Genomic DNA, 55,307 nt, shown 5'->3' with positions numbered 1-55,307 from the left:
CCGCATCGGCTGAAGGCGCTGCTGCCTGCGGGGACGGTGATCGCGCACAAGACCGGCACCTCGGGCGTCGACGGGGGCCTTGCGCACGCGACCAACGATGTGGGACTGATCACCATGAAGGACGGACGCAAGCTTGCGGTGGCTGTCCTTGTGTCTGACTCGCGCGCTCCCGAGGCGGTGCGCGAAGGTGTGATTGCGCAGATCGGCAAGGTCGTCTGGAGCGCCGCGGAGGGGGCGACGAGCCCGCGGCCGCTCCAGCGGTAACGTGACATTGCTGGCTGTGAACCGTGGAGTCAACGCTGGTTTGCTCTAATGGAGCTGGAAGACCCTATGAGCGAAACAGCACAGAACACGACCGGACGCTATCTCTGCATCCACGGACACTTTTACCAGCCACCGCGTGAAAACCCGTGGCTTGAAGTCGTCGAGACCCAGGACTCGGCGGCGCCTTACCACGACTGGAACGAGCGCATCACCGCCGAATGCTACGGCACCAACGGCGCCTCGCGCATTTTGAACGGCGCCAACGAGATCGTGCGCATCGTCAACAACTATGCGCAGATCAGCTTCAACTTCGGCCCGACGCTGCTCTCGTGGATGGAGAAGCGTGCGCCGGGCGCGTACCGCGCGATTCTCGAGGCGGACAAGGAGAGCTGCACGCGCTTCAACGGTCACGGCTCGGCGCTGGCACAGGTCTACAACCACATCATCATGCCGCTGGCGAGCGAGCGCGATGCGCGCACGCAGATCCGCTGGGGCATCGCCGACTTCGAGCATCGCTTCGGCCGCAAGCCGGAAGGCATGTGGCTGGCGGAGACGGCCGTCTCACGCAGCGTGCTGGACCTGATGGCGCAGGAAGGCATCAAGTTCACGATCCTCGCGCCGCACCAGTGTGCGCGGGTACGTCCTCTATCAGAGGATGACGCCACTCGGCTGCAGCCCATCTACGCGCAACCCGTCGATCCAGCGCCAAAGCTTCTGCGTCGCGCCACGGATTTCGTTGACGGGAGTTATGAAGAGGACGCTGTGAGCGAGGAGGCTACAGTGGCAGGCGCAGAGGCCGCCGAACCAGTCGCGCATCCCTGGCTGGAGACGCCCAACGCGATCGTCGACACCACGCGATCGTATGTTGTGCAGCTCGACGAAGGCCGTTCGATCGCCGTCTTCTTCTACGACGGCCCCACCTCGCGCGCGATCGCGTTTGAGGGCCTGCTGAACTCCGGTGAAGTGTTCGCACGACGGCTGCTGAGAGGCCTGCGCGATGACAAGGGAGCCAACGAGCCGCAGATGGTGCACGTCGCGACCGATGGCGAGAGCTATGGCCACCATCATCGTCATGGCGAGATGGCGCTGAGCTTCGCGCTGCACACCATCGAAGAACAACAGCTGGCGCGGCTGACGAACTACGGCGAGTTTCTTGCGCTGCATCCGCCGCAATTTGAGGCCGAGGTTGTCGACGACTCTTCCTGGTCATGCTCGCATGGCGTGGAGCGCTGGCGCTCCGACTGCGGATGCAACGGCGGCAAGCCGGGATGGAATCAAAAGTGGCGCGGCCCGCTGCGCCATGCGCTCGACCTGCTGCGCGACCGCACCGCGCCAATGGCCGAGGAGCTTGCCGCGCCGCTGTTGAACGACCTCTGGGCGGCGCGCGATGCGTACATCGAAGTGGTGCTTGATCGTTCGCCCGACAGCATCGGGCTCTTCTTTGACGAGCACGCCACGCATGAGCTCAGCGAAGCGGAACGCGTCACCGTGCTGGAACTGCTGGAGCTCCAACGCCACACGCAGCTGATGTACACCAGCTGTGGCTGGTTCTTCGACGAGATCTCCGGCATTGAGACGGTGCAGGTGATCGCGTATGCGGGCCGCGTCATTCAACTGGCGCAGAAGCTCTTTGGCGATGCTCCGCTGTTTGGCGATTCCGCCGCGGCGCTGGAGCACGACTTCCTCGAGGTGTTGGCGCTGGCCGAAAGCAATGTGCCCGAGCTTCGCAACGGTGCGGAGATCTATCGCAAGCTCGTGTTGCCCAAACGCGTGGATCTCGACAGCGTGGGAGCGCACTATGCCATCAGCAGCATGTTCCGCGCGTATCCCGATGCGGGCCAGATCTTCTGCTTCGATGTGCAGCGCTGCAGCTCGGACATGCTGACCTCCGGCCGTGGCCGCGTGGCGCTGGGTCAAGCGTCACTGCGCTCGCGCATCACCGAGGAGACGGAAGCGATCTGCTTCGCCGTGCTGCATCTCGGCGACCAGAACCTCTCGGCCGCGGTGAAGCGAGCCGATTCGACGGATGACGCTGCATGGCTGGAGTTCACCGAGAAGGCCCGTGGCAGCCTGCGCCGCGCGAACCTGCCCGAACTCATCCGGCTCATCGACGAGTTCTTCGGTGGCACGCTATACTCGCTCACGTCGCTCTTCGCCGATGAACAGCACCGCATCCTGCAGTCGATCCTGAACCAGACACTGTCGGAGGTCGAGGGGTCGCTGATGCGCATCTACGAAGAGCATGCGACGCTGCTGGACTTCCTTGGCGAGGCCAACATCACCGCGCCACCCGCGCTCGCGCTCACCGCGGGCTTTGCGATCAATGCGAGCCTGCGCCACGCGCTGGAGGCTGATACCTACGACTCCGCCGAGGTGAGCCGGCTGCTGCGCCGCGCCACCATCGACCACGTACAGCTGGACCGCGCGCTGTTGAGCTTCACCGCCGACAAGCGCATGAAGCGGGCGATGGTCCGCCTTGAGACCGCGGTGGATGAACAAAACGCCGCTGTGCTGCATGAGACGCTGGCTGTCGCGGAGAGCCTGCGCACGCTGCCGATGGACGTCAACCTGTGGCAGGCGCAAAACATCTGGAACGACATGCTGCATCGCGCCGACGCCGCCAACTGGACACGCGAGTGGCGCGATGGCTTCCGCAAGCTGGGCACCGCCCTGAACATCAGCGTGGATGACCTGGTAGTGGAGAATGGGGTGCCGATCTTTTGAGAGGCGAGTGAATAGTGAATAGTGAGGAAAAGCAAAGGCGCTCGTACCGACGCGCCTTACTTCACTATTCACTTTTCCCTACTCACCGGCACTTAGTGTCTCCACGGCCGATCCTTCTTCGGATACCGATCGACGCCGTTGATGCGATACGTGAGGCCTACGCTGACGCCGTAAGGATGCAGCGGGCCGTGGCTGCCGAAGTCCTGCCAGATCTGGTACTCGAAGTCCGGAGCGCGTACCGTCCAGCGATCGCCGAGACGGAAGTCGATGCCGCCGCCAGGAGCCATGGTGAAGAACGTGCCGTAGCCATCATTGAACGGGAAGACCATGCGGCTTCCGCCAACGAGGAACTTGCCGTACACGACTGCGGGGCCGAACTCCTTGATGTTCACGTGCGGTCCGATGAGGTAGTTGGACTGCGTGACGCCTTCATCGGTGTGGTAGCGCAGCCAGCGGCCTTCGGCCTCGATGCCATACCGCCAGTGCGGGTGCATGTCTACGTTGACGTAACCGCCGCCGATGTAGTTCTTGCCATAGTCGGTCTGGAAGGCCGACACGCCGCCGCCGGCATTGAGATAGCTTCCGGGTCCGCCCGCCGTGGGGCCGGCCTGCGCCCTTGCTGCCAGAGGCAGCACGAGGGCGGCAAGCGCAAGCGCAGTGGCGGCGAGGGATGGGATTCGCTGTATCATTCGCCGCTCCTTAGTTGGTGACCGTGAGAGTAACTGTCTGTGACTGGGTCACGCCTGTTCCTTTGCCTGCAGCCGTCACCTTGAAGGTGTACGTCCCCGCGGGCGTTGTGTTCTCGTGGAGGCCTGAGCAGCCCGTCGCGCCGAAGCTGACCGCAACCGCGAGCAGCACCACCAGCAGCGCGCCGAGGCGACGCCGCTTGTAGAGCCCGAAGCCCAGCAGCAGGCCGGCAGGCAGCATCGCGAACGCGATCGTGCCGTTGCCGCCAGAGACCGGCTTCTTCAGCGACGCTGAGGTTACGGTTGCGCCCGAGCCCAGCGGGTCGCCGGTGTCGACCGTTAGCTGCACCGTCACGGTGCCATTGGCTGCAAGCTGCACGGCATCGCTCGAGAAGGTGCAGGTGGCGTAGACCGGCAAGCCAAGGCAGCCCATCTGCAGCGTGTCGTTGAAGCCCTTGATCGAGCTCATGGTCACGTTGACGACGCTGTGCTGCCCCGTCGGAACGGACACCTGCGCAGGCGCTACGCCGATAGTGAACTGCGTCGCCGGGCCACTCACCACGGAAGTGGCGATGGAGTTCGAGGCCGCATAGTTTGTGTCACCCGCGTAGTTCGCCACGATGGTCTCACTGGCGGACTGCAGCTCGACATCGAGCGTCGCCACACCGGTGCTGTCCACCTGCGCTGTGCCCACGGTCTGGCCGTTGCTGGTGAAGGTCACTGTTCCCGTGGGGATCGTCGTGCCCGTGCCCGTCCAACGGATGACCGAGATCAGCGTCACCGCCTGCAGATCGGCCGGGTTGGCGTTGGTCGCAGTCAGTGTGGTGGTGGTGGGCCGCAGCGTTACGCCTTCGACGAGTGGCGTCGACACCGAGGGTAGGTCCGTGGCATCGCCAGAGTAGCTGGCGAGGATGGAGTGGTTGCCTGCAGTGAAGGTGATGCCGCTGAGCACAGCAGCGCCATTGGCGCCGACAGCAACCGTGCCCAGCTTGGTCGTGCCATCGGTGAAGGTGACGGTACCGCTGGGGATCCCGATCTGTGAGTTGGTCACCAGCGCGGTGAACGTCACGGTATCGAGCGTGTATGCGGGGTTCTCGCCGGAGATGAGCGCAACCTGCGTCATCTCTTCCACCTGGAGCACGAGAGCGGTGGAGACCGAAGCGCTGGTGCTGCCGCTGCCTCCGTAGTTCGCCACGATGGAGTGCGTTCCGGGCGCCAGCGACGAGACGCTGGCAGTAGCCACACCACTCGCGTTGAGCGTTCCCGTGCCGATGGTCTTCGTGCCATCGGTGAAGGTCACTGTGCCGGCAGCGGGAGTGCCATTGCTGCTGACCGCCGCAGTGAACGTTACCGGGGTGCCGTAGATGACAGGGTTGGCGCTCGAGGTGAGCGTGACCTGCGTGGTCGCACTCTGGACCGTCTGGGTCAACGCAGCTTGCGCGGTTGAGTAATTGCTATCGCCCGGATAGGTGACCGCGATGGGGTGCGTGCCCACCGCGAGCGAGGATGTCGCGAAGGAAGCCGAGCCGGTCGCGTCCAGCGCTATCGTGCCCAGGCTCACTGCGCCGTCGGTGAACGTGACGTTGCCAGTCGGGACCGTGGAGGCCGCGCCTGTGATCTTCACCGTGAGGATCACATTCTGGCCGGAGACTGCCGGGTTCGTGCTCGAGCCGAGCACCGCGCTTGCCGGCTGTACGATGTGCTCCGTGACCGCGGTTGAGGTCGAGGTAGCATGGTTGGTGTCGCCGCCATAGACCGCGGTGATGGTGTGCGGACCGAAGGTCAGCGCGCTCGTCGTGAAGATCGCCGAGCCGCCTGCATTCACTGTCGCTGTGCCTAGTGAGGTCGAGCCATCCAGAAAGTTCACGCTGCCCGTGATGCCCGTATCCGCACTGGCGACCGTGGCCGTGAAGGTGACAGGCTGGCCGAGCGTCTGCGGATTCGCGCTAGAGGCCAGGGCCGTCTGCGATGTAGCCTGGCTCACCACCACGGAGACCGTCGTGGAGCTGGCCGCGTAGTTGGCATTGCCTGCGTAGGTCACGGTGAGGACATCCGTGCCGACGGGAAGTGTAGTCAACGCAACCGTGGTGACGCCGCCCGCGTTGAGTGTGCCCGTACCGACGACCGAACCGCCGAAGCTGACAGTGACCGTGCCGTACGGTGGAATCGTCGCACTGCTCACCGCCGCCGAGACCGTCACGGTCTGGCCGGCCTGCGGAGCCGCCGGAGTGGCGTGCGCTGCCGTCGTACTGGCGGTCTGGTTGACCACCTCAAGCACCGCGGTCGAGGTGCTGGCCGCGTAGTTGGTGTTGCCGTTGTACGTGGCGACTACCGACTGCGAACCTTGGTTGAGCTGGTTGGTGGAGAGCGTCGCCGCTCCACTGCCATTCACGTTGACCGTTCCCAGCACCGTCGCGCCAGTGGTAAAGGTCACCGTTCCAGTGATGGCCCCGTCTGCAGTCGAACCGGAACCGACCGCAACCGTTGCCGTGAGCTGCACCGTCGCGCCCGCGTTCGTGGGATTCGCATTCGAGCTCAGAGCGGTCGTGGTGTTGAGCTGGTTCACCGTTTCGGCAAGGGTGGAGGAGACTGAGGTGGAGCTGTGCGCATCGCCACCGTAGGTCGCGGTGATGGCGTGCGTGCCGGGCGCCAGAGCCGAGGTAGTGAAGGTGGCGATGGAGCTCCCGTTGAGCGGGCCGGTGCCCAGCACCGTCGTTCCGTCCTTGAAGGTGACCGTGCCCGTTGTGGTGAAGCTGGAGCTGCCGGTCACAGTGGCCGTGAACGTAACGCTGGTACCGACCGGTACCACAGCCGCGCTGGTAGCGAGGGTTGTGGTGCTGGTGCCCGCATTCACGACCTCGTTCACGGTGTTCGAGGTTCCACTCGCGTTCGAGTTGTCGCCCGAGTACTGCACCGTGATGGAGTGCGTGCCCACCATGAGCGAGCCTGTGGTGAAGGAGGCTGCGCCGCCCGCGAGCGTCTGCGTGCCCAGCAGCGTGGTCCCATCGTAGAACTTGGCCGTGCCCGTCGCCGTACCCGAGGGAGGAGTCGCGGTGAAGGTGAAGGTGACGTTCTCGCCCACCGTGGCGGGGTTGGGCACGGCCCCGAGCATCAGCGCGTCCTGCTGCTGGATGAGCTGGGTCAGCGGAGACTGCGCCGACGCGTTCTGGCTGTCTCCGCTATAGACGGCGGTGATGTTGTGGGCGCCGAGGCTCAGCGTGCTCGTGCTGCAGAAGGCCTGCGTGGTAGCCAACGTGATTGAGCACAACTGGGTCGCACCGTCCGAGAAGATGACCGTCCCCGTGACGGCATCCGGCGCGGAGATCGTGGCGGTGAAGGTCACGGCAGACCCGACAGCGGCCGGGTTCGCGCTGGAGGCGAGAGACAGGGAAGTCGGATTGACCGAAAGCACGTTGCCGGTGAGCTTGATGGAGATAGGCGTATTGCCGGCGTCCGAAGGCTGCGTTAGCATCCCGTTATCGGGCGATGCCACAACGGTAGGCGCGAACTCCACGCCCAGGTTGCAGGTCGCGTCCGGCGAGAGCGCCACACCGATCGCGCAGGTCGTCGAAACGCCATCCAGCGCGGACTGATTGAAGATCGGCGCCTGCGGATGCAGGTCCGCATTTCCATCATTCGCCACCATGACGGAGATAGGCGCGGAGATTTTGCCTTCCTTCATGTCGGGATAGGTGAGCAGGGTCTTGGTCGCGTTGATCTCGCGCACGCGGTTGTGGAACATGTCCGCGATGAAGAGATCTCCGGTCTGGTCAAAGTAGAGAGCGTAGGGGCCGTAGAGTCCCACATTGTTGGCGGGCTGGCCTTCGTCGGAGGTGGAGTAGGCCTCGCTGCCGTTGCCGGCCAGCGTCCTGATGAGGCCGGTGCTGATCATGACCTCGCGGACGCGATTGTTGGCCGTATCGCCGATGTAGACGTTTCCTGCAGGGTCCTGCGCAAGCGCGGCCGGAGCATTCAGCTGGGCCTGAATTGCCTGGCCACCGTCGCCGGAAAAGCCAAGCGTACCGCTGCCGGCGAAGGTCGTAATGGTTCCGGCGATGACCTGGCGTACGCGGTTGTTGTTGAAGTCGGCGATGAGCAACGCGCCGGAGCTGGTGACAAGCGTGGACCATGGAGCGTTGAGCTTCGCTGCAGTTGCAGGACCGCCATCGCCGCCAAAGCCCTGTGCGCCGCTGCCCGCGATGGTTGTAATGATGCCCGCGGTGTTGACCTCGCGGACGACGTGGTTGCCGGTGTCGGCGATGTACATGTTGCCGGCAGAATCGAAGCTGACGCCCTGGGGCAGCGAGAGCTCGGCGGAGGTCGCCGCGCCTCCGTTGCCGGTGTAGCCCTGCGTTGCGTTACCGGCCACGGTGGAGATGAATCCAGTTACCGCGTCGATACGGCGAATGATGTTATTGGTCGTGTCGGCGAAATACAGATTCCCCGCGCCATCGATGGTGAGGCCGGAAGGCTGGTTGACCTCAGCTGCGGTCGCGGGGCCGCCATCGCCGGCGTATCCCGGAATTCCATCGCCTGCGACCGTGCTGATAATGCCCGAGGTCGCGTCCACGCGGCGGATGCGGTTGTTGGTCGAGTCCGAGAGGAAGAGGTTACCCGCAGCGTCGGTCACGACGCCCTGGGGCAGAAAGATGTTCGCCGCCGTAGCAAGCTGGCCGTCGCCGTTGTAGACCCAGGCTGCATCGCCGGCGACAGTGGTCAGGTTGCCGGGCGAAAGCACCGCGAGCGAGCCGGTCGCGTTGCCTGCAACCAGGGCCGTGCCCAGCAGGCCGCCGCCCGCGTTGGGTATCTCGACCGCACCGTTTCGCAGACCTGGATACCTGGGCGTGAAGACCACGCTGACGGTGCACTGCTGCCCCACGGTGTAGGAGGCGCCCGAGGCGCAGCTGCCACCCGTCACGGCGAAGTCCAGGCCGCCGATGCCCTGGGTCAGGGCCACGGGAGCCGCTGACGTGCCGGTGGCAGTCATCGTGACGGTAACCGTAACGGCCGCGGAGCTCTGGCCGACAATGGTACTTCCGGGTACTGATGTGACAGCCGATTGCGCCGAAGCGATGCCGGCGCCCAGGATTGCGAGGCAAGCGAGGGCGCGACCCATGCTCGCGCACGGAACCCTGGAAGCTACTCGCTTCGATCGGGGTTGGGGCATCGGGACGTACGCAGGGGCGATGCGGGAGGGCAGCTGGGAGCCGCTAGACAGGTGATTCGGGTACAACGGGGCCGGGGGGTTCATGAGGCAGTGTTCTCTGGAGAGACAGTAGGGGACATCGGCGCTGGGGAGCATGGCTCGTTCGCGGAGAGGGTAATAGCGCAAAGGTTGCAAATTGGCGATCTGTTTGCGCAAGACGAATTACCTCGTGGGTCGAGATACAAATTGGCCCCGGAGGCGCTGCGAGGAGGCCGACGTTGGGGATCTTCTCCCCACAGGTTCATCGGCAGATGGAGCGTTTTGCATCAGTGCGAAGCTTGGCCTTCGGAGTGCCCGAACAAAAATGGGACAGAGGTGTCGGCGCCGCGATTACCGGCACGCAACGATGCAGTTACAGGCACAAACGTTCGGCTTCTCTGCAGAGGGTTCGAAACCAGGTCGCCAACCGGATCAGGCCACAGCGTCATTGGCACTAAGGCCGCAGGCACGGGGCAGATCGAAAGCTTCGCTATTCGCTTTCTATAGGCAACTAGAAACTGCCACGGATGGGACGCGGCGCGGGGCTACGTTGTAAATGCCCGCATACATATTAATTACTGTCGTACGCAACCCTGCGCGGGCAGCCAGCGCTTTGCAGCGCCTGCGGCCCGCGCAGGGTTTAGAGCTTTGTGACGGAGTTAGTCTTCTTCGGGAGCCCAGCCGTGGCGAACATCCGCGCCGCGTACCCAGAAGATAACGTCCTCGGCGATGTTGGTCGCGTGGTCGCCCACGCGCTCGAGGTTGCGCGAGATGATCAGCGCATTGAGCGCCTGCGAGCTCATTTCGGGCTTGGTCTTGATCAGCTCGCCCAGCGAGCGGAAGGCCTCGCGATTCATCTCATCCACCTGGTCGTCGAGCGTAAGCACGCTCTGCGCGAGGTCCGCATCGCCTTCGATGAAGGCCTGCAGCGCCTTGCGCACCATCGCCTGCGAGAGCGAGGCGAGCTTGGGAATATCGACCGGGATGTCGAGGTTGGCGAACATGCCGAGATCCTTGACGCGGCCGGCGATGCCCACCGCCTGGTCGCCCACGCGCTCAAGGTCGGCATTGATGCGGATGACGGCGATGATGAAGCGCAGGTCCACCGCCATCGGCTGCTCCATGGCGAGCAGATCCAGAGCCGCCTGGTCAATCTCCCGCTCCATGCGGTTGATCGCAGGCTCGGAGAGCTTGACCAGCTCGCACAGCTCGGTGTCGCGGGTCGAGTAGGCCTCGGTGGCGCGCTGGATCGCCTGCTCCACCAAGCCCGCCATCACCAGCAGCCGCTCCTTCAGCTCGTCCAGCTTCTGCTGGAAGTTGATACGCATCATCCGAACCTCCCCGTGATGTAATCTTCCGTCCTCTTGTCCGAGGGATTGGTAAAGATCTTATGCGTTGGAGCGAACTCCACGAGCTTGCCCGTGAGGAAGAAGCCGGTATTTTCCGCCACGCGCGCGGCCTGCTGCATGTTGTGCGTCACGATGACGATTGTGTACTGGCTCTTGAGCTGGAAGATCAGGTCCTCGATCTTCGAGGTGGAGACGGGATCGAGCGCGGAGGCGGGCTCGTCCATCAACAGGACTTCAGGATCGACCGCCAGAGCGCGCGCAATGCATAGACGCTGCTGCTGACCGCCGGAAAGGCTGGCGCCGGACTTCTTCTTGAGATCGTCCTTGACCTCTTCCCACAGCGCGGCTTGCTTGAGCGAGCGCTCCACGATCTCATCGAGCACGCGGCGCTTGCTGAAGCCGTTGAGCTTGAGACCGCTCGCCACGTTGTCATAGATGGACATCGTAGGAAACGGGTTGGGCCGCTGGAACACCATGCCGATACGACGGCGGATTTCGACCGGCGCGGCATCCTTGTAGATGTCCAGATCGCCCATCATCACCGTGCCTTCAGCGCGCGCCGTCGGGTTGGTCTCATGCATGCGGTTCAGGCAGCGCACAAACGTGCTCTTGCCACAGCCCGAAGGCCCGATCAGCGCGGTGGCGCGATTCGCCGGGATGTGCAACGACACATCCTTCAGCGTATGCACAGGCCCGTACCACGCGTTCAGGTTTTCGACACGGATGCCGACTCCCACTTGAGCACTCCTCCTCTAACTGCAGGTGAAACCAAAGAATTCAACGCCGTTTTTTCTCAAGAAGAACGGCACTCTCATACAGTATCCAGCTCGCAATGCGAGGAGGAATGCTCTAGCTGCCTCCCTTGAGCATGCCGCGCCCGGCGAAGATTCGTACCAGCGTCACCGAGATCATGATGAGCAGAATGAGCACCAGAGATCCGGCCCAGGCCAGGCGGTGCCATTCGTCATACGGTGAAACCGCGTAAGTATAGATTTGCAGCGGCAGAGCTGCGATGGGCTGGCGAAGATCCCAGCTCCAGAATTGATTTCCGAAGGCCGTGAAGAGTAGCGGTGCGGTCTCGCCTGCGACGCGCGCAAAGGCCAGCATGCAGCCGGTGATGATGCCCGGTGACGCTGTTCGCAGACTCACGGAAATCACGGTCCGCCACTTCGGGATGCCGAGGCCATACGCAGCCTCACGCACCGCGAGCGGCACCGTGGCGAGCATCTCTTCGGTGGTGCGCGTGATCGTCGGCACCATCATGATGGAGAGAGCGATACCGCCGGCCAGCGCGGAGAAGTGTCCCTGCTTGACGACGACCAGAGCATAAGCCGCAATGCCCACCACGATCGACGGCACACCGTTGAGCACATCGGCCGTGAATCGGATCGCGTCCGCGAAGAGACTGCCCCGGCCATACTCGGACAGGTACACGCCCGCGCCGATCCCTACCGGCACGCCGACCAGGCTGGCCAGCGTCAGCACCAGCGCGGAGCCCGCGATGCTGTTGGCCATGCCTCCACCAGGCTCGCCGACCGGAGCCGGAATCTTGGTAAAGAAGTCCAGGTTCAGCGAGCTTGCGCCCTTGTATAGCAAGTAGCCGAGGATAAGGAGCAGCGGCACCATCACCAGAACGGTGCTCCCGATCGCGAGCGCCGTGACGAGGTAGTCGACGAACATGCGGCGCAGCTTCAGCGCCTGCTCCATGCGTGGAGTGCGTTGCGGAAGTGTAGCCATGTTATGCGTGCCTCTGCGATTGACCGCGCGTGACAGCCCAGACCAGCAGGCGCGCGATCGCGTTCACGACGATGGTGACCAGGAAGAGTGCAAGCCCGATCTCGATCAGCGAGCTCAGGTACAGATCCCCGGTCGCTTCGGTGAACTCGTTGGCGATGACGCTGGCCAGCGTATAGCCCGGAGCAAAGAGGTTCTTGGAGATGTCGGGGTGGTTGCCGATGAGCATGGTGACGGCCATCGTCTCGCCCAGCGCGCGGCCTAGGCCGAGAATCACAGCGCCCACGATGCCGATGCGCGCATTGCGCAGCACGCCCATGCGCAGCATCTCCCAGCGCGTGGCGCCCAGCGCTAACACAGCTTCCTTCTGGCTCACCGGCACGGCGCGCATCACGTCGCGGCTGATGGAGCTGATCACCGGGAAGATCATGATCGCGAGGATCACGCTGGCGGAGAAGACGCCCACACCGAAGTTCGGCTCCTCGAAGAGTCCTGTCCAGCCCAGCAGCTTCTCGAGGATCGGGCCGGCGGTATCGCGGAGAAACGGCACCAGCACGAAGATGCCCCAGAGGCCGTAGACGACGCTCGGGATCGCGGCCAGGAACTCAGTAAGGAAGCTGATCGGTGCGCGCAGCTTCGGCGGGCAGATCTCCAGCAGGAAGATCGCGGTGCACAGCGCCAGTGGCACGGCCATTACCAGCGCCACGAGGCTGGTGGTGACGGTGCCCCAGATAAAGGGCAGCGCCCCGAAGTTGCCGCCGACCGGATCCCATACGCTCTGCGTGAAGAACTTGAACCCGAAGGCGTGCAGCGACGGCCGGGAGTTCATCACCAGCACGTAAACAATGAGCCCGACGATGAAGAAGACGCTGAGCGCGCACACCAGCATGACCGCGCCGAACGTGCCGTCCGCCAGCTTGCCAGGGCTCTTCTCGTTAAGGAACTTGCGAACCACCGAAATCTCGGTGGGCTGTGTGGACTCGGGGGTATCGACCGTCGGAGCGGAGCCTTCACCCATCACCAGCTTGGGCATCAGCAGCGGCGCACTCTCGGCTATGGCCGGATCGACCAGCGGCTTTGTCTCTTGGGTGGGATTGTCCATGGGAGCGAATCAGAAGGGCCGGGAGACTCAGGCCAAGTTCAACTTTATTAAGAGAGTGTGAATAGAGCGTGAATCCGACCGCTTCAGCCCGCCTCAGGGCGGGAGCGGAAAGAAGGGGCCTTGCCGATCGCTCGCCAAGGCCCTTCGTTTTGAGCAGGTTGCGGGAGCGCGGTTTCTCGCTCCCGGTGTCGTAGCAACTACTTAATTCCGTTGACGGTCTGGCGAACCTTGTCCGCGACGTTCTTCGGAAGCGGAGCGTAGGTCATGCCCGCAGCCTCACTCTGGCCCTTGTCGAGCATCCACACCAGGAAGTCATGCAGCACCTTGCCCTTGGCCGCATCGGGCGAGGGGTTCGGGATCAGCAGCCAGGTGAAGGAAGAGATCGGGTAGGAGCCTGCGCCTGCCGCGTTGGTGATCGAGATGCGGTAGTCAGAAGGAATCGTCTTGGCGGAAGCCGCAGCGGCAGCCGAGACCGAATCCGTGGAGGCCTTGACATACTTGCCGGCAGCGTTCTTCACATCGCCGTAGGACATCTTGTTCTGCACGGCATAGAGCAGCTCAACGTAGCCGAACGAACCGGGAGTGTTGCGGACCATACCGGCAACGCCCTCGCTACCCTTCTGGCCGATGCCGAGGGGCCAGCGAACCGAAGCCGCAGCGCCCACGCGGTTCTTGAACTCCGGGTTCACCTTGGAGAGGAAGTCCGTGAAGATGAAATTGGTACCCGAACCCTCAGCGCGATAGACCGGGAGGATCTTCTTGTCGGGGAAGTTCACGCCGGGATTGTCCGCCTTGAGGCGGGCATCGTTCCAGTTGGTGATCTTGCCCAGGTAGATGTCGGCGATTACGTCGCCCGAGAACTTCAGGTCGCTGCCCACTCCCGGAACGTTGTACACCGGAACCACCGCGCCCAGCACGGTCGGGATGAGAGTGAGCTTGACCTGCGAATCATGCAGCTGCTGGTCGGTGAGGATGGCATCCGAGGCGCCGAAGTCAACGACCTTCTTGGAAACCTGCTGGATGCCCGCGCCCGAACCTACCGACTGGTAGTTGATGTGAACGCCCGGGTGCTCCTGCGCGTACTCGCTGAACCAGCGCGAGTAGATCGGGTTGGGGAAGGTGGCGCCGGCGCCGGTGAGATTCTGAGCGCTGACGGGGAGGGCAGCAAGGCTGCTCATCGCTACCGCTGCTGCAAACAAGATGGATTTCACGGATATTCTCCTGAGGGGGCTGATCCTAGGATGCGCCCGCGCGTGCGGAGCATAGCAGGTCGGCCGCTAAGATTCCTAAAAAAGTGATACTCGAAGCCTGTAAACACAATGTTATTTGAAGGTTGCGGGCCTGCAGTTATAGCAGACCGCAATCCTTCAGGAGCTGTCGCTCCAGAACTTACGGGGGCTCAACGCTCCGTCACGAATTCGTGATCAGGACGCCGAGCCCCCAAAGCCGATTACGGGATGTAGTAACGCATCTGGACGTGGACCATCGGCTCCGTAGCGCGGGGGCCCGACGGCGTCGTCGCCGAACCCACACCCGACCACAGGTTGCGCTGGATGTAGCTATAGGTCAGCGAGTACTGCAGGCGACCGTACTTCGGGCTGTTGATCGGCTTCCAGGTCAGGGCGCCCATCGCCTCCTGGATGTAGCGCGTTGGCGAAGCGCAGGGGCTGGCCGAGATCGAGCCGCCCGAGCCGCTGGTGTTGCCGCCAGTGGAACTGGGCTCGTTGTAGCAGCCCGCGTCGCTCAGCGTGTTGGGACCGTAGCCGATCAACGTGCCAGAGATGGGCAGGGTGTACACGGTACGCTGCGCATACTCGCCACCGTAGTAGAAGGAGAGATCAATCTTCGGCGAGAGGTGGTTTTCCCAGCTGAAGAGGCCGTGGTAGTTGCGAATTGGCTCCAACGTCTCATCCGGGCGCAGTGTAGCGTCCGCAAGCTGCGCGGAACCGTAACGTCCTACGCCCTGTCCGGCCATCGCCTGGACGGCGACTTCCGAGACCTTCCCAACGTACACGCGAGCGGCGCCGAAGACACCACCAGCGAGGGCTGTGTGGTTTTCCAGGGTCGTCGAGTAGGTGTAGACCGGCGTGGTCGGTGCAGCGACCGTGCTGCTGATGGTTACAGGGAAGTAGTTGTCGCGAAGGAAGCGTCCTATGCCGCCGACTTCGATGTGGAATTTCGGCTCGTCGAACGCGGCCTTGACGATGACGTCAGGAGCCACATTGTTCGCGTAGGTGGTAACCGCTCCCACGCTGGCTGCGACGTTGTTCGCCGGTGCAGAGGCCGCGGCGTTGTAGAGACCGCCGTTCTGACCGATGCCACCGAAGTAGAACAGGAAGGACGAGGGCAGGTTCGAGGCCGTGAAGTTCGTGATCTGGGCCTGCTCCGCCGCGACCGCCACGGTGAACATTCCCGAGTTCAGCGTGCCGAAGCGCTGCTGCACGCGGAAGCCGGGCTGACGCGTCCAGCTGTAGCCGACGAGGTACTGCGGATCGATCGTCTGCGGCTGAATCTCGGTGCGCGCATCGGTGCCGCGGCGATCTTCCGTAACCAGCGACCACATCTGGCCGCCCGTCATCGCGAAGCCGCCCTGGCTCTCCACCTTGCCCCAGATCTGGCGCTGACGAAGAACGTAGCTGTTCGACTGGTTGTTGTTGGAGCTGGTGCCCGTACCGAGCCAATCCATCTCGTAGTAGCCGCTCAGCTTGAACTTGCCTGTATCGCCGGCGACGAGCACCGAGAGGCGGCTCTGGCGGCCGGAGAAGTTCAGCTCGCTGGTGTGGCCTTCGTTCGCGCTGGGGAACGGGATGGAGTTCAGCGGGGTGTTGATGTCCGAGTTCACCGAGTGCTGGCGGTACACACCTTCAGCCGCCACGAAGCCACCAGGCGTAATCTCCACGCCCTTGTAGTGGATCGTGCCGGGCTCATGGATCTCCTGCTGGACCTGGGCCTGGTTGCCGATGACCTGCTCTTGCAGATCGGCAGTCTTGGCCGTCGCCGCGGTGGCGGCGGTGTTGGCAGCGTCGGCCTTGGCGGCGGCATCGGTCGCGGCCTGGCTGGCCTGCTGCGCGGCGGTGGCAGCCTGAGCGGCCTGCGCCTGGGCGTCAGCGGCAGCCTGCTGCGCGGACTGCGCCTGCTGCGACTTGCCGGAGAGCATGCCCTTCAGCTCTTCGATCTCGCTCTGCTGCTGCCTCATCTGCTCGCGAAGTTCGCGAAGCTCCTGCTGCTCGGCAGATTCCTTTTCCTTCTTCTTTGTCTGGTGGGTCTTTTTCTGCTGTGGGCCGGGCTCGGCCCCTTCGTCGCTGGCCTTCGCCTGCGCCGTAAACATTACCGCACTGGCCAGGACCGCGGTCATTACGCGTTTGGATTTCATGCTTCCCCTTTGTGTTGCATAAGCGCTGGAGTGTCACGCAGGTGTGCCCGCGCAGCCTACTCCGCGTGTCAGTTTGTATGTCTCTATGCTTGGGGGAAGGGATGAATGAACCGAGAAGGATATGTGACAGTGCGGAGAATTTGACCGGACCAATTTGGAATTCCCACAACTTATTCAGAGGACATTTGCGTTTTGTAGAACGAAGGTCACGTCGCGCTGTCGGGAGCCCTGAGGGCTGAATGCTAGGGCTCCAGCGGATCCCCGACGACCTCAGGAGCCTCGCTATCCTCCAGCTCCTCGCCAAAGCCCGTGGGCAGGCTTCCGCTGGCGACACCCACCATCACCTCCGGCAGTGTGAAACAGAAGCAGCTGCCGTGGCCAAGGTCGCTCTCCACCCAGATCGTTCCGCCCTGTTCCTCGACCAGGTGCCGCGCGATGGAGAGCCCCAGACCGGTGCCTCCGGTAGCGCGGGAACGGGCCTTGTCGGCGCGAAAGAAGCGCTCGAAGATGCGCTCGCGGTGCTCCATCGCGATGCCCGTGCCAAAGTCGCGCACGCTGAACTCGATGAAACCGGCCTGCCCAAGGTGCCTCTGCGCGGCCAGCGACACCCTGGGTTCCTCGCCGCGCCTTGTGCCGTAGTTGATGGCGTTCTCGATGAGGTTGCCGAGCACCTGCAGCACAGCATCCATGTCGGCCAGCACCTCGGCCTCCACCACCTCGCCGATTTCGAGCTCTCCGCGCTCCTTGAATAGCCCGGAGGTCGCCATCGCAGCCTCCTCCACGACCGTGCTGACCCAGGTGCGGGTGGGGCTCAGCTTCTGCTCGCCGGAATCGACCTTGGCCATGACCAGCAGGTCTTCCGTCAGACGCTCCATGCGGCGGGCGCTCTTCAGGATCGTGTCCAGGAACTCTATCCGTGTGTTGCTGGGCGGCGTCGCCGACTCCGACGGAATCTCGCCGTCCTCGCCCGAAGCCTCGTTCTCCCAGCGTTCCTCGTCGAGCAGCAGCTCCACGTAGCCCATGATCGAGGTGAGCGGCGTGCGCAGCTCGTGCGAGACATTCGCGACGAACTCCTTCTGCGTCCGTTCCATCTTCTCGATGCGGGTGACATCGCGCAGCACCAGTACCGCTCCGCGCTCGCCCATGGGTGCGGCGCTGACCGCAAAGAGGCGTCCGCCGACCAGGGGCACCGCCGGCCGCTCAGCGACCACGCGCTCCTCGAGCGCCAGCCGCGCGCACTCCAGCACCTCGGGCTCCCGAATGGTCTGCACCAGCGCATGGCCGCGGCGGACACTCGCCGAATCCGAGGCCATCAGGCGGCGCATGCCCTCGTTGGTCCAGGCGATACGCCCCGCGCCATCGACCGCGACGACGATATCCTGCATGGAATCAAGCACCAGTTCGAGCTTGCGGCGCTCTTCGGCCGTCTCGCCCAGCAGGCGCTCCTGGCCCGCACGCATGCCCTCGATGGCCATCACCAGCCACTCGAAGGACTCAAAGGGGGCAAGGCGCACCGCGATCTCGGCGCTGCTCATGGGCTCGGGGGTGGAGTCGCCGTAGCGGACGCGAGGGGCTCCGGGAGTGATCTCCCGCAGCGACCTCTCTACCAGCTGGCGGCAAAGGTAGGCGGAAACCACCATGGCACTGAGGGCAACCACGACGGTGAGCCACGGCAGGCCGGCGAGGGACACCAGAACCACCAGCAGCAAGCCGCCAGCGATCCTCAACATCAGCGCCGCAAGCAGGCTCCGCCTCATACCTCTAAGCTTCCCATAGTCCGGAGACGGACCGCTCTGTGTCTGCGAACGGGACGCTCGCCTCTTCCACGAGCGTCACGACGCTTGTGGAAGAGGCAGGCCCGTAAGGATGGGACGCCAACGCTAGCTGGCGACCGCCATGCTTTCGCGCACGCGGGGGATCTCAAAGCGATAGCCCGCGCCGCGCATGGTCTTCAGGTAGCGCGGCGTCTCGGCGTCGGCCTCGATCTTCTCGCGGATGCGGCGGACATACACGTCCACGCTGCGTGGCGTCACGAAGCGGGCATCACCCCACACCGCGTCCAGCAGCTGGTCGCGCGAGAAGACGCGGCCCGGGTGGCGGGCAAGATAGTCGAGCAGGCGGAACTCGGTGGCAGTGGTCGGGACCACCTCGCCGCGCACCCGCAGCTGCATCGCGCTGCCGTCGATCTCGATCTCTTCGATCGAGATAACCGGGAGCGGACCGGCATCCGGGCGCTCGAAGCGGCGCAGCACCGCACGCACGCGAGCTACCAGCTCACGGGTGCCGAAGGGCTTGGTGATGTAATCGTCCGCGCCCAGCTCGAGACCCTGCACTCGGTCATTTTCCGCGGCGCGGGCGGTGACGAAGATGATCGGCACGCCGCTCAGCGTCGGGTTCTGACGCAGACGCCGGCAAAGATCCATGCCATCGCCGCCTGGAACCATCACGTCCAGCAGGAACAGCGCCGGGCGCGCGCGCTCCGCGTCCTGCACGATGGAGCCAATGGCCCCGTACACACGAACCGCAAACCCTGCGCGCTCCAGCTGATACTGCACCAGCCGGCTGATGTCCGCATCGTCTTCCAGCACGAAGACTACCTGACTCACACGTGCTCCTAGGACTGCGGGAAAATACACCGCAGACGCATAAAGTGTAGGCCAAACTGAGGCCCGAAAATGCGAACGCCGGATGAATCTTCGGGAGTTCCGCCGACGTTACCGGTTCCCTTTCGGGTTCCCGGGTTAGCCGAGCAGATATTTCAGCAGCGCCATGCGGACGTAGAGCCCGTTCTTCGTCTGCCGGAAGTACGCCGCGCGGGAGTCGCGATCGACGTCCGGGGAGATCTCATTCACCCGCGGCAGGGCGTGCATGATGATCGCGTGCTCCTTCATCCGTGCAGCCGCGGCGGCGTCGATGCGGAAGGTGTCCTTGACCGCGTCGTAGGCCTCCTGTGTGGCGAAGCGCTCGCGCTGCACGCGGGTGACGTAGACCACGTCGGCGGTCTCGAGCACGCCGTCCAGCGAGTCGCGCTGCGTGAACTTGACACCGCGCAGCCGCATCTCCTCGGCGTAGATCTCCGGCAGCCGCAACGACTCCGGCGAGATCAGGTCCACCGTCACATCCGGCGAAAGCGTGAGCAGCGGCAGCAGCGAGTGAATCGTGCGGCCATACTTCAGGTCGCCAATGATGACCACGCGCAGGCGGTCCAGCCGGCCGGTCTCTCGGCGGATGGTGTAGAGGTCGAGCAACGCTTGCGTGGGATGCTGACCCGCGCCATCGCCCGCGTTGATGATGGGCACCTGCGAGATCGCCGCCGCTTCGCCCGCCGTGCCTTCCTGCGGATGGCGGATCACGATCGCGTCGGCGTAGTTGCCGACCACACGAATCGTGTCGGCTATGGTCTCGCCCTTGGCCGCGGAAGAGTTATCGCTGGCGTTCTCCTGCGTGAGCAGGCCGCCGCCCAGCTTCTGCATCGCAGCCTCGAAGCTGAAGCGCGTGCGCGTCGAAGGCTCATAGAAGATCGTCGCCAGGATGCGTCCGCGCAGCGGCGTATCCAGCATACGAGCGGCATCGTCGCGCTCCAGTTGCTCGGCGGAGACGAAGAGATACTCCAGCAGCTCGGGGTCTTCAAACTGCTTGTTGCTCAGGACGTGACGCAGCTTCTCCATCTTGCCTACTCTCCGCGCTTTTCTACCGGATGTACTGTGCCGCGGATCACCGTCGAACGCACGCGGCCTGGGAAGGTGAAGCCCTCAAACGGCGACCACGCGCACTTGGTCTTCATCTCCTCGCGGCGCACCGTCCACGGCGTTTCCATGTCGAGGATCGTTAGCGAGCCCACGTAGCCCGGTGCGATCAGGCCGAAGCCTTCGCCATAATCGCGCGGGAGAAACTCACGCACGAAGCGACCCGGGTTGTACGCGCAGACGCGCGCAATCTGCTCCGGGGTAAAGCCGTGCTCCTTCATCAGCCACGTGGCGAAGGCTCCATAGGTATCGAGGTGCGGCACGCCACTGATGCCCTTCGCGTTCTCCTCATGCGTATGCGGAGCGTGGTCCGTCGCGATGTAGTCAATAAGCCCGTTGCGCAGCGCTTCGATGAGAGCGGCGCGATCTTCCGGTGCGCGCAGCGGGGGATTCATCTGCAGCCACGGGCGGTTCGCATCGTTCAGCGCGGCGGTGTCGAAGAAGAGATGATGCGGCGTGACCTCGCAGGTGACCCGCACACCGCGCTCCTTCGCTGCGGCGATCTTCGGCAGCCCCTGGCCCACAGAGTAGTGGCACAACTTGCCCTGCAGCTCATACTTCTCGATCAGGTGCAGCGCGAAGTCAGTCGCCGTCAGCTCAGCGTTCGCTGGACGCCGCTCCTCATGCGTGGGAGCTCCCTTGCTCTCCTGCAGGATCACCGGATCCTCGCAGTGAAAGCTCACATTCTCGCCGCGATAGAAGCAGATGGCGCGCTCCAGCTCCTCCTGCGAGGAGAAGAAGAGGTCGCCAACCGATGGCCCCATGAAGGCCTTGTAGGGCACGTGGTGCATGAGCGGTCTTGTATGCGGTCCGATGCCGGCGTAGAGCGTCACATGCACCGCACACTTCGCGGCGAGGACTTCCTTCGCTTCGTAGCGCGCATCATCCACGGGAGCGATGCGGTTGTTGGGCATGTCTGCCACATGCGTGACACCACCCTGCAGCGCCGCTTCGCCTGCAGTCGTGAAGTCTTCCTTGTAGCGCTCGAGGCCGCTCGTATCCTCGCGCGCGTGGATGTGCACATCGCCGAAGCCCGGAAAGATGAGGCAGCCCTTTGTATCGAGGTCGCTATGCCCGGTCGCTTCGCCCACGCTGGTGATGAGGCCCGTCGTCTCATCGATCTCCACCGCGCCGTCGAAGACGCGGTCGTGATTCACGATCGTTCCTTCAACTCGCAGCATGCGGGGTCCCTTCAGCCAACTGACGTTTGGAGAGCGTTGCCTGAACGGCATCGTTGATCTCATGGCGCAGCGTCCGTATTGCCGCGCTGGGCTCTTCCGCAAAGAGGATGGAGCGCGAGGCGGAGATCATCAAGCCCGCGCCATTCGCATCGAGCCCTGCATCCACGACGGCCTTTACATCGCCGCCCTGCGCTCCGATGCCGGGCACCAGGAAGATCATCTCCGGCGCAATCGCGCGGATGCGCCGCATCTCTTCGGGGTACGTTGCGCCGACAACGAGCATGCAGTTGCCGCGGCTGTTCCACTCGCGGCTCACCTTGTCCGCCACGGTCTCCCACAGCGGCACCGACTTCTCGCTGTCCGTGACGATGAGATCCTGCAGATCGCCCGCGCCGGGATTCGAGGTGCGGCACAGGATGATCGAAGCCTTGTCCTCGCGCACGAGATAAGGCTCGAGCGCTTCACCGCCGAGGTACGGGTGCAGCGTGATCGCATCAAAGCCGATGCGGTCGAAGATGCCTTCGACGTAACCGCGATTGGTGTTGCCGATGTCCGCGCGCTTGGCGTCGCAGATGGTCACCGCATCCGGACACACGCGCTGGATGTATGCCACGGTGCGCTCCAGCTCGCGCCAACCTTCGCTTCCACGCGCCTCGTAGAACGCGGTGTTCGGCTTATAGGCCGCAGCAAACTCTTTGGTCTGATCAATGATCCATCGATTGAACGCGAACTGCGGCTCGGACTCCTTCTGGAAGCGCGCAGGCAGCCTGCTCTGCTCGCTGTCGAGACCGACACACACCATCGACTTGATGGCCGCAACGCGGCGCGCGTACTTCGCAGCGATGGCGCTCATACGGACGCTCCCGCAAAGCCGTGGCGCGCCGCCCAACCCTTCGCATCGCGCAGCCAGTCGCTCACAATCTCCGCATCGGCCTCAGTGAGACGGCCCGCTTCCATCGCCGCCGTCAACACCTCTTCGAACGTCGTCGTCGCATGCAGCGTGACGCCCGCAGCCGCGAAGTTCTCGCGCGCCTCTTCGAAGCCATACGAGATGATCGCGAGGCAGTCCGTCACGATCGCGCCTTCCGCACGCAGTGCCTCGACCGCGGAAAGGCTGCTGGACCCGGTAGTCACAAGATCCTCGACCAACACCACGCGCAGACCGGAGACATCGCCGCCTTCAACACGCTTCTTCGCGCCGTGGCCTTTGGCTTCCTTGCGGATGAAGATCGAAGGCACCTGCATCGCGAAGCCCAGCGCGGCCGAGTGCGGAATGCCCGCAGCCTCGATGCCGCCAACCACATCGAACTTCACGCCATCATTTGCGAGCACTTGCTCGAAGGCCTTGATCACCTTGGCCCATTCCGCCGGATGAAACGGAAAGCGCCGGTTGTCGCAGTACACCGGCGACACGATCCCCGACTTGAACGTAATCGGCGCCGCCGGGCTGAAGCCCACTCCGCCGATGGCAACCAATGCCTGCGCGACTTCAAAACTCATGCGCGTTCCTCTTGTTCCTTCTTGATCTCCAACGCAAGGTCAGGGTTCCACATCGCACCTGTCGCACTCATCACGGCGTCAGCGCCGGCTCGACGATAGGCTGCGAAGTCGGCAGCGTTCAACACGCCTCCCACGCCCACGATGGCAAAGTTCATGCTCATCTCTTCGCGCAGCGCCTTAAGCCGCGCGGTCATCTCCAGGCCCGCCCATTTGATCGACGCGCCGCACACGCCGCTCATCAGGCGGCCTTCGCCAGGCAGCGCCTGCTTGCCGTTCGCGTCAACGATCTCCGCCGACACCGTATTGATAGCCGCGACGCCGTCGACGATGGAGCCAACTTCGCGCACATACTGTGCGAGCTGCTCCTGATCCGCGAAGTACGCCATCTTCGTGACCAGCTTTACGTCGTCGCCGAAGACTTCCTGGATCGCCGCCGCGATCGTCGCCGCACGCGGGATATCGAAGCAGAGGAGGTTCGATGTGCCTTCATTCGGGCAGCTGAAGTTGACCTCACAGATCTTCACTCCGGTCTCCTTCACCAGGCGTGCGCCCACGCGATAGTCCTCGATGTAGGCCTCGACGCTGCCGTCTTCACTCTTCGTGCCCTGGAAGCTTGCGATGACAACCTGTCCCGGCTTCGCATGCGCGACGGCTGCGGCCATGTCCGGCTGCCAGAACTCTGGATCGAACGAAGGTACACCGAAGGAGTTGGTGATCGAGAGCGGATCGGTATAGTTCTCATCCCCGATGAGTTTCTCGCGCGTGGCGTGCAGGTCGCCGTGGGGATGCACGGCGAGAACATTGGGCCACGGGTGCGAAGCATAGCGGCGCGTGCGCACCGTCTTGTACACGGGAAGGTCGAATCCCTTGTCCAGCGCAGCCTTGACGAAGTTGCCGTTCAGCAGCGGGCCGGATGGAATTCCGAAGGGGAGATGGACTTTGTATCCGAGGAATGCGTACTCAGGCTCGCCCGCATCCACGTGGATTGCGCCATCGGCGAAGCCTCCAAAGGGGCCATGATCGAAGTTTTCGAGGTAGGACCTGGCCGGATCGTAGAAGGGCTCACACAGCATCTGCGCACATACGTCCTGTCTTCTTTTTTAGCACGTTGCGCTGTGTCTTCGCCTGTGCAGGGCGCGATCAGCGCACGGATGTTGGCCGTACACACGTCATGGTCGCGGTTCCTTCACGACTTCATCAATTCGCGCAGCGCAGCTTCAAGACGCGCCGTAATCTCCGCCGGGTCATCGTCTTCGCTGACGGGAATGGCATCTCCGACACGAATCTCCATCGCACCGGAGCGGAACCACCTTCGCTTACGCTGGCGCATTGCGCCAAGTCCCAGCAGCGCGATGGGTACGACGGACACGTTTGCCTCACGCGCCAACAGGCCAATGCCCTGCCGAAACGGCGCAAGCTCTCCCGTCGCGCTGCGCGTGCCTTCGGGGAAGATCAGTACGGAGTCTCCGTGATCCATCGCGGCGCCCGCGTGTTGAAAGCTGCGCCGGAAGCCGCGATGACGTGGCAGCGGAAACACATTGAACAGCGCGGTGATGAGCCAGTAGCCGATGGGCGCGAAAGGCTGCAGCAGTTTGATCGGCTGATTGCGCCCCTTGCGCAAGTCGACCAGCATCTCGCCCGACATCGCGCAGGCGACATGGTGGCGAATGCGCGCGGGCAAGGCATCCAGCACCAGCGCGCCGTCGTACGCAGAGACGTGATTCGCGATGAGCAGCAGCGGACCATGGGGAAGCTCGATCTTCGCAGCAACAACGCGTGGCGCAGCGAGAAGCCATACCAGCGGTCGCGTCACGCACTCGAGGAAGAGCATGCGCGCGACACGCACCGGCCACGTCCACGGCCAGCGCGGATAGACCATTGCGTCGCTACTCTTCTTCGCAAGCTTCGTCGCATGCGAGACCGTCAACGGAGATACACTCGCACCTTGTTGTTCCCTCCTACCTCGCACCCCTACAGCTTCAGCTTCTTTTTTTTCTGTAGAGGTGTGAGGTTTGAGGTCTTCAGGTCCGAGGAAGGCCGTGGATGCTGGGATGTTGGAGGCTTCAGAAGCCTCTGCGACGATCGCCCGCAGCTCGCCGAGCGTAGCGATGTTTGCGATCGCATCGTCGTCGAGCTCGACTCCAAGCCGCTGCTCCAGCGAGGACTGCAGCTGCACCCGGCCGAGGCTGTCGAGACGAAGATCCTCGCTGAGGCGCGCGGCATCGTCGACTCGCGAAGGCGTCTCACCGGTAATCTCCGCAATCATTGCGCCGAACTCGTCAACACTCGACACGCCGGCAACACGAGCACCGCGGATCTCCGCACAGACCCACGCTGCCACCTTGCGCCGCAGCAGCTTTCCCGTCGAGGTGTACGGGAAGGCGAGCTCCGGCCAGCGCAGCACGCGGCGCAGGCGTTGATACTTCGCAAGGCCAGCATTGGCGCGGGTGACAGCATCATTCAGCTCAGCATCGCTGCCATTGAAAAGCACCGCGGCTACCGGCTCTGCGCCGTTTGCTCCCTCGCACGCGACCACCACCGCCGCACGCACGCCGGGTTGCGCAGCAAGTACCGTCTCCAGGTCCGCGGGATGGATGTTCATCCCCGCGGCTGTCACGATCACATCACCCTTGCGGCCCAGGAACTGCAGCCCGCCTGCATCATTCTTCGCGGCGAGGTCGCCGGTCGCGAGCCACTCGCTCTCACGCTCGTGCATTGCGCCCTGCTGCCATGTCGCGCGGCTGATGACGTCGCCGCGCACCAGGATCTCGCCCTCCTCGGAGAGCTTGACCTCGCGGCCTGGTAGCGCCTTGCCGATGGTCCCGCGCCCCACGTGGAACGGGTGATTCAGCGTGACCAGCGCAGCGGTCTCGGTCATGCCATAGCCCTGCACTAGCGCGAGGCCGAGGTGGTTATAGAACTCCTCCAGCTCCCGCGGCAGCGTAGCGCCGCCGGAAATGACGGCCCAGAACTTGAAGCCCAGCGCATGATGCACGCGACGGAAGACCCACCAGCGCTTCCACGCGGGCAGCGCCTTCGCCACCGCTAGCTGCGCCGCCAAACCCTCGTAGCGGCCAAGTAGATACGCACGCAGAAGCTCCAGTACCCGCGGCACCGCGATCAGCACGGAGATGCGCTCGCGCTTGACCAGCTCCACCACGCGCGAGGCCTCCATCTGGTCGGAGAAGTGGATCTCCGCCGCCAGCACCGCTGGGATCCAGAGCCCCATGAACTGCCCGAAGACGTGGCTCAGCGGCACCGCGTGCAGGAAGCGCAGCGGGTGCACGTACCTCTCGTAGCGGCGATACTTCGCAATCTCGCGCTCGATGGGATCGAGGCTGGCGAGCACGTTGCGATGCGTGTGCACGATGCCACGCGGCTCGCTGGTGGTTCCCGACGTGAAGACGATCTGAAACGGCGCGTCCAGCGTAACCGCCTCGCTCACCGCAAAGTCCGGCGTCGCGGGAGCCCACGCACGGATATCGCGCAGGACGAGCTTCGGGACGTCCGTACGCAGGTGCTCAACTAAAGCCCGATCTCCGACGATCAGCTTCGGCGTCACATCCGCGACGACACGGGCGGCAAACTCCGGCGTGCCCACGGCATCCAACGGAACAATCAGCACGCCGCGCAGCAGGCAGCCGAAGAAGCAACCCACCCAGGCCGCGGGGTTCGCTCCCCACAGCACCACCCGCTCCCCGGCGACGATGCTCCGGCGATCCAGTTCCGCGGCAAACCGCCCGGCGATCTCCGCGATCTCGCCGTAGGTCGCTGCGTAGCGCCGGACGCCGCGATGCTCGACCACGGCGGCCTCGGCGGCGTGGCGGCGGAAGTCCTCGACGAGGCTGGCAAGATGCGGTCGCATAGGGTCTTGGGTCTTGGAGCCTCCCACTCAACTCCAGTATCGACGCCACGGTCGAAACCATCCAAGACCGTTGTGACACTTTGGGAGTTGAACATGCGGCGAATCCTCCTGGTCACGGTTCAACGCGAAACGAGCATCTATCATCCAAGGCAATAGAGATCTCTTGCCAGGATGTCCCGGAGGGGTTCCGGGCGCCCTTCGCGACCTGATCCCCTAGACCAAAGCCAGTTTGTCCACCGGCCTCACGCCGGAGTCGCCTCGCAGCAGTATCCTTGCACCGCACCCCGCGCGCTCTTCTTCGCGGCCCTAACGCCGCCCGTACCGCAATTCTTTTGAGGCCAGCATGGAATTTCACATCGCACGTTCGATCCGCGATCAGCTTCAGCTCGACGACCTGCTCTTCAGCTACACCGGCAACATCCTGTTCGCGAACGTGGCGGCCAGTCGCAAGCTGGCGCAGCAGCTCAATGAGGTGCGCAACCCCGCCAACGATCCGGACAAGATGGTGCACGCCGGAGCGCTGTTCGCGATGGGCCTCATCGATGAGCTGAACCATGCGCTGGTGGCCAAGTACCGCAAAGAAATCGACCCCGCCGTGCTCAGCGAGGCGATGCGCTTCTTCGCGTCTTCTCTCGGAGAGACGCTGGGGGATGCCGCAGCCGGGCAGAAAGAGCTCGACCGCCTGCTGCTCATCTTCACCGAGCAGTTTCCCAACGTCGCGGTCTATCGCGGCCAGCTGACCGCGGCCGAGTGGCTCAAAGGCACCACCGAAGGCCTGCCCAATCGCGAGGCTGCCTTCGAAGAGCTGCTGATGCTGTGGCTGGCCAACACCAATCCCGCGTTCAAACCCTTCCGCGAGCTCTTCAACGACGAGTCGTTGAAAGAAGCCACGAAGTACAAGGAAGTCACCGCGGCCCTGCCCGACTACTTCGTCACCCGGCCTTCGCTACCGGAGACGGGCACTCTCTTCGAGACCCTCTGCGCTCCGTTCCTCAAGTCGCCGGACTCGCTCACCGGGCAGCTGGACTTCATCCGCGAGCACTGGGGCAAGACCCTGGGCGCGGACCTGAAGCGCGTGCTGCTGGCCATCGACACGCTGCGCGAGGAAGACATCGCCATCTGGTCGCTGTTCCATCCGCCGGCGCCCGACTGGTACCGCCACGGCGTCCCCGGCCGCGGCGGTGAGGGCTTCGTGGGCGATGAGTACATTGGCTTCGATGAGTACTGGACGACCGATGCGCAGGGCCACCGCGTGCGCCGCTACGCCTCGGATTACCAGGCGCCGCTGAACGAATACGAAGCCTTCTCCGCCGACCAGGCATGGATGCCCACCGTCGTGCTGCTGGCCAAGAGCACGTACGTGTGGCTGGAGCAGCTCTCGAAGAAGTACGGCCGCCACATCCACCGGCTCGATCACATCCCCGAGGAAGAGCTGCGCCTGATGGCCGACCGCGGCGTGACGGGCCTCTGGCTCATCGGCCTGTGGGAGCGCTCCGTCGCCTCGCGCACCATCAAGCGCCTGCGCGGACATCACGATGCCGTGGCCAGCGCCTATTCGCTGAAGGAGTACCGCATCGCCGAAGACCTGGGCGGCAACAGCGCCTATGAGCAGCTGCGCGACCGCGCCGCGCACTTCGGCGTGCGCCTGGCCAGCGACATGGTGCCCAACCACATGGGCATCGACTCGCCGTGGGTCATCGACAACCCCGATGCGTTCATCTACCGCTGGGAGAGCCCGTTCCCGAGCTATTCCTTCAACGGCCCCGACCTCTCCACCGACTCGCGCGTCGAGATCAAGATCGAGGACCACTACTACGACCAGACCGACGCGGCCGTGGTCTTCCGCGTGCGCCACCACTCCGACGGCGCAACGCGCTACATGTACCACGGCAACGATGGCACGACCTTCGCCTGGAACGATACGGCGCAGCTCGACTACTCGAAGGCCGCCGTGCGAGAACACGTCATCCAGACGATCCTCTACGTCGCGCGGCTCTTCCCCATCATCCGCTTCGACGCCGCGATGGTGCTGGCCAAGCGGCACGTGCAGCGGCTGTGGTTCCCTCTGCCCGGAGCCGGTGGATCCATCCCCTCGCGCGCCGAAAACGCGATGTCGCAGGAGGAGTTCGACGCGCTCATGCCGCATGAGTTCTGGCGCGAGGTCGTCGATCGCGTGGCCGTCGAAGTGCCCGGAACGCTGCTGCTCGCCGAGGCCTTCTGGCTGCTCGAAGGCTACTTCGTCCGCACGCTCGGCATGCACCGCGTGTACAACTCCGCCTTCATGAACATGCTGCGCGATGAAGAGAACGCCAAGTACCGCAGCTACCTGAAGAAGACCATCGAGTTCGATCCGGACATCCTGAAGCGCTACGTCAACTTCATGTCCAACCCCGACGAACGCACCGCGATCGACCAGTTCGGCACCGGCGACAAGTACTTCGGCGTGCTGACCATGATGGCCACGCTGCCCGGCCTGCCCATGCTCGGCCACGGCCAGATTGAGGGCTACACTGAGCGCTACGGCATGGAGTACAAGACCGCCAAGATGGACGAGAGCCCCAACGAGGGCCTCATCGCGCGCCACATGCACGAGGTCGCTCCACTGCTGAAGCAGCGCAAGGTCTTCGCCGAGAGCGACCACTTCGTGCTCTACGACTTCTGGACCGGCTATGGCACGGTGAACGAGAACGTCTTCGCGTACTCCAACCGGCGCGATGGCCAGCGCGGTCTCATCCTCTACAACAACAGCTATGGCGCGACGGAAGGCACCATCCATGTCTCCGTCGGCGCGATGGACAAGGGTTCGGGTGAGCTTCGGCAGCGCTCGCTGGCTGACGGTCTCGACGTCCCTTATGACGGCGAATTGATCCTTGGCTACCGCGACACGGCCAGCGGCCTGGAGTACCTGCGCCGCGCCTCGGAGATCCACGAGCGCGGCTTCAGCGCGAGCCTGCGCGGCTTCCAATACATGGTCCTGCTGGACTGGCGCGAGCTGCGGTCCACCATCGAGGCTCCCTGGGGCCGGCTCTGCGATCAACTCGCGGGCACCGGCGTGAGCTCGCTGAACGATGCGCTCTTCAGCCTGCGCCTGCAGCCGCTGCACCTGGCGCTCCGGGATGCGCTCAGTCCCACCACGATCCGCGATCTTGAGACCGCCGCGATCGAGGCCAGCGCCCGCGTGGTCCAACCCGGCGAGCCGGCGGCGTCACAGCCTTCCGCCGCGGACTCCGCCACCACCGCGGCCAGTGCGACAGGCAGTGGGATTGACGTGGAGGGTACGCACATTCAACCCGCGGCCGCCGACAACGAGTCCGCTCCCACGGTGGTTCCTTCCGCGACTCCAGAAGCCGCCGCATCCCCAGCCAAGTTGCATGCCGAGGAGCTTGGCATCGACGCCCGGGTGCAGGCCTTCGTGTCCGCGGCGCAGCCGTTCTTCGAGCGCTGGGTCGATGCTCTGCCGACGAGTCATCGCGACACCGTGAAGGGTGCGCGGCCTTCCGCCGCATCCTGCTTCCACGAGACTTGCGGCGCCGCCGTCGCTGCCGTCGCAACGCTGCCCTCGCTGGCGCCGAACCTGTCAGCGGATTGGCCCGCGAACGTTGGACTCGTGCTGCCAATCGGCGCGAAGGGGTTGGCTGGCGAACGTGTCCTCGCCCCGGCTCTGGCGTATGCCGTGCTGCGCAGCCTGCCCTGGCCTTCGCATTCCATCGAGCTCTTCGATCGTCTCAAGCTCCGTGCCGCGTTGGCCGAGGCCTTCGCCGCGCTGGGCTTCGAGGGCGACGACGCATGGCGCGCCGCCGCACGTGTCCGCATCCTGCTGCACCACGCGGGCGAATGCGACCTGCGCACGCCCAAGCCGTGGTCGGATCCGGACGTGAGCTGGCTCACCGGGGTAAACGAGTCCGGCGGCAAGACCTGGTTCAACAAGGAGTCGTTCGAGGAGATGCTCTCCTGGATGCAGCTTCCGGCGCTGCTGGAGCTGGTCTCCGGCAAACCCACCAAGCTCACGCTCGAAGGCGTCGAGGCCTGCGTCGCTGCCTCCAGCAAAGATGCCGCGGACGCCGGCTACAACCTGGACAAACTGCTGATGTCCGCGGATGCGACGACGGCGGAGGCGACTGCGGGAGAAGCCACCCCGGGCGTCGCGGCTACTTCACCGGCCTAGCCTTCATCTCTTCCGCTTCGGCGGAGGTGGGCAGGTCGACTCACGCACCACGAGTTCGGGATCGATAACCAGCTGTTTGGGTGCAGGATGCTCGGGCGGCGCGGCGATCCGCTGCACCAGCGTCTCCGCGGCCAGTGTGCCCATCGTCTTCAGGGGCTGGCGTACGGTCGTGAGTCCCGGGTTCTGGAACGCCGCCGACTGTACATCGTCGAAGCCCACCACGCTCACATCCTGCGGCACGCGCAGGCCAGCCTCGCGCAGCGCACGGATGGCGCCAATGGCGGAGACGTCGTTGAAGGTGAACAGCGCGGTGAAGCTCGAACCCGAAGCCAGAAGCCGCTGCGCCGCGAAGTAGCCGGGCTCGTGCGTCGGTGAGTCGCCCTCCAGCGAAGCGACCAGTTTGGGGTCCACGGTGATCCCGGCGCGTGAAGCTGCGTGCCGGATCGCCTGCCAGCGCGGCTCGCTGTCCGAGCTGAACGCCTGGCCCTTGATGAAGGCGATCTCGCGATGCCCAAGCCCCGCAAGATGGTCGATCGCCAGCTCCGCAGCGCGACGGTGGTTGAGCACAATGTTCGTCATGCCCTCCTGCTCGTCCGGGCAGCTCACCGTGATCGTGGGAAGCACGGTGTGGCGCGCCAGCACGGTATCAATCGCCACGATGCCGTCGACGGATCGCTCCACAAACATGGTCTGCGCGTTCTCCACGCGCTCCGCCTGATGGTGGTGGCTGACGAGATAAAAGACGTATCCCGCCTGCAGCAGCGCCTGCTCCACACCCGCCAGCACCAGCGTGGCGTAGCCCTCGGAGATCTCCGGCAGCAGCACGCCCACCGTCATGGAGTGACCCCGGCGTAGCGAACGCGCCAGCACGTTGGGGCGGTAGTTGAGCTGTTTGGCTGCGGCGAGGATGCGATCCTGCGTGGCCTTGGGAATCGACTTGGCTGCAGGGGCGCGGTTGAGCACCCGAGAGACCGCTGCGACCGAGAGTCCCACGTGGTCGGCGATCATCTGCAGGCTCGCCGGACGCCGCGGCGCCCCGGGTTTTCCCGTTCCAGTCACCTGAGCAGTCTGACACAGCGGAGTCCCTTTCGATCCGGATCGATGTAGGAAGCCATCATCCCGCGGCAGATTGTCCGCAACTGATCCACCCTCCCGCGCATCCACAGTCAAGAGCGTTTGTAGCGACGGCGCCATCCTGGCACGCCGGCAATTCCATCTCTTGACAGAGATGTCAGCGAACGCGTACAACTCGTGTCGGTTTAGGCAAAGGTTTGCCCAAAGGCGGTAACCGGTCTTACCGATTCTTCGGCAGAGCGCCCGGGGCAATGCTCCCCGCGCCTGCCTCTTCACCCGCAACACTCCTCGGAGGCAACATGAGAATCACTCGTAGCACGTGGCTGGGCACATCGCTCGCAGCCGCGCTGCTTTTCGGTGCAGCAGCAAGTCACGCGCAGTACCGCACGTCCGTCCAGGGCACCGTGACCGACTCCACCGGCGCCGTTATCCCCGGCGCCACCCTGACCCTCAAAGACAACGCCAACAACCAGACGATCGTTCACCAAAGCGATCCCAGCGGCGTCTTCAACTTCAACGCGCTACCCGCGGACCACTTCACGCTGACCGTGAAAGCGCCCGGCTTCTCGACCAAGGTACTCAGCAACCTGGAGTTCATTCCGGAGCAGGCGAACTCGGTGAATGTTTCGCTCGACGTCGGCGGCACCGACGTCTCGATCACCGTGGACGCCTCGACCACCCCCGCGATGGACACCGAGACCTCCAACATCGGCGCCACCATCAGCGCCAACGACATCCAGCACACACCGTCGTTCAATCGCGACGTGTTTACGCTGACCCAACTCGCTCCAGGAGCGATCTCGGACGGCGCACAGGCTGCCGGAGGCGGCGTGTATAGCGCGCCCGGCAACCAAGGGGACGCAGGCTCAACCGCCGGCGGCGCCGCACCCACAGAGAACAAGCCGCAAGCCAACGCCAATGGCCAAGCGAACAGCAACAACGGCATCTCCATCGACGGCATCAGCACGGTCAGCGCTGTTTGGGGCGGAGCCTCCATCATCACCCCTACCGAGGAGTCGATCGACAACGTCCGCATCGTCACCAACGACTACGACGCTGAGAACGGCCGCTTCTCCGGCGCACAGACCCTCGTCACCTCCAAGTCCGGCACCAACCAGCTGCACGGTAGCGCTTTCATTGCAATCCATCGGCCTGGCCTGAACGCCAACCAGCGGCCTATCCGCCTCAGCAACGGGACCATCGTCGGCGCCACGCAGAAGGATACACAGCGCTTCAACCAGTACGGCGGCAGCTTCGGCGGCCCCATCTGGAAGGACAAGATCTTCGCGTTCTTCGCCTACGAGTCCTCACCGAACAGCTCCAACGCTGTGGCCAACGGATGGTACGAGACCTCGGCCTTCCGGAGTTCGGCGGCAGCGGCTCCGATCGCGAAGCAGTACCTCAGCTTCGCGGGCGCGGCTCCGGTCGGCACACTGGTCACTTCGGGCGAGACCTGCTCCACCGTCGGTCTTACCGAAGGCGTGAATTGCGCTACCATTGCCGGCCAGGGCCTGGATATCGGATCGGCCATCAAGAGCGGCGTGGGGAAGCAGGACCTCACGTCTACCGCAAGCACGGCCAACCCCGGCGTGGGTGGCGGGCTGGACGGCATCGCCGACGTGGGCTACTACCAGACGACCGTGCCTTTCACGTCGTATTACCGCCAATATAACGGTCGCATGGATGGCCAGGTAGGAGCGAAGGATCATCTTTCCTTCGCCATCTATTGGGTGCCGCAGGGCAGTTCCGCGTACAACGGCGGAGATCGCGGCTACGACAAGTTCAACCACAGTCAGATCAACGAAGCCCTCAGCGTGATCTGGAACCACACCTTCTCACCATCGTTCCTCAACGAGGCCCGCGCCAACGCTGCCGGTTGGCGTTGGAACGAGATCGCCGACAACCCGCAGGAGCCTGTCGGCCTGCCCCAGGACAACATCACCTTCTTCTCGGGCGCTGGGTCGACGTCCGCCGGACTCACCCAGTTCGGCACATCGCTGGGCTCGGACTATAACCAGTGGACGTTCACCTACAAGGACGTCGCCACCAAAGTCGCCGGCCGCCACACCATCAAATTCGGCGGCGAGTTCACTGCGCTGCACTACCTGAGCAACCCCATCGGCCGTCCAACCTACGGCTTCTACAACATCTGGGACTTCCTCAACGACGCTCCCTACCAGGAGTCCGGCAGCTTCAACTCTGTCACTGGATTTCCCGGCGGCGTGCGCACCGATCAACGCGAGAATCTCTTTGGCGCCTTCCTGCAGGATGACTTCAAGGTGAAGCCCAACCTGACGCTGCACGCTGGTATCCGCTACTCGTACTTTGGGCCGCTAACTGACAAGCAGAACAACCTGCCACACGTTGCGCTGGGGGCAGGCGCCGCCGCCTATACGGGCATGACGATTGTCCAGGGCGGGAATCTGTGGAACCCGCAAAAGTTGAACTTCGGCCCGCAGGTCGGCTTCAACTGGAGCCCCACGCCCTTCCGCGACAAGTTGGTGGTGCGCGGTGGCTACGGGCTGAGTTTCAACCAGGAAGAGATCGCGATTACCGCGAACTCCGGCTACAACCCACCCACGGCGAACTACTATACTTTCCAGTTCGCCAGCCCCAGCAACCCCGGCACGAACGGCGGCGCGATCCTCTACGGCATCAGCTCCAGCCCCACCTCGCTGAACGGCTACGCCTCCAATCCAAACACCATCACGACGTATAACGCGGCGAACCTCCCCACCGGCGGCAACGCCACGGTCATCATCGTAGGCGATGGTCACGGCAACCTGCCCACCTCCTACGTTGAGCATTACTCGCTGGACACGCAGTACGAGTGGAGCAAGGAGATCGTCTTCTCGCTTGGCTACCAGGGCAGTGTGGGCCATCACCTCATCAACCATGAGACCCCCAACGCGCCGGGGATCGTCGCTGGCTACGCGCTCAACCCCCTCGTCACTGGTGGAGACTTCTGGCAGAACGTTGGCAGCTCCAACAACAATGCGATGCTGGCCGAGGTGAAGCACCCCATGGTGCACCACTTCACCGCCGATGCCCAATTCATGTGGGCCAAGAGCATGGATACCGATGGCTCGGGACCGTACTACGAAGATCCGTACTTCCCGGAGAACGCGCTTCTCTCCTACGGCCGCTCGGACTTCAACGTCGGCAGGAGCTTCAAGGCCTACGGCCTGTGGCAGCCAGTCATTTGGCACGGCGACCATGCCTGGCTGGAGAAGGTCGTCGGCGGTTGGTCGCTGAGCGGCATCTTCAACTGGCATACCGGTTTCCCGTTCTCACCGAACTACGGTACTGAGGACTCGCTCTACTGCAGCCAGTGCGGCTACTACAACCTTCGCCCCAGCTACCTCGGCGGCGGCGGCACCGACCACAGCAACAAGGCCTTCATCAACGCCACCAACTACGCGGGTATCCTTACCGGCCAGCAGAACACGACGGCCGTGGTCAACGGCTCGTCTACCCTTCACGAGGTGGCGTACTCGAACAAGTACTTCAACGTTCCTAACTTCTACAACGCCGTGCAGGCGACCAACGGAACAGGCTTCCCGGTCGGCAACAAGGCTCTCCCCCCGCTTCCAGGCCTGGATCGCAACGCCTTTACCGGGCCGGGCTACCGCGACGTGGACGCCTCGCTCTCCAAAGGCTTCGGTCTCCCCAACAACCGCATCACGGGCGAGCACGCAGCACTGGAGATTCGCGCCGACGTCTTCAACCTGTTCAATATCCAGAACCTCAACCCCGGCAGCGTGAATGGCAACGTGACCAACGGCGGCTTTGGCCAGGACACCACCGAACTTGGTGGTCGCACCATCTCGCTGCAGGCCCGCTTCAGCTTCTAACCTCAACCCGTAACCTGGAGAGGGTGCGACACGAAACCTGTGGCGCGCCCTCTCTTCTTCATCAGTCCTCACACTTCGCGTGTTCACTCCGCGCCTGCTCGCATCGCGAGCCACCCAAGCTTCGAAAGACCTGCACCACCCATGAACCGATGACCATGCTGCTACGCCCGCTCGCTGCCGCCCTGTTGACCGTGCCCACCGCCTTCGCGATGGTGACGCCCTCCGTGGCTATCGCCCAGCAGACCATCGTCATCGACACCAACGCTCCTGCCCACGCCTTCCCGCACTTCTGGGAGCTTGGCTTCGGCTCCGGCCGCGCCGCACTGGCCATGCGCCAGAGCTACCGCGACGACCTCGAGGCCGTACACGCCATCACCGGCTTCCAGTACGTCCGCTTCCACGCCATCCTGCACGATGAACTCGGCGTCTACAACGAAGACGAACACGGCAACCCGATCCACAACTTCACCTACGTGGACCAGGTCTACGACAGCCTGCTGGCGCGCGGCGTCAAGCCCATCGTCGAGATCAGCTTCATGCCCAGGAAGCTCGCCTTCAATCCTGACGCCCTGCATCCCTTCTGGTACAAGCAGAACGTCTCGCCGCCGAAGTCCATGGACAAGTGGGACTCGCTGATCAGCGATTTCACGCAGCATCTCATCGCTCGCTATGGCATCGACGAAGTGAGCACGTGGTACTTCGAGGTGTGGAATGAGCCCAACATCGACTTCTGGAACGGCATCCCGCGCGATGAAAGCTACTACGATCTCTACGCGCACACCGCGCGCGCCATCAAAGGCGTCTCACCGCGCCTGCGCGTAGGCGGGCCCGCAACTGCTGCCGCCGCATGGATACCCGAGTTCCTCGCCTACACGCACGAGCACAACGTCCCCGTCGACTTCGTCTCCACACATGGCTATGACGATGAGCCCGTCGAGCGCCTGCTAGGGAAAGACCAGCCCTTGCGCGACAAAGATATCCGCGAGGAAGACCGCACCTGTGCCGCTGCCGCGCATGTCCAGCAGCAGATCGAGCACTCCGCCACACCCAACCTCCCGCTGTTGTGGACGGAGTGGAACGTCCCCGGCCGCGACGAACTCCGCGACACACCCTACGTCGGCCCCGCACTGGCCGAGGCCATCCGCACCTGTGACGGCCACACCAGGCTGCTGAGCTATTGGACCTTCTCCGATGTCTTCGAAGAAGGTGGCGTGCCGCTCCATCCCTTCGAGGGTCAGTTCGGTCTGCGTGCCACCGGCGGCATCAACAAACCAAGCTTCTACGACTTCGCCCTGCTGCATCAGCTCGGCGATCAGCGTATCGCCAACAAGGCCGATGACGTGATCGTGACGCGCCGCAGCGATGGCTCGCTCGCGATTGCCGTATGGAATCTCAACGAGGTCGGCAAGCCTCCCGCCCCGAAGTCTATTCACCTGCGCTTCACCGGCGTGCAACGCAACGCGGCGGTCGAGATGCAGCTCGTCGACGACACGCACTCCAACACCCAGGCCCTCTATGCTGCAATGGGCAAGCCGCAATATCCCTCGCCAGCGCAGGTTCGCGAGCTCAATGAACACTCGGCGCTTAGCCCGCCCCAGCCGCTGCATCTCGACGGTGACACGCTTACCCTGAACCTTGGCACGAACGCCCTCGTCCTACTCCGTATCGCGCGATGATCGCATCGCCGAACAGACCTCAACACCCTGCTTCACTTTCCTCGCAGGCGCTCGACGCCTGACCACGGCCAAACCGCAAGGACGCAAGACATCATGATTCGCTTCTCGCTCGCCAGCTTCGCATTCGCCGCCACCATGATCGTGCCCTGCGGCGCGCATGCGCAGCAAACGCTCACCATCGACGCCAACGCGCCCACCAAGTCCTTCCCGCACTTCTGGGAGCAGACCTTCGGCTCCGGCCGCGCGGTCCTTTCACTACGTGAGGAGTATCGCAACGACCTGCGCACCGTGCATCAGGCCACCGGCTTCCAGAGCGTGCGCTTCCACGGCATCTTCAATGATGAGGTCGGGCTCTACGATCCTGATCGTCGCATCATCAACTTCGCGCAAACCGCTGGCCAGGAAGGCGAGGCCGTCGGCAAAAACTCCATCTACAACTGGTCCTACATCGATGAAATCTACGACGGACTGCTGGCCAACGGCGTGCGCCCCTTCGTCGAGATGAGCTTCATGCCAAAGAAGATGGCAGCCGACCCAAACATGCTGCACGCCTTCTGGTACAAACCCAACGTCTCGCCGCCCGCCGACTACGCGAAGTGGGATGCGATGATCCAGGCCTTCGCAAAGCATCTCGTCGAACGCTATGGCATCGAGGAAGTCTCAACGTGGAAGTTCGAAGTCTGGAACGAACCCAACCTCGACTTCTGGGGCGGACGTCCAAACCAGCCCACCTACTTCGAGCTCTACGACCACACCGCGCGCGCGATCAAGAGCGTCTCGCCGCGGCTGCAGATCGGCGGCCCCGCCACGGCGCAGGCCGCATGGGTTACGCCATTCCTCGAGCACATCAAGCAGACCGGAGCGCCCGTGGACTTCGTCTCCACGCACGTCTACGCCAACGACAAAGCCGAGGATGTCTTCGGCACGCATGAGGTGATTCCGCGCGATCAGATGGTCTATCGCTCGGTGAAGAAGGTGCATGACGAGATCGCTGCCTCCGCCTTCCCACAGCTGCCGCTCATCTTCTCCGAGTACAACGCCAGCTATGCCAACGAGCCCAACATCACCGATTCGCCCTACATGGCCGCGTGGCTGCCCAACACCATTCGCCAGTGCGACGGCCTGATCTCCAACATGGCGATGTGGGACTTCTCCGACGTCTTCGAGGAGCAGGGCGTCGTGCGCACGCCGTTCTATGGCGGCTTTGGTCTCATGGCCGAACGCGAGATCCCCAAGGCCATCTTCAACACCTACGTCGCGCTGCACACACTGGGCGACCAGCGCATTGCCGTAGACTCCGACTCCGCGCTCGCGACGAAGACCTCCAACGGCCTCGCCATCGCGCTGTGGAACTACGCTCCTCCCACCGGTGAAGGCGCAAACTACACGCCGGAGAACGGCCCCGACGCCAAGCCTGCCGGACCAGCGAAGGAGTTCTCGCTCAAGCTGGAGCACGTCGGCTCGAGCGCCAGCGTCGAGATCCTGCGCGTCGATCCCGACCACGGCAACGTGCTGAAGGCCTTCGACGCGATGGGCCGCCCCGCATGGCCTTCCCGCGAGCAGATCGTGCAGCTGCGCAAGGCAGGAGCCATGGCTGCGGCTGAGCACACGAAGCTGAAGAACGGCGAGCTGCACCTCACCGTCCCCGCGCACGGGATGGCCGTGGTGATCGTCAACAAGTAAACAGACTTTCCCGGGGATGGGCGTGATGCCCATCCCATTTCTTCCTCCAACCTTGCGACGTCACGAGGGAAGACCCAACATTATGCATCGCCGCCAAGCCCTGCAACTGATCGCCGCAGCCGGAGTCGGCTCTGCCCTGCCCTCACCGGCCTTGGGCGCGCGTGCTCCCAGACATGCAGCGCCGCGTCTCTCGCCGCAGGAGGAAGCCTTCCTCGACGACCTCTGTCGGACTGGCAGCCTATTCTTCGTCGAGCAATCCAGCCCCGCCAACGGCCAGGTCCTCGACCGCGCGCTGTGGGCTGCAGACGGCAGGCTCGACAAGCGGCGCATGACCTCCATCGCGGCGACCGGCTTCGGCCTCAGTGCACTCTCCATCGCCGATGCCCGCGGCTACTTTCCGCACGCAAAGATCGTAGAGCAAGTCCGGCGTACACTGCGCTTCCACGCCAACGATCTGCCCCACGTCCATGGCTTCTACTACCACTTCAACGACATCGATACCGGCGCGCGCTGGGCCGATGTCGAGCTCAGCTCCATCGACACCGCACTGCTGCTCTGCGGTGTGCTCACCGCGCGCGCCCACTTCCACAAGGACGCCGAGATCGTCGATCTCGCGACGAAGATCTACAACCGCGTGGACTGGCCGTGGATGCTCAACGGCGGCCAAACCTTCTCCATGGGTTGGAAGCCGGCGAGCGGCGCGAAGCCAGCCGGTTTCCTCGACGCACGCTGGAATCATTACTGCGAGCTGATGATGATCAACCTGCTCGCGCTGGGCTCGCCCACGCACCCGGTCGATCCCGCAACCTGGAGTGCGTGGACCCGCCCGCGCATGCACTTCCAGGACTTCGACTACATCAACTCCAACGACCCCATCTTCATCCACCAGTACAGCCATGCGTGGTTCGACTTCCGCGGCAAGCACGACGCCTTCGCCAACTACTACGCAAACTCCGTCACCGCGACCCACGCGCACAAGGCCTTCTGCCTCGGCCTGGGCAAGCCCTACACCGACGACTACTGGGGCATCAGCGCCTCCGACTACCAGGGCGGCTACAGCGCCTGGGGCGGCCCGGGCTCCCAAAAGCCGAACCCCACGCCGGCGGACATCGCGAAAGGCTTCGGCCCGATCGACGGCTCCGTCGTCCCCAACGCCGCTGCAGGCTCGCTGCCGTTCGTCCCCTCCGACTGCCTGCATGTCCTCCGCGCGCTCAAAGATCAGCACGGCACCAAGGCCTGGGGACGCTACGGCTTCTGCGACGCCTTCCACCCCGCAGCCAACTGGTACGACCCCGACGTCCTCGGTATCGACCAGGGAATCAGCCTCCTGATGGCCGAAAACCTCCGTTCCGGCTTCGTCTGGGAGACCTTCGCCAAGAACCCCGAGGTCGCAGTAGCCTTCCAACGCACAGGCTTCCGGTCGGCATAAATCGGATCGATCGGATCCCTCACACCCCCCATCGATCCCACAATCCACTGATTCAGTTGCGCTTGCCTTCCATCACAGGGAGTCAGCGCCAGGCTGTTCTGTCGTTCTGCTATTCCGCTACTCAGCTGTTCTGCTCCTCAGCTGTTCTGCTGCCCCTCCCCCGCCTGTTATCCTTAGTTACGGGCATGAACCCTCTCCCGCACCCCAGCAATCCAATCCAGCGGTGCAATTTCGAGTGCGCAAAATGCGCCCAACCCTGTTGAGGAACTATGTGCGGAATCGTTGGAATCATCGGGAATAGTCCGGTCAGTCACACCCTGTACGAATCGTTGTCCATGCTGCAGCACCGCGGGCAGGACGCCGCGGGCATCGCCACTTTCTTCGAGGACCGCTTCTACCTGCATAAGGGGAACGGCCTCCTCACGGACGTCTTCGACGCGAATAACATGGCGCGGCTGCTGGGCACCGTCGGCGTAGGCCACGTGCGCTATCCGACAGCCGGCTGCTCGTCGGTCGCCGAGGCGCAGCCCTTCTATGTAAACTCCCCGTACGGCATCGTCTTCGCACACAACGGCAACCTCACCAACGTCGCCGACATCGTCGAGGACCTCTTCGTCACCGACATGCGCCACCTGAACACCACCTCCGACAGCGAGGTGATGCTCAACGTCTTCGCCCACGCCCTGGTGCGGCGTGGCGCGGTGCACCCGAACGAGTACGACATCTTCGCCGCAGTCGAAGAAGTGCATCGCCGATGTCACGGCGGCTACGCTGTGATCGCGATGATCGCAGGCGTGGGCATGGTGGCATTCCGCGACCTCAACGGCATCCGCCCACTCATCTTCGGCACCCGCGTGGATAGCCAGGGCCGTACCGAGTACATGGTCGCCAGCGAAAGCGTGGCCCTGCAGGTGGCCGGCTTCAAGATCGACCACGACCTCGCTCCCGGCGAAACGTTGTTCGTGGCGCTCGATGGCGAAGTGCATCAGCATGCCAGCCTGCTGGCCCGCGATAAGGCTCCCTGCCTCTTCGAGTACGTCTACCTCGCGCGGCCTGACAGCGTGCTCGATGGCGCCAGCGTCTACGAGTGCCGCGTGAACATGGGCACCAAGCTCGCAGCCAAGATCAAACGCGAATGGCCCGACATCGCCATCGATGTTGTGGTTCCCATCCCTTCGACCTCGCGCATCGCCGCGCAGGAGATCGCCACCCGGCTCAACAAGCCCTATCGCGATGCCCTGGTGCGCAATCGCTACGTGGGCCGCACCTTCATCATGCCCGGCCAGGCCCAGCGCAAGGCCTCCATCCGCCGCAAACTCAACCCCATCCCGCAGGTCTTCTACGGCAAGAACGTTCTGCTGGTCGATGACTCGATCGTGCGCGGCAACACCATTCGCGAGATCGTCGCGATGGTCCGCGAGCAAGGCGCGAAGCATGTTTACGTCTGCTCCGCCGCACCTCCGGTGATCTTCCCCAACGTGTATGGCATCGACATGCCCGCGCGTTCGGAGCTCGTAGCCAACGGCAAGACCATGGACGAACTCGCGAAGGACATCGGCGCCGACGAGCTCATCTTTCAGGACCTCGAGGACCTCAAGGAATCGATCACCGAAGCCTGCCCGGCGCTGACCTACTTCGACACCTCCGTCTTCGACGGCAAGTACGTCACCGGCGATGTCACGCAGGAGTACCTGGCAAGACTTGAGAAGCAGCGCAACGACACCGCCAAGGTCTCGCGCGATGTGCAGGACCACATCGAACGCAACCTGACGGCACAGGTGTAGCTCTTTCGCTACAAGGGCCACGAACACTGTTGAGAGAATCGACCTCCTGAGCGAAGCGAGCGACCTGCTTCCGCTCGAACTCGCAACGCAGTACGCGAACCCCTCGAAGATTGGACACGGACCACCCATGCCCGTCGCGATCGCTGAAGCCACTGGCGCCTCCATCGTCCGCATCCTCCCCGGCCCCTCCGCGCTGACGGAGTTCGAGGCCGCGCGCCTGCTAGGACGCCTGCAGAAGATCGATCCCGCCGTCACCGCAGTCGCAGCGCATTATCTCTATCTACTGCAGCTGCCTGAAGACGCGCGCCTGGATGAGACTCGCCTGCACGAGCTGCTCGACCTCGATGCCCTTGAGACGGGTCCTTCACCCGCCCGCGCGGATCTCACCGCCTCGCAGCACGTCTACATCGGCCCGCGCATGGGCACGCAATCGCCCTGGTCGTCGAAGGCCACCGACATCCTGCACAACACGGGCTTCACTGCGGTACAACGCATCGAACGCGGCCGCGTGATCGCGATCTCCGGTGCAACCGACCTGGACGCTCTCACTCCCGCGCTGCATGACCGCATGACCGAGAGCGTCTTCGCCGAGGAAGCTGCGATGCGCACGCTCTTCACGCCACGCGAGCCTGAGCCGTTGACCCACATCGATGTGCTCGCGCACGGCGCAGCGGCCATCGAAGAAGCCGACCGCACGCTCGGCCTCTCACTCGCCGCCGACGAAATCGCTTACCTCGTCGCCGAGTTCACACGCCTCGGCCGCAACCCCACCGACGTCGAGCTCTACATGTTCGCGCAGGCCAACAGCGAACACTGCCGGCACAAGATCTTCAACGCCTCTTGGACTATCGATGGAGAGCGACAGCCGAAGTCCCTCTTCGGCATGATCCGCAACACCTACGAGCAGTCGAGCGAAGGCGTTCTCTCGGCCTATAAGGACAATGCCGCGGTCATCACAGGCTCGCGTGGCGGACGCTTCTTTCCCGATCCTGCAACGCGTGTCTACGCCGCGCACGACGAGCAGATCGACATCCTCTGCAAAGTCGAAACGCACAATCACCCCACTGCGATCTCGCCCTTTCCCGGCGCGGCCACCGGCTCCGGCGGAGAGATCCGCGATGAAGGCGCAACCGGCCGCGGCGCCAAGCCCAAGGCCGGCCTCTCCGGCTTCACCGTCTCCAATCTCAACCTGCCGCAGGGTCCGCAGCCGTGGGAGCGCACGCCATCGCGCCCCGCACACATCGCTTCGCCGCTCGACATCATGATCGAAGGCCCGCTAGGCGCAGCCGCCTTCAACAACGAGTTCGGTCGCCCCAATCTCTGCGGCTACTTCCGCACGTTCGAGCAAGAGCATCACGGCACAGTCTTCGGCTATCACAAGCCCATCATGCTCGCCGGCGGCCTCGGCAATATCCGTACGGAGCACGTAGACAAGGGCGCAATGCAGCCCGGCTACGCGCTCATCGCGCTGGGTGGTCCGGCAATGCTCATCGGCCTCGGCGGCGGCGCAGCTTCCTCCTCGAACACGAGCAACACCGAGCTGGACTTCGCCAGCGTGCAACGTGAGAACCCCGAGATGGAGCGTCGCGCGCAGGAAGTCATCGACGGCTGCTGGCAGCAGGGCGACGCAAATCCGATCGCCTTCATCCACGACGTCGGCGCTGGCGGCCTCTCCAACGCCTTTCCCGAGCTGGTGAAGGATGGTGGCGATGGTAAGCTCGGCGGCACGTTCGATCTCGCCCGCGTCCCGCGCGGCGAAGCCGGCCTGAGCCCGCTCGAGCTGTGGTCCAACGAATCGCAAGAGCGCTATGTCCTCGCCGTCGCTCCCGAGAATCTTGCGGCCTTCGCGGCCCTGTGCGAGCGCGAGCGCTGCCCCTTCGCCATCGTCGGCTACGCCACCAACGAGCCCCGCCTCGTGCTCACCGACAGCGACAGCGCCGCCGCCGCGTCTTCTGAACCCTGGGCCCTGGGCCCTGGACCCTCAGCCCCAACACCCATCGACCTTCCGCTGCAAGTCCTCTTCGGCAAGCCACCCAAGATGGAGCGCAACTTCACCCGCACCAACACCGCGTTCGAGCCGCTCGACCTCTCCGGCATCGAACTCGAGGACGCGATTGCCCGCGTGCTGCAGGTGCCCTCCGTAGCCTCCAAGAGCTTCCTCATCACCATCGGCGACCGCACGGTCGGCGGCCTCACCGTGCAGGACCAGATGGTCGGTCCCTGGCAAGTCCCCGTGGCCGACTGCGCGGTGACCATGACCGCGTTCGGCTCGACCACCGGCGAAGCCATGGCTATCGGCGAGCGCACACCGCTCGCGGTGACCAACGCCGCCGCCAGCGCCCGCATGGCCGTCGGCGAGGTCATCACGAACCTCGCCGGTACTTCCATCGACAAGCTTTCCGACATCAAGCTCAGCGCCAACTGGATGGCCGCCGCCAGCGAGCCTGGCCAGAACCAGGCGCTCTACGATGCCGTGCATGCCGTCGGCATGGAGCTATGCCCCGCGCTCGGCATGACGATCCCCGTCGGCAAGGACTCCATGTCCATGCGCACCACATGGAGCGTGGATGGGGAAAAGAAGAGTGTCGTCGCTCCGCTCTCGCTCATCGTCTCCGGCTTCGCTCCTGTCGCCGATACCCGCCGCACGCTCACGCCGCAGATGCTCGACGACGGCTCTCCACTGCTCCTCATCGATCTCGGCGAAGGCCGCAACCGCCTTGGCGGCAGCGCCCTCGCACAAGCCTTCGACCGCACGGGCGGCGAGACCCCCGACACTCCCGAGCCCGCAAAGCTCAAGGCCTTTTTCGAAATCATCCAGCGCCTCAATCGCGAAGGCGTCCTGCTCGCGTATCACGATCGCAGCGACGGCGGCCTTCTCGTCACGCTACTTGAGATGGCCTTCGCCAGCCAGAGCGGCTTCGAGATCAACATCGGCCGCGACACTCTCGGAGCCCTCTTCTCCGAAGAGCTTGGCGCCGTCATCCAGATCGACCGCGAGCACATCGTGCCCGTCCTAGAGGCCTTCATCGCCGCCGGCATCAGCGCCAGCCTCATCGGTGTCACCGACTGCAACAACACCCTCAGCATCTTCCAGGGCGGCAATCTTCTCTACACATCCGAGCGCACCACGCTGCACAAGCTCTGGGCGTCGACCAGCTTCCACATCCAGAGCCTGCGCGATAACCCCGCCACCGCCGCCGAAGAGTTCGCCCTCCTCGACGATGAGCTTCGACCAGGCCTCTTCATCGATGTCCCCTTCGACATCAACGAGAGCATCGCCGCGCCCTATCTCAACCTCACCAAGCCACGCGTCGCCATCCTGCGCGAACAGGGCGTCAACGGCCAGGTCGAGATGGGCGCCAGCTTCGATCGCGCTGGCTTCGAAGCCGTCGACGTGCACATGAGCGACCTACTCAGTGGGCGCGAAGACCTCGCGAGCTTCCAGGGTCTCGCGGCCTGCGGCGGCTTCAGCTACGGCGACGTGCTCGGCGCAGGCTCCGGTTGGGCACGCACCATCCTTTTCAACCAACAGCTCGCGGAGATGTTCTCCACCTACTTCGCGCGGCCGGACACCTTTTCTCTCGGCGTCTGCAATGGCTGTCAGATGATGGCGCAGCTGCGCGAGATCATTCCCGGCGCGTCGCACTGGCCACTGTTCACACGCAACATCTCCGCACGCTTCGAAGCCCGCCTCTGCATGGCCGAGATCACCGCGACCAACTCGCTCTTCTTCGACGGCATGGTCGGCGGCCGCGCTCCCATCGTCGTCTCGCATGGCGAAGGCTACGCAGCCGCTGCGCCCGATGCGACGATCGCGATCAAGTACATCGACACCTACGGCAACCCCACGCAGCACTATCCGCTAAACCCCAACGGCTCCGCCAACGCAGCCGCAGGCTTCACTTCAACCGATGGCCGCGCGCTCATCCTCATGCCGCACCCCGAACGCATCGCGCAAGGCCTCAACCACTCCTGGACGCGTTCGCTTACCAACAGCCCCTGGCAGCGCATGTTCGATAATGCAAGGAAGTGGGTTGATTGAAGCAGCCGTTAGCCGCTAGTTCTTAGCTCTTAGTCTTGAGGGCGCGTCCTCTACTCACTACTCACTATTCACTACTCACTGTCCTTCATGCCCATCGACTACAAATCCGCAGGCGTTGATATCGAGGCCGGCAACGAGGCCGTCCGCCGCATTCGCTCGCACGCTGCGAGCACGCATTCTCCCGCCGTCCTCACGGGCCTTGGCTCGTTTGGCACCCTCTTCTCGCTCAAGGACGCGCTCGCGCCGTATCGCGATCCCGTAATGGTGCAGAGCACCGATGGCGTCGGCACCAAGACGCTGGTCAGCGTCATGGCAGGCAAGTTCGACGACCTCGGCCGCGACCTTGTAGCCGCCGTCGCCGGCGACATCGCGGTCATGGGCGCCCGCCCGCTCACCTTCCTCGACTACATCGGCGTGCATCACGTGGACCCCATCCAGATTGAGCAGCTCGTCAGCGGCATGGCAGATGCCTGCCGCGAAGCCGGCATCTCGCTCGTCGGCGGCGAGACTGCGGAGATGCCCTCGGTATATTCGAAGGGCGACCTCGATGTGGTCGGCTTCGTCACCGGCATCGTCGAGCGCGATGAAGTCCTCACCGGCGAGACCATCACTGCGGGCGACGTGATCTACGGAGTGCAGAGCTCCGGCCTGCACACCAATGGCTGGTCGTTAGCGCGCAAGTTGCTCTTCGACGTCGCAAAGCATGGCATCCACGATGCCCCGCCGGAACTCGGTGGCCGCACGCTTGCCGAGGTGTTGTTGGCTCCGCATGCAAACTACGTAGCCCCGATTCGCCGCGCTCTCGACGCGAAGATCCCCATCAAAGGCATGGCGCACATCACCGGCGGCGGCCTCGTCGAGAACACGCCGCGCGTTCTTCCTAAAGGCTTAGGAGCTCGCATCGACATCCACACCTGGGAGCCGCAGCCCATCTTCGCGATGATGCAGAAGCTCGGCGAGCTGGACCGCGAGGAGATGCACAAGGTCTTCAACATGGGCATCGGGCTCGCCGTGATCGCGCCCGCAGGCCAGCTTGAGGCGCTGCGCGAGGTTTTCGCTCCGTTCCATGTCTGGAAGATCGGTAAGGTCGAGGCGGGCCTCGATCACACCGCGCTTGAAGGCGAGGCATAGATGTCGACACTAACGCAGGCTGACCTCATCGCCGCGATTCCACAATGCCTGAAGGCCACCAGCCTCGAGCTGGGCAAGAAGTACAACGGCAAGGTGCGCGACACCTTCGACCTCACGCCCGGCGATCCGCATGGACAGCTGCTGCTGATCACCACCGACCGCCAGTCGGGCTTCGACCGCAATCTCGGCGCGATCCCGTACAAGGGCCAGGTGCTCAATCGCACCTCGCTCTGGTGGTTCGAGCAGACGAAGCACATCGCAAAGAACCACGTGATCAGCTCGCCCCATGCGAACGCATTGCTGGCGAAGAAGTGCCGCGTGCTTCCCATTGAGTTTGTCGTGCGTGGCTACCTCACCGGCTCGACCGATACCAGCATCTGGACCAAATACAGCACAGGCGAACGCAGCTTCGGAGACTTGACGCTGCCGGAAGGCATGCGCAAGAACCAGCCGCTGCCGCACGCCATCATCACGCCGACTACCAAGGAAGCCACGCACGACAGGCCCATCACACCCGGAGAAATTCTCGCCGAGAACTGGCTCACGGCGGCGGAATGGGAACACACCTCGAAGACCGCTCTCGAGCTGTTCGCCTTCGGCCAGAAAATCGCCGCCGAGCATGGACTGATCCTCGTCGACACCAAGTACGAGTTCGGCGTTGCGCCCGAAGGAGAGATCCTGCTGATCGACGAAGTGCATACGCCCGATTCCAGCCGCTACTGGATCGCCGAGAGCTATGAGCACCGCGTAGGTGAAGGCCGCGAGCCGGACATGATCGATAAAGAGTTCTTCCGGCTATGGTTTCGCGAACGTTGCGATCCGTACAAAGACGCGGTGTTGCCCACGCCTCCGGATGATCTCATCGCGGAACTCGCGTCACGCTACATCCAGCTCTTCGAACGCATCACGGGCACAAGTTTCGAGCCTGACCTTAGGCCGCTGGAGCCCACGATCCTGGTAGCCCTGAACGGCGCGGCATAACTCTTCGACGGCAATACTTCGAGATCAAAGCAACCGAATCATGAATTTTTCGACATCGAATCAAACGATCCTGATCGTCGGCTCCGGCGCGCGCGAGCACGCCATCGCCGAAGCCCTGGCGCGCTCCGCCTCGCTGCCGAAGTTGATCTGCTTTGGCTCGGCACGCAATCCTGGCATCACACAGTTGTGTTCGGCTTACGCCGTCGGCAGCATGAGTGTTGCCGAGCCGATTGCGACCTTCGCGATGCAGCACGGCGCGACCCTCGCCATCATTGGCCCCGAAGCTCCACTTGCGGTCGGCACAGCGGACGCGTTGTGGGCCGCGGGTGTTCCCACCGTTGGCCCCACGCAGTCGCTCGCCCGCATCGAGAGCTCTAAGTCGTTTACCCGCGACCTGCTCGCGAAGTACGACATCCCCGGGAACCCATTCTTCCGCCGCTTCGAAGCGTTGGCAGATGAAGCCGAGTTGATCGCACTGCTGCAGCAGTACGAACGCCGCCACGTCATCAAAGACGACGGCCTCGCCGGTGGCAAGGGCGTCAAGGTATGCGGCGATCATCTGCACACCCTCGACGACTCCCTCGCCTTCTCCCGCGAGCTGGCAGCCCTTGGCCATCCCTTCGTCATTGAAGAGAAGCTCGAAGGCGAGGAGTTTTCGCTCATCAGCTTCTGCGACGGCCGCACCCTTGCGCACATGCCTGCGGTGCAGGACCACAAGCGCGCCTTCGAGGACGACAAGGGCCCAAACACCGGCGGTATGGGCACCTACAGCGATGCCGATGGTTCGCTGCCCTTTCTCACACCGGCTGACATCGCCGCGGCGCAACGCATCAACGAGCAGGTCGCCGCGGCCCTTGCCGACGAATGCGGCGCGCCGTACCAGGGCATCCTCTACGGCGGCTTCATGGCGACCCGCGATGGCGTGCGCCTGATCGAGTACAACGCCCGCTTCGGCGACCCTGAGTGCCTGAACCTGCTCACCCTGCTTACCAGCGACTTTGCGGAGATCTGCAGGGGCATCGTCGAGCAGACGCTTGCCGGCGTTCCGGTCACGTTCGCTCCCCTCGCCAGCGTGTGCAAGTACGTCGTGCCCGAAGGCTATCCCGACGCTCCACGCAAGGGCGACCAGGTCCGGTTGCCCGAGGAGATCCCCATCAGCGCGCGGCTCTATCTTGGCGCGGTCGACGAAGTGGACGGCGTCCTCGTCAGCACTGGCTCGCGCACCGTCGCGGTGGTCGCCACGGCCGCCACGCTCGCGGCCGCGGAGCTCGTAGCCGAGCAGGTCATCGCAACGATCCCCGGGCCGTTCTTCCATCGGGCGGATATCGGCACCGCGAGGCTCCTCGAAAAGCGCCTGGAACACATGCGCGCCATCCGTCCCTGACGGCTCTCAACAGTTCGCAGCACTGGCCGATAGAAAGCAGGCGCAAGGACGTTGGGTGCGCGTGCGCCGGAACGGCGAAAGGGAACGACGCATGTCCGTAGTCATGTTCAATACGCAGAACTCCCAGCAGATCGGCCTCATTCCGCGAGCCGAGCGCGTCGCTCTCAGAATGCCCATCGTCTTCCTGTCATCCGAAGGCCGGGTGGCGGGCCACTCCGCGGACGTGAGCATCTCGGGGCTCCTCGGCACCTTCCAGCAGCCCCTCGATGTGTGGCTCACCGGACAGCTCTCCATCGTGACTCCGCAGGGCCGCAGCATTCTGATCCGCAGTCGCATCGTGCGCGTCGATGGCTACAGGGCAGCGCTATCGTTCGCGACGCTCTCCGCCCACGAGCGCGCCACGCTTCTGGTCGCTATCGAAGCCGCCGGCGGCTCGGATCAGCTCGTTCTCCCCGGGATGGACCGTGGTCCCCGGTGGACCGGAGATGCCCCGCTGCAACAGGATGAGTACCACCCTCCGATGGCCGTCGGTCTGTAGGAAATCTCTGCAGCAAATCGTCCCTTCACTCCCTACAATGAAGCAGTGAACACGCCGCAAAAGCCGCTGGTCGGCATCATCATGGGCTCCAGGAGCGACTGGCCCACCATGGAGCACGCGTCGAAGCTGTTGGACGAGCTGGACGTGGCGCATGAGGCCGAGGTGGTCTCCGCGCATCGCACCCCCGATAAGATGTTTCGCTACGCCGAGGCCGCGCAGAGCCGCGGCCTGAAGGTCATCATCGCCGGCGCGGGCGGAGCAGCTCATCTGCCGGGCATGGTTGCCGCCAAGACCGCGCTGCCAGTGCTGGGTGTGCCGGTAAAATCGCGCACGCTCAACGGCCTCGATTCGCTGCTCTCCATCGTGCAGATGCCCGGCGGCATCCCTGTCGCGACCTTTGCCATCGGAGAGGCTGGAGCGAAGAATGCGGCACTCTTCGCGGCTGCGATCCTCGCGCTCGAAGATGCGACGCTGGCCACGAAGCTGGCGAAGTTCAGGGCGGATCAGACCGACTCGGTGCTCGAACATCCCGACCCTCGCGTCGCTATGGACCTTCCCGTGGGGAGCGCCAAGGCCTGATGAGCAGCCGTCCTCGCGTTGGAATTCTTGGAGCCGGGCAGCTTGCGCTGATGCTCGCCGAAGCCGCAAAACCCCTCGGCATCGACATCCTCTGTGCAGGCCAGCCCAACGACTGCGCCTCACAGATCGCCCCCGTGCTCAAGGTCGACCTGGAAGACAGCGCGGAAGTTCGTGCCTTCGCCGACAAGGTCGACGTGCTCACGCTGGAGAGCGAGAACGTCGACGCGGCCATCCTCGAAGACCTGCGCAATCTCGCTCCCAATGTACGCGCCGTCCGCATTGCGCAGGACCGCCTCTACGAGAAGGACTTCCTCCGCTCCCAGGGCATCGACACCGCCCCGTATGCTGCCGTCTCCAGCCTGCGCGACCTGCGCACGGCACTCGAGTGGATCGGCGCGCCCAGCATCCTCAAAACCCGCCGTCTCGGCTACGACGGCCGAGGCCAGGTCCGCATTCACCATCCCGACGAGGCAGCCGCCGCGTGGGCGCACACCGGAGGCGCGCCCTGCATCCTCGAAGGCATGGTCGCCTTCGATCGCGAGCTCTCGCTGATTGCCGCCCGCAGCGTCACCAGCGAGATCGCCTTCTACCCGCTCATCCACAACGAGCATCGCGAAGGCATTCTGCGCGTGTCTGTAGCGCCGTGGCTGGACGTCGGCCTCCAGGCGCTCGCGGAAGCCCATTTGAGCAAGCTCCTCACCGCGCTCCAGTACGTCGGCGTGCTCACCGTGGAGTTCTTCGCCGCGGGCCGCGCCCTCATCGCCAACGAGATGGCGCCGCGCGTGCACAACTCCGGGCATTGGACCATCGAGGGCTCCGAGACCTCGCAGTTCGCCAACCACCTGCGCGCCATCGTCGGCCCGGAGGCAGGCTTCGCGCTCGGCGCCACAACGAGCCGCCCCACGGTGATGCTGAACTGCATCGGCGCCATGCCTCCCCTCGAAGAGACCGCCAGGTTTCCCGAGCTCTTCCGGCACGACTACGGCAAGGCCGCCCGCCCCGGCCGCAAAGTAGGCCACCTCACCTGCTTCGCCGAGTACGCAGAGACCATCGCCGAGTGGGAACGCCGCCTGAACCACGGCGAGACCTTCGTCTAGAGCATTTCTCCTGTTGCTAGCTATCCCGGGAGTGGCGTGCAGTGGCGTTTTCATTGGGGAAAACGCCCATCAAGTTCGAGCCTCCAGCTACACCCGCAGGAGAAAGGCTCTAGCACCGTATTTCCTGGATTGCGCGCACGAACGGCAAACGCAACGGCCACAGAGTACGCAAAGCTACGCCACGGATCTCGCTGCGCACCTTTGCGTACTCCGCGTCCTTAGCGTTTGCCGTTTCCTAGCGTCTTCACCGCGAGTGTCCCTTCGCAGCAGCCTTCTTGCGGCCTTCTGCAACAAGCCTCTTCTGCTGCGTCGCAGACAGCATCAGCACATCGCGTGTGCGCTTCGTCAGCTTGGCGTGGACGATGCCATGCGCGTTGGTGAACTCCGCCTGCCACTCGCTCGATCGCAGCAGCTCCCAGCGCTCCGCCGCTACCCAGTGCGCTCGTGCAAGGTACGGCGCGGGACAGAAGCCTTCTATCTCGACCAGCTCCGCGAATCGCTCCGGCCCGGCCGCAAAGCTGATCGCTCCATGAGCGTCGGCACTCAGGTTGATCAGCGCGAACATCTTCCCGCCAATCGCCTTATCGCCCACCCAGAAGACCAGGTTGTCGCCCCACTGCATCGTCTCGGCGACGTGCGGCAGCTTCAGCAGCATCGCGCGTGCGCGTTCCACATCCATGGCAAAAGTATGGGAAAAGCAATCGCAAGTGGCAAGTGCGAAGTAGAAAGCGACAAGACCCACTTGGCCCTCGTCCCTTGACCCTCATCACTTGTCCCTGGCTCTTACGGCCGCTCCAGACTCACCGGCCCGCGGGCCCTGTAGACCTCGACCTCTTCGCCCAGCTGCGTCATCACGATCTCGCCCGACTCGACCATGTCCTGCGCGGCCTCGCGGACGTACGGCATCAGGGGCTCCCAGTCGCCGCGTTTGCTCGAGCCTGCGGCGGCGCGGGCAGCGTCTCGCGGGCAGATTCCGTCTTCGTCACCCCGCGCGCCGAGTAGCGTGCGTATGGTTTCCTTCAGTTGCTGACCGCTGTCACTCACGTTGGTTCGGGACCTCCGGCAGACGTGCCGTCGCGGGTTCTCTATACTTTGGAGGGAACCATGTCCGAGAACCCAGCCACAATCCCACATTCGTCTACCCCATTCCCCTTCGCTCCGGTCGCCGACCAGCTCGACCTGATCACCAAGGGCGCGGCCGAACTCATCCCTGCCGCCGATTCCGGTGCTCCCGACGCTCTTCCCTCCAGGCTCGAAGCCTCGCGCAAGACCGGTGTGCCCCTCCGCATCAAGGCTGGCTTCGACCCCACCGCGCCCGACCTGCACCTGGGCCATACCGTGCTGATGCGCAAGCTGCGCCACTTCCAGCAGCTCGGCCACACGGTCATCTTCCTCATCGGCGACGCAACCGCCCTCATCGGCGACCCCACCGGCAAGGACGTCACCCGCAAGCCGCTGACCCGCGAAGAGATCCTGCAGAACGCCGCCACCTACCAGCAGCAGGTCTTCAAGATCCTGGACAGAGACAAGACCGAGGTCCGCTGGAACTCCGAGTGGCTGGACAAGCTCGGCTTCGAAGGCATGATCCGCCTCGCCGCCAAGGCCACCGTCTCGCAGATGCTGGAGCGCGAGCACTTCCACAAGCGCTTCCAGGCCGAGCAGCCCATCAGCGTCCACGAGCTGCTCTACCCCATGGTCCAGGGCTACGACTCGGTGATGCTGAAATGCGACGTCGAACTCGGCGGCACCGACCAGAAGTTCAACCTCATGCGCGGCCGCGACCTCCAGCGCGACGCCGGCCAGAAGCCCCAGATCGTCCTCATGACGCCCATCCTCGAAGGTCTGGACGGCGTGCAGAAGATGTCCAAGTCGCTCGGCAACGCCATCGGCATCAACGAGCCCGCCAGCGAGATGTACGGCAAGCTCATGAGCATCAACGACGAGCTGATGTGGAAGTACTGGGTCTTCCTCACGGACCTCAAGCAATCCGAGATCGACGCCATGCAGGCCGAGGTAGCCAGCGGCGCCCTGCACCCCATGCAGGCCAAGAAGAACCTCGCCTACGCGATCACGAAAGACTTCCACTCGGCCGCAGAGGCCGATGCCGCCGCCGAAGGCTGGACGATGATGTTCCAGCAGAAGGGCGTAAGCGAGGATGTACCGGAAGTCAGCATCGGAAGACATCATGCTCGATCCAACTTCACGACGGACGGAATCAACACCATGCCCGTCGATCAGCAACCGTTCCACCTACCGACGCTGCTGGTTCTGGCTGGACTAGCCAGCTCGAAGGGCGAAGCTCAACGGAAGCTCAAAGAAAACGCCGTGAGCGTGAATGGCGAGAAAACCTCCGCCACGACTGCCACACAAGAGACTCTAGGCGAAGCCCCCAACCTCCGCCTCGGCAAGCGCAGCGTAAGAGTGCGCTGGGAGTAGGCAACATCTCCTTCGTGCTCTCGCAGCGGCTTTGGCTTCGGGCTGCGGCGGCCGCTTTGGCTTTGTCAGGGCGGGGCTTCAGCCCCGCCATTGGGGACGCCCTATAAAAGGGGCTTTAGCCCCTGAGGTTCCGGGGCCAGCTCCAACGTGCAGCTGGCTCCATCGAAGCGCCGCTTGCCTTCTCCCAGGCTCGCTGCATTCTTGCGGATGTATTCAATGTGGGCCACGTAATCCTCATGGTCTCGGATGCGATGGTCGGAAAACCCCGGCTGCCAGATATCGCCCTTCCACTCAAAGGCTCGCTTCGCGTTGAACGAGAAGCCTCCCTTGATGAGTTGAACGACCCGCTCCAGCGCGACGTGAGGACTCAGGAGGAGATGCGCATGATCGGGCATGATCACGAAGTCATGTAGATCGAACTCCACCCGATGGCGCTCAATCTGGTTGAGTAGAAGAATCGCCCAGCGCTCGTGACGAAAGAAGCATTGCCGCTGAGCCGTCACGAAGGTCACAAAGTACGTTGGCTCGGCTTGCCGAAACGGTTCTCTGCGCGGCGGCATGCGGTTCCTCAGGGGCTAAAGCCCCTCTCATCTTAGGGCTGTTCAGTCTCATGACATGCTTTAAGGGTTGTTATCAGGACATCCTTTACAGGTCGAGTTTGATCTGGGGGTGTTGGGATGCCGTGGAGGCAAGTTGGGGTGCTGGAGCAGCGTGCGGAGTTTGTGATTCGGTTTAAGGGTGGAGA

The 55,307-nt window shown here is 63.8% G+C and carries 36 protein-coding genes; 16 read left to right on the top strand and 20 right to left on the bottom strand.

What is annotated here, in order from left to right:
- Both AC5E6W_RS17200 and AC5E6W_RS17195 read left to right on the top strand, forming a co-directional pair.
- Nucleotides 1-264: serine hydrolase (locus tag AC5E6W_RS17200; protein WP_491753559.1), on the top strand; the 264-nt coding region annotated here is incomplete at its 5' end.
- 66 nt (nt 265-330) lie between these two features.
- The gene (locus AC5E6W_RS17195; RefSeq protein WP_491753558.1) at nt 331-2,988 is read left to right on the top strand and encodes a DUF3536 domain-containing protein; all 2,658 of its coding nucleotides are present in this window, start codon (nt 331-333) and stop codon (nt 2,986-2,988) included.
- A gap of 92 nt (nt 2,989-3,080) precedes the next feature.
- Here AC5E6W_RS17195 and AC5E6W_RS17190 read toward each other — a convergent pair whose 3' ends face one another.
- The 16 genes from AC5E6W_RS17190 to AC5E6W_RS17115 all read right to left on the bottom strand — a co-directional run bounded on the left by AC5E6W_RS17190 (nt 3,081) and on the right by AC5E6W_RS17115 (nt 26,709).
- On the bottom strand, nt 3,081-3,677 hold the full coding sequence (locus AC5E6W_RS17190; RefSeq protein WP_491753557.1) for an outer membrane beta-barrel protein: 597 nt from the start codon (nt 3,675-3,677) through the stop codon (nt 3,081-3,083).
- Nucleotides 3,678-3,687: 10 nt separating this feature from the next.
- Nucleotides 3,688-8,790, bottom strand: coding sequence for an Ig-like domain repeat protein (locus tag AC5E6W_RS17185; RefSeq protein WP_491753556.1), 5,103 nt, complete (start codon nt 8,788-8,790; stop codon nt 3,688-3,690).
- Nucleotides 8,791-9,518: 728 nt separating this feature from the next.
- Nucleotides 9,519-10,187: a phosphate signaling complex protein PhoU gene (gene phoU, locus AC5E6W_RS17180; RefSeq protein WP_103933319.1), complete on the bottom strand. Its 669-nt coding sequence runs from the start codon at nt 10,185-10,187 to the stop codon at nt 9,519-9,521.
- Nucleotides 10,187-10,945, bottom strand: coding sequence for a phosphate ABC transporter ATP-binding protein PstB (gene pstB / locus AC5E6W_RS17175; protein WP_491753555.1), 759 nt, complete (start codon nt 10,943-10,945; stop codon nt 10,187-10,189). Before pstB ends, phoU begins: the two co-directional genes overlap by 1 nt.
- A 112-nt stretch (nt 10,946-11,057) precedes the next feature.
- Nucleotides 11,058-11,945: a phosphate ABC transporter permease PstA gene (gene pstA / locus AC5E6W_RS17170; protein ID WP_491753554.1), complete on the bottom strand. Its 888-nt coding sequence runs from the start codon at nt 11,943-11,945 to the stop codon at nt 11,058-11,060.
- Nucleotide 11,946: 1 nt separating this feature from the next.
- Entirely contained in the window at nt 11,947-13,044 is a 1,098-nt protein-coding gene (gene pstC, locus AC5E6W_RS17165) for a phosphate ABC transporter permease subunit PstC (RefSeq protein WP_491753553.1), read from the bottom strand.
- Between the two features lie 197 nt (nt 13,045-13,241).
- Nucleotides 13,242-14,255, bottom strand: a complete 1,014-nt coding sequence (gene pstS / locus AC5E6W_RS17160; protein ID WP_491753552.1) for a phosphate ABC transporter substrate-binding protein PstS — start codon at nt 14,253-14,255, stop codon at nt 13,242-13,244.
- A 239-nt stretch (nt 14,256-14,494) separates the two neighbouring features.
- Entirely contained in the window at nt 14,495-16,399 is a 1,905-nt protein-coding gene (locus AC5E6W_RS17155; RefSeq protein WP_491753551.1) for a hypothetical protein, read from the bottom strand.
- 260 nt (nt 16,400-16,659) lie between these two features.
- Nucleotides 16,660-18,174 (bottom strand): sensor histidine kinase, encoded by a 1,515-nt coding sequence (locus AC5E6W_RS17150; RefSeq protein ID WP_491753550.1) that lies wholly within the window; start codon nt 18,172-18,174, stop codon nt 16,660-16,662.
- Between the two features lie 123 nt (nt 18,175-18,297).
- Complete coding sequence (locus tag AC5E6W_RS17145; protein ID WP_491753549.1) at nt 18,298-19,023, bottom strand: winged helix-turn-helix domain-containing protein; 726 nt, start codon at nt 19,021-19,023, stop codon at nt 18,298-18,300.
- A gap of 135 nt (nt 19,024-19,158) precedes the next feature.
- Nucleotides 19,159-20,085 (bottom strand): aspartate carbamoyltransferase, encoded by a 927-nt coding sequence (pyrB, locus tag AC5E6W_RS17140; RefSeq protein ID WP_491753548.1) that lies wholly within the window; start codon nt 20,083-20,085, stop codon nt 19,159-19,161.
- 5 nt (nt 20,086-20,090) lie between these two features.
- Nucleotides 20,091-21,344 carry an amidohydrolase family protein gene (locus AC5E6W_RS17135; RefSeq protein WP_491753547.1) on the bottom strand — a complete coding sequence of 418 codons (1,254 nt, stop codon included), beginning with the start codon at nt 21,342-21,344 and terminating at the stop codon, nt 20,091-20,093.
- On the bottom strand, nt 21,331-22,197 hold the full coding sequence (gene pyrF / locus AC5E6W_RS17130; protein WP_491753546.1) for an orotidine-5'-phosphate decarboxylase: 867 nt from the start codon (nt 22,195-22,197) through the stop codon (nt 21,331-21,333). The genes AC5E6W_RS17135 and pyrF overlap by 14 nt, the downstream gene beginning before the upstream one ends.
- Complete coding sequence (pyrE, locus tag AC5E6W_RS17125; protein WP_491753545.1) at nt 22,194-22,844, bottom strand: orotate phosphoribosyltransferase; 651 nt, start codon at nt 22,842-22,844, stop codon at nt 22,194-22,196. The genes pyrF and pyrE overlap by 4 nt, the downstream gene beginning before the upstream one ends.
- Nucleotides 22,841-23,917, bottom strand: coding sequence for a beta/alpha barrel domain-containing protein (locus AC5E6W_RS17120; protein WP_491753544.1), 1,077 nt, complete (start codon nt 23,915-23,917; stop codon nt 22,841-22,843). The genes pyrE and AC5E6W_RS17120 overlap by 4 nt, the downstream gene beginning before the upstream one ends.
- 113 nt (nt 23,918-24,030) lie before the next feature.
- A complete protein-coding gene (locus AC5E6W_RS17115; protein WP_491753543.1) occupies nt 24,031-26,709 on the bottom strand; it encodes an AMP-binding protein in 2,679 nt (892 codons plus the stop codon).
- A gap of 343 nt (nt 26,710-27,052) precedes the next feature.
- Here AC5E6W_RS17115 and AC5E6W_RS17110 point away from each other — a divergent pair, with 343 nt between their 5' ends.
- The gene (locus AC5E6W_RS17110; protein ID WP_491753542.1) at nt 27,053-30,874 is read left to right on the top strand and encodes an alpha-amylase family protein; all 3,822 of its coding nucleotides are present in this window, start codon (nt 27,053-27,055) and stop codon (nt 30,872-30,874) included.
- A gap of 3 nt (nt 30,875-30,877) precedes the next feature.
- On the opposite strand, the gene AC5E6W_RS17105 is transcribed toward AC5E6W_RS17110, so the two are convergent.
- Nucleotides 30,878-31,882, bottom strand: a complete 1,005-nt coding sequence (locus tag AC5E6W_RS17105; RefSeq protein WP_491753541.1) for a LacI family DNA-binding transcriptional regulator — start codon at nt 31,880-31,882, stop codon at nt 30,878-30,880.
- Between the two features lie 365 nt (nt 31,883-32,247).
- Here AC5E6W_RS17105 and AC5E6W_RS17100 point away from each other — a divergent pair, with 365 nt between their 5' ends.
- From AC5E6W_RS17100 to AC5E6W_RS17045, 12 genes are all read left to right on the top strand, one after another.
- On the top strand, nt 32,248-35,802 hold the full coding sequence (locus tag AC5E6W_RS17100) for a TonB-dependent receptor (protein WP_491753540.1): 3,555 nt from the start codon (nt 32,248-32,250) through the stop codon (nt 35,800-35,802).
- Between the two features lie 155 nt (nt 35,803-35,957).
- Nucleotides 35,958-37,478 carry a GH39 family glycosyl hydrolase gene (locus AC5E6W_RS17095; protein ID WP_491753539.1) on the top strand — a complete coding sequence of 507 codons (1,521 nt, stop codon included), beginning with the start codon at nt 35,958-35,960 and terminating at the stop codon, nt 37,476-37,478.
- Between the two features lie 93 nt (nt 37,479-37,571).
- Complete coding sequence (locus tag AC5E6W_RS17090; protein ID WP_491753538.1) at nt 37,572-39,161, top strand: GH39 family glycosyl hydrolase; 1,590 nt, start codon at nt 37,572-37,574, stop codon at nt 39,159-39,161.
- An 82-nt stretch (nt 39,162-39,243) separates the two neighbouring features.
- Complete coding sequence (locus AC5E6W_RS17085; protein ID WP_491753537.1) at nt 39,244-40,590, top strand: glucoamylase family protein; 1,347 nt, start codon at nt 39,244-39,246, stop codon at nt 40,588-40,590.
- Between the two features lie 269 nt (nt 40,591-40,859).
- Nucleotides 40,860-42,374: an amidophosphoribosyltransferase gene (gene purF, locus AC5E6W_RS17080; protein ID WP_491753536.1), complete on the top strand. Its 1,515-nt coding sequence runs from the start codon at nt 40,860-40,862 to the stop codon at nt 42,372-42,374.
- 127 nt (nt 42,375-42,501) lie between these two features.
- Entirely contained in the window at nt 42,502-46,416 is a 3,915-nt protein-coding gene (purL, locus tag AC5E6W_RS17075) for a phosphoribosylformylglycinamidine synthase (protein WP_491753535.1), read from the top strand.
- 87 nt (nt 46,417-46,503) lie between these two features.
- Nucleotides 46,504-47,547, top strand: a complete 1,044-nt coding sequence (gene purM, locus AC5E6W_RS17070; RefSeq protein ID WP_491753534.1) for a phosphoribosylformylglycinamidine cyclo-ligase — start codon at nt 46,504-46,506, stop codon at nt 47,545-47,547.
- Nucleotides 47,548-48,528 (top strand): phosphoribosylaminoimidazolesuccinocarboxamide synthase, encoded by a 981-nt coding sequence (locus AC5E6W_RS17065; protein ID WP_491753533.1) that lies wholly within the window; start codon nt 47,548-47,550, stop codon nt 48,526-48,528.
- A 40-nt stretch (nt 48,529-48,568) separates the two neighbouring features.
- A complete protein-coding gene (gene purD / locus AC5E6W_RS17060; RefSeq protein WP_491753532.1) occupies nt 48,569-49,912 on the top strand; it encodes a phosphoribosylamine--glycine ligase in 1,344 nt (447 codons plus the stop codon).
- A 91-nt stretch (nt 49,913-50,003) separates the two neighbouring features.
- Nucleotides 50,004-50,450 (top strand): PilZ domain-containing protein, encoded by a 447-nt coding sequence (locus AC5E6W_RS17055; RefSeq protein ID WP_491753531.1) that lies wholly within the window; start codon nt 50,004-50,006, stop codon nt 50,448-50,450.
- Between the two features lie 45 nt (nt 50,451-50,495).
- Nucleotides 50,496-51,029 carry a 5-(carboxyamino)imidazole ribonucleotide mutase gene (gene purE, locus AC5E6W_RS17050; protein WP_491753530.1) on the top strand — a complete coding sequence of 178 codons (534 nt, stop codon included), beginning with the start codon at nt 50,496-50,498 and terminating at the stop codon, nt 51,027-51,029.
- Complete coding sequence (locus tag AC5E6W_RS17045; RefSeq protein WP_491753529.1) at nt 51,029-52,126, top strand: 5-(carboxyamino)imidazole ribonucleotide synthase; 1,098 nt, start codon at nt 51,029-51,031, stop codon at nt 52,124-52,126. Before purE ends, AC5E6W_RS17045 begins: the two co-directional genes overlap by 1 nt.
- Before the next feature lie 244 nt (nt 52,127-52,370).
- Here AC5E6W_RS17045 and AC5E6W_RS17040 read toward each other — a convergent pair whose 3' ends face one another.
- Both AC5E6W_RS17040 and AC5E6W_RS17035 read right to left on the bottom strand, forming a co-directional pair.
- Entirely contained in the window at nt 52,371-52,781 is a 411-nt protein-coding gene (locus tag AC5E6W_RS17040; RefSeq protein WP_491753528.1) for an MmcQ/YjbR family DNA-binding protein, read from the bottom strand.
- A gap of 128 nt (nt 52,782-52,909) precedes the next feature.
- Nucleotides 52,910-53,170, bottom strand: a complete 261-nt coding sequence (locus tag AC5E6W_RS17035) for a DUF3253 domain-containing protein (RefSeq protein WP_491753527.1) — start codon at nt 53,168-53,170, stop codon at nt 52,910-52,912.
- Nucleotides 53,171-53,230: 60 nt separating this feature from the next.
- Between AC5E6W_RS17035 and tyrS the strand changes: the two genes are divergently transcribed.
- Nucleotides 53,231-54,562, top strand: coding sequence for a tyrosine--tRNA ligase (gene tyrS / locus AC5E6W_RS17030; protein WP_491753526.1), 1,332 nt, complete (start codon nt 53,231-53,233; stop codon nt 54,560-54,562).
- A 101-nt stretch (nt 54,563-54,663) separates the two neighbouring features.
- Here the strand turns inward: tyrS and AC5E6W_RS17025 are convergent, their stop codons facing one another.
- Nucleotides 54,664-55,122: an REP-associated tyrosine transposase gene (locus tag AC5E6W_RS17025; protein ID WP_491753525.1), complete on the bottom strand. Its 459-nt coding sequence runs from the start codon at nt 55,120-55,122 to the stop codon at nt 54,664-54,666.
- Nucleotides 55,123-55,307 lie beyond the last annotated feature (185 nt).

The sequence above is a fragment of the Bryocella sp. genome (assembly GCF_058498515.1).
The sequence above is the reverse complement of the archived record's forward strand: the minus strand, read 5'-3'. Positions and strand labels throughout refer to the sequence as shown.

What these genes read in the sequence shown, in the direction of transcription:
- purF (WP_491753536.1), top strand. Translation starts at nt 40,860, where the DNA reads ATGTGCGGAATCGTTGGAATCATCGGGAATAGTCCGGTCAGTCACACC.
- AC5E6W_RS17085 (WP_491753537.1), top strand. Translation starts at nt 39,244, where the DNA reads ATGCATCGCCGCCAAGCCCTGCAACTGATCGCCGCAGCCGGAGTCGGC.
- AC5E6W_RS17110 (WP_491753542.1), top strand. Translation starts at nt 27,053, where the DNA reads ATGGAATTTCACATCGCACGTTCGATCCGCGATCAGCTTCAGCTCGAC.
- AC5E6W_RS17150 (WP_491753550.1), bottom strand. Translation starts at nt 18,174, where the DNA reads ATGAGGCGGAGCCTGCTTGCGGCGCTGATGTTGAGGATCGCTGGCGGC.
- pstA (WP_491753554.1), bottom strand. Translation starts at nt 11,945, where the DNA reads ATGGCTACACTTCCGCAACGCACTCCACGCATGGAGCAGGCGCTGAAG.
- purL (WP_491753535.1), top strand. Translation starts at nt 42,502, where the DNA reads ATGCCCGTCGCGATCGCTGAAGCCACTGGCGCCTCCATCGTCCGCATC.
- pyrB (WP_491753548.1), bottom strand. Translation starts at nt 20,085, where the DNA reads ATGGAGAAGCTGCGTCACGTCCTGAGCAACAAGCAGTTTGAAGACCCC.
- AC5E6W_RS17025 (WP_491753525.1), bottom strand. Translation starts at nt 55,122, where the DNA reads ATGCCGCCGCGCAGAGAACCGTTTCGGCAAGCCGAGCCAACGTACTTT.
- pyrF (WP_491753546.1), bottom strand. Translation starts at nt 22,197, where the DNA reads ATGAGCGCCATCGCTGCGAAGTACGCGCGCCGCGTTGCGGCCATCAAG.
- AC5E6W_RS17090 (WP_491753538.1), top strand. Translation starts at nt 37,572, where the DNA reads ATGATTCGCTTCTCGCTCGCCAGCTTCGCATTCGCCGCCACCATGATC.
- purM (WP_491753534.1), top strand. Translation starts at nt 46,504, where the DNA reads ATGCCCATCGACTACAAATCCGCAGGCGTTGATATCGAGGCCGGCAAC.
- AC5E6W_RS17155 (WP_491753551.1), bottom strand. Translation starts at nt 16,399, where the DNA reads ATGACCGCGGTCCTGGCCAGTGCGGTAATGTTTACGGCGCAGGCGAAG.
- AC5E6W_RS17115 (WP_491753543.1), bottom strand. Translation starts at nt 26,709, where the DNA reads ATGCGACCGCATCTTGCCAGCCTCGTCGAGGACTTCCGCCGCCACGCC.
- AC5E6W_RS17190 (WP_491753557.1), bottom strand. Translation starts at nt 3,677, where the DNA reads ATGATACAGCGAATCCCATCCCTCGCCGCCACTGCGCTTGCGCTTGCC.
- tyrS (WP_491753526.1), top strand. Translation starts at nt 53,231, where the DNA reads ATGTCCGAGAACCCAGCCACAATCCCACATTCGTCTACCCCATTCCCC.
- AC5E6W_RS17040 (WP_491753528.1), bottom strand. Translation starts at nt 52,781, where the DNA reads ATGCTGCTGAAGCTGCCGCACGTCGCCGAGACGATGCAGTGGGGCGAC.
- AC5E6W_RS17065 (WP_491753533.1), top strand. Translation starts at nt 47,548, where the DNA reads ATGTCGACACTAACGCAGGCTGACCTCATCGCCGCGATTCCACAATGC.
- phoU (WP_103933319.1), bottom strand. Translation starts at nt 10,187, where the DNA reads ATGCGTATCAACTTCCAGCAGAAGCTGGACGAGCTGAAGGAGCGGCTG.
- AC5E6W_RS17045 (WP_491753529.1), top strand. Translation starts at nt 51,029, where the DNA reads ATGAGCAGCCGTCCTCGCGTTGGAATTCTTGGAGCCGGGCAGCTTGCG.
- AC5E6W_RS17195 (WP_491753558.1), top strand. Translation starts at nt 331, where the DNA reads ATGAGCGAAACAGCACAGAACACGACCGGACGCTATCTCTGCATCCAC.
- purD (WP_491753532.1), top strand. Translation starts at nt 48,569, where the DNA reads ATGAATTTTTCGACATCGAATCAAACGATCCTGATCGTCGGCTCCGGC.
- AC5E6W_RS17185 (WP_491753556.1), bottom strand. Translation starts at nt 8,790, where the DNA reads ATGGGTCGCGCCCTCGCTTGCCTCGCAATCCTGGGCGCCGGCATCGCT.
- pstC (WP_491753553.1), bottom strand. Translation starts at nt 13,044, where the DNA reads ATGGACAATCCCACCCAAGAGACAAAGCCGCTGGTCGATCCGGCCATA.
- AC5E6W_RS17095 (WP_491753539.1), top strand. Translation starts at nt 35,958, where the DNA reads ATGCTGCTACGCCCGCTCGCTGCCGCCCTGTTGACCGTGCCCACCGCC.
- AC5E6W_RS17120 (WP_491753544.1), bottom strand. Translation starts at nt 23,917, where the DNA reads ATGCTGTGTGAGCCCTTCTACGATCCGGCCAGGTCCTACCTCGAAAAC.
- AC5E6W_RS17055 (WP_491753531.1), top strand. Translation starts at nt 50,004, where the DNA reads ATGTCCGTAGTCATGTTCAATACGCAGAACTCCCAGCAGATCGGCCTC.
- AC5E6W_RS17105 (WP_491753541.1), bottom strand. Translation starts at nt 31,882, where the DNA reads ATGATCGCCGACCACGTGGGACTCTCGGTCGCAGCGGTCTCTCGGGTG.
- pyrE (WP_491753545.1), bottom strand. Translation starts at nt 22,844, where the DNA reads ATGAGTTTTGAAGTCGCGCAGGCATTGGTTGCCATCGGCGGAGTGGGC.
- AC5E6W_RS17135 (WP_491753547.1), bottom strand. Translation starts at nt 21,344, where the DNA reads ATGCTGCGAGTTGAAGGAACGATCGTGAATCACGACCGCGTCTTCGAC.
- AC5E6W_RS17100 (WP_491753540.1), top strand. Translation starts at nt 32,248, where the DNA reads ATGAGAATCACTCGTAGCACGTGGCTGGGCACATCGCTCGCAGCCGCG.